49 protein-coding genes, 1 tRNA gene and 1 riboswitch are annotated in these 56571 nt (G+C 71.1%); of the genes, 26 read left to right on the top strand and 24 right to left on the bottom strand.

Annotation, left to right across the window (positions count from 1 at the left end; genetic code table 11):
• The first annotated feature begins 705 nt into the window (after nucleotides 1-705).
• Entirely contained in the window at nucleotides 706-2250 is a 1545-nt protein-coding gene (hutH, locus tag BLV72_RS13285; RefSeq protein ID WP_093462429.1) for a histidine ammonia-lyase, read from the top strand.
• A gap of 73 nt (nucleotides 2251-2323) precedes the next feature.
• Here hutH and BLV72_RS13280 read toward each other — a convergent pair whose 3' ends face one another.
• Nucleotides 2324-2620: a hypothetical protein gene (locus tag BLV72_RS13280; RefSeq protein ID WP_059145190.1), complete on the bottom strand. Its 297-nt coding sequence runs from the start codon at nucleotides 2618-2620 to the stop codon at nucleotides 2324-2326.
• Between the two features lie 99 nt (nucleotides 2621-2719).
• On the opposite strand from BLV72_RS13280, the gene BLV72_RS13275 reads away from it, so the two are divergent.
• The 3 genes from BLV72_RS13275 to BLV72_RS13265 all read left to right on the top strand — a co-directional run bounded on the left by BLV72_RS13275 (nucleotide 2720) and on the right by BLV72_RS13265 (nucleotide 5616).
• Nucleotides 2720-3049, top strand: coding sequence for a hypothetical protein (locus BLV72_RS13275; RefSeq protein ID WP_167746348.1), 330 nt, complete (start codon nucleotides 2720-2722; stop codon nucleotides 3047-3049).
• Nucleotides 3050-3342: 293 nt separating this feature from the next.
• Nucleotides 3343-4605, top strand: a complete 1263-nt coding sequence (locus tag BLV72_RS13270; protein ID WP_208905625.1) for a L,D-transpeptidase — start codon at nucleotides 3343-3345, stop codon at nucleotides 4603-4605.
• 228 nt (nucleotides 4606-4833) lie between these two features.
• Nucleotides 4834-5616 carry a VOC family protein gene (locus BLV72_RS13265; protein ID WP_093462425.1) on the top strand — a complete coding sequence of 261 codons (783 nt, stop codon included), beginning with the start codon at nucleotides 4834-4836 and terminating at the stop codon, nucleotides 5614-5616.
• A gap of 96 nt (nucleotides 5617-5712) precedes the next feature.
• Here BLV72_RS13265 and BLV72_RS13260 read toward each other — a convergent pair whose 3' ends face one another.
• Entirely contained in the window at nucleotides 5713-7176 is a 1464-nt protein-coding gene (locus BLV72_RS13260; protein ID WP_093462423.1) for a DUF2079 domain-containing protein, read from the bottom strand.
• Nucleotides 7177-7259: 83 nt separating this feature from the next.
• On the opposite strand from BLV72_RS13260, the gene BLV72_RS13255 reads away from it, so the two are divergent.
• The 4 genes from BLV72_RS13255 (at nucleotide 7260) to BLV72_RS13240 (ending at nucleotide 10280) form a co-directional block, all read left to right on the top strand.
• A complete protein-coding gene (locus BLV72_RS13255; RefSeq protein WP_167746347.1) occupies nucleotides 7260-7970 on the top strand; it encodes an HNH endonuclease family protein in 711 nt (236 codons plus the stop codon).
• Between the two features lie 136 nt (nucleotides 7971-8106).
• Nucleotides 8107-8724: a SurA N-terminal domain-containing protein gene (locus tag BLV72_RS13250; RefSeq protein ID WP_093462422.1), complete on the top strand. Its 618-nt coding sequence runs from the start codon at nucleotides 8107-8109 to the stop codon at nucleotides 8722-8724.
• Nucleotides 8685-9740, top strand: coding sequence for a nucleoside triphosphate pyrophosphohydrolase (locus BLV72_RS13245; protein ID WP_244320747.1), 1056 nt, complete (start codon nucleotides 8685-8687; stop codon nucleotides 9738-9740). Before BLV72_RS13250 ends, BLV72_RS13245 begins: the two co-directional genes overlap by 40 nt.
• 120 nt (nucleotides 9741-9860) lie before the next feature.
• Nucleotides 9861-10280 (top strand): DUF6479 family protein, encoded by a 420-nt coding sequence (locus BLV72_RS13240; protein ID WP_093462418.1) that lies wholly within the window; start codon nucleotides 9861-9863, stop codon nucleotides 10278-10280.
• Between the two features lie 188 nt (nucleotides 10281-10468).
• Here the strand turns inward: BLV72_RS13240 and BLV72_RS13235 are convergent, their stop codons facing one another.
• From BLV72_RS13235 to BLV72_RS13205, 7 genes are all read right to left on the bottom strand, one after another.
• Nucleotides 10469-11842, bottom strand: coding sequence for a tryptophanase (locus tag BLV72_RS13235; RefSeq protein WP_093462416.1), 1374 nt, complete (start codon nucleotides 11840-11842; stop codon nucleotides 10469-10471).
• A 50-nt stretch (nucleotides 11843-11892) separates the two neighbouring features.
• Nucleotides 11893-13035: a tryptophan dimethylallyltransferase family protein gene (locus BLV72_RS13230; RefSeq protein WP_093462415.1), complete on the bottom strand. Its 1143-nt coding sequence runs from the start codon at nucleotides 13033-13035 to the stop codon at nucleotides 11893-11895.
• Nucleotides 13036-13377: 342 nt separating this feature from the next.
• On the bottom strand, nucleotides 13378-14724 hold the full coding sequence (locus tag BLV72_RS13225) for a cytochrome P450 (RefSeq protein WP_093462413.1): 1347 nt from the start codon (nucleotides 14722-14724) through the stop codon (nucleotides 13378-13380).
• 9 nt (nucleotides 14725-14733) lie between these two features.
• Nucleotides 14734-15324, bottom strand: a complete 591-nt coding sequence (locus tag BLV72_RS13220; protein WP_093462412.1) for a GTP-binding protein — start codon at nucleotides 15322-15324, stop codon at nucleotides 14734-14736.
• A complete protein-coding gene (locus BLV72_RS13215; protein ID WP_093462411.1) occupies nucleotides 15299-15670 on the bottom strand; it encodes a DUF742 domain-containing protein in 372 nt (123 codons plus the stop codon). The genes BLV72_RS13220 and BLV72_RS13215 overlap by 26 nt, the downstream gene beginning before the upstream one ends.
• The gene (locus tag BLV72_RS13210) at nucleotides 15667-16068 is read right to left on the bottom strand and encodes a roadblock/LC7 domain-containing protein (protein WP_059145176.1); all 402 of its coding nucleotides are present in this window, start codon (nucleotides 16066-16068) and stop codon (nucleotides 15667-15669) included. The genes BLV72_RS13215 and BLV72_RS13210 overlap by 4 nt, the downstream gene beginning before the upstream one ends.
• Nucleotides 16065-17222, bottom strand: a complete 1158-nt coding sequence (locus BLV72_RS13205; RefSeq protein WP_093462410.1) for a sensor histidine kinase — start codon at nucleotides 17220-17222, stop codon at nucleotides 16065-16067. Before BLV72_RS13205 ends, BLV72_RS13210 begins: the two co-directional genes overlap by 4 nt.
• Before the next feature lie 651 nt (nucleotides 17223-17873).
• Here BLV72_RS13205 and BLV72_RS13200 point away from each other — a divergent pair.
• The 9 genes from BLV72_RS13200 (at nucleotide 17874) to BLV72_RS13160 (ending at nucleotide 28388) form a co-directional block, all read left to right on the top strand.
• Complete coding sequence (locus BLV72_RS13200) at nucleotides 17874-19151, top strand: cytochrome P450 family protein (RefSeq protein WP_093462409.1); 1278 nt, start codon at nucleotides 17874-17876, stop codon at nucleotides 19149-19151.
• Between the two features lie 146 nt (nucleotides 19152-19297).
• Complete coding sequence (locus BLV72_RS13195) at nucleotides 19298-20305, top strand: LysM peptidoglycan-binding domain-containing protein (RefSeq protein WP_093462407.1); 1008 nt, start codon at nucleotides 19298-19300, stop codon at nucleotides 20303-20305.
• Nucleotides 20306-20559: 254 nt separating this feature from the next.
• A riboswitch (cyclic di-AMP (ydaO/yuaA leader) is annotated at nucleotides 20560-20727 on the top strand.
• 7 nt (nucleotides 20728-20734) lie between these two features.
• Nucleotides 20735-21421 carry a transglycosylase family protein gene (locus BLV72_RS13190; protein WP_093462406.1) on the top strand — a complete coding sequence of 229 codons (687 nt, stop codon included), beginning with the start codon at nucleotides 20735-20737 and terminating at the stop codon, nucleotides 21419-21421.
• Between the two features lie 227 nt (nucleotides 21422-21648).
• Nucleotides 21649-22929 carry a phosphopyruvate hydratase gene (gene eno, locus BLV72_RS13185; protein ID WP_093462405.1) on the top strand — a complete coding sequence of 427 codons (1281 nt, stop codon included), beginning with the start codon at nucleotides 21649-21651 and terminating at the stop codon, nucleotides 22927-22929.
• 118 nt (nucleotides 22930-23047) lie between these two features.
• Entirely contained in the window at nucleotides 23048-23530 is a 483-nt protein-coding gene (locus BLV72_RS13180; RefSeq protein WP_014061265.1) for an FtsB family cell division protein, read from the top strand.
• Between the two features lie 66 nt (nucleotides 23531-23596).
• A complete protein-coding gene (locus BLV72_RS13175; RefSeq protein ID WP_093462403.1) occupies nucleotides 23597-24145 on the top strand; it encodes a DUF501 domain-containing protein in 549 nt (182 codons plus the stop codon).
• On the top strand, nucleotides 24142-25101 hold the full coding sequence (locus tag BLV72_RS13170; RefSeq protein WP_093462402.1) for a Ppx/GppA phosphatase family protein: 960 nt from the start codon (nucleotides 24142-24144) through the stop codon (nucleotides 25099-25101). Before BLV72_RS13175 ends, BLV72_RS13170 begins: the two co-directional genes overlap by 4 nt.
• 395 nt (nucleotides 25102-25496) lie before the next feature.
• The gene (locus BLV72_RS13165) at nucleotides 25497-26876 is read left to right on the top strand and encodes an NAD(P)/FAD-dependent oxidoreductase (RefSeq protein WP_093462400.1); all 1380 of its coding nucleotides are present in this window, start codon (nucleotides 25497-25499) and stop codon (nucleotides 26874-26876) included.
• 198 nt (nucleotides 26877-27074) lie between these two features.
• A complete protein-coding gene (locus BLV72_RS13160; RefSeq protein WP_093462399.1) occupies nucleotides 27075-28388 on the top strand; it encodes an SAM-dependent methyltransferase in 1314 nt (437 codons plus the stop codon).
• 76 nt (nucleotides 28389-28464) lie between these two features.
• On the opposite strand, the gene BLV72_RS13155 is transcribed toward BLV72_RS13160, so the two are convergent.
• The gene (locus BLV72_RS13155; protein ID WP_093462397.1) at nucleotides 28465-31008 is read right to left on the bottom strand and encodes an ABC transporter permease; all 2544 of its coding nucleotides are present in this window, start codon (nucleotides 31006-31008) and stop codon (nucleotides 28465-28467) included.
• Between the two features lie 75 nt (nucleotides 31009-31083).
• A complete protein-coding gene (locus tag BLV72_RS13150) occupies nucleotides 31084-31866 on the bottom strand; it encodes an ABC transporter ATP-binding protein (protein WP_093462396.1) in 783 nt (260 codons plus the stop codon).
• A 402-nt stretch (nucleotides 31867-32268) separates the two neighbouring features.
• On the opposite strand from BLV72_RS13150, the gene BLV72_RS13145 reads away from it, so the two are divergent.
• Nucleotides 32269-32351, top strand: a tRNA-Leu gene (locus tag BLV72_RS13145).
• A gap of 185 nt (nucleotides 32352-32536) precedes the next feature.
• Nucleotides 32537-33415, top strand: coding sequence for a Bax inhibitor-1/YccA family protein (locus BLV72_RS13140; protein WP_093462394.1), 879 nt, complete (start codon nucleotides 32537-32539; stop codon nucleotides 33413-33415).
• A gap of 158 nt (nucleotides 33416-33573) precedes the next feature.
• Here the strand turns inward: BLV72_RS13140 and BLV72_RS13135 are convergent, their stop codons facing one another.
• Nucleotides 33574-33804 carry a DUF4287 domain-containing protein gene (locus BLV72_RS13135; RefSeq protein ID WP_014061257.1) on the bottom strand — a complete coding sequence of 77 codons (231 nt, stop codon included), beginning with the start codon at nucleotides 33802-33804 and terminating at the stop codon, nucleotides 33574-33576.
• A 120-nt stretch (nucleotides 33805-33924) separates the two neighbouring features.
• Between BLV72_RS13135 and BLV72_RS13130 the strand changes: the two genes are divergently transcribed.
• Complete coding sequence (locus BLV72_RS13130; RefSeq protein ID WP_093462393.1) at nucleotides 33925-34266, top strand: hypothetical protein; 342 nt, start codon at nucleotides 33925-33927, stop codon at nucleotides 34264-34266.
• A 42-nt stretch (nucleotides 34267-34308) separates the two neighbouring features.
• Here BLV72_RS13130 and BLV72_RS13125 read toward each other — a convergent pair whose 3' ends face one another.
• From BLV72_RS13125 to BLV72_RS13115, 3 genes are all read right to left on the bottom strand, one after another.
• Nucleotides 34309-35229, bottom strand: a complete 921-nt coding sequence (locus BLV72_RS13125) for a hypothetical protein (protein ID WP_093462391.1) — start codon at nucleotides 35227-35229, stop codon at nucleotides 34309-34311.
• Nucleotides 35230-35509: 280 nt separating this feature from the next.
• Complete coding sequence (locus BLV72_RS13120) at nucleotides 35510-36730, bottom strand: acetyl-CoA C-acetyltransferase (protein WP_093462389.1); 1221 nt, start codon at nucleotides 36728-36730, stop codon at nucleotides 35510-35512.
• 1054 nt (nucleotides 36731-37784) lie between these two features.
• Nucleotides 37785-38816, bottom strand: a complete 1032-nt coding sequence (locus BLV72_RS13115) for an SGNH/GDSL hydrolase family protein (protein WP_208905624.1) — start codon at nucleotides 38814-38816, stop codon at nucleotides 37785-37787.
• Nucleotides 38817-39013: 197 nt separating this feature from the next.
• Between BLV72_RS13115 and BLV72_RS13110 the strand changes: the two genes are divergently transcribed.
• Nucleotides 39014-40399 (top strand): cystathionine beta-synthase, encoded by a 1386-nt coding sequence (locus BLV72_RS13110; protein ID WP_093462387.1) that lies wholly within the window; start codon nucleotides 39014-39016, stop codon nucleotides 40397-40399.
• A gap of 736 nt (nucleotides 40400-41135) precedes the next feature.
• Here BLV72_RS13110 and BLV72_RS13105 read toward each other — a convergent pair.
• On the bottom strand, nucleotides 41136-41579 hold the full coding sequence (locus BLV72_RS13105) for a hypothetical protein (RefSeq protein WP_093462385.1): 444 nt from the start codon (nucleotides 41577-41579) through the stop codon (nucleotides 41136-41138).
• 119 nt (nucleotides 41580-41698) lie between these two features.
• Here BLV72_RS13105 and BLV72_RS13100 point away from each other — a divergent pair, with 119 nt between their 5' ends.
• Nucleotides 41699-43078 carry an acyl-CoA synthetase gene (locus BLV72_RS13100; RefSeq protein WP_093462383.1) on the top strand — a complete coding sequence of 460 codons (1380 nt, stop codon included), beginning with the start codon at nucleotides 41699-41701 and terminating at the stop codon, nucleotides 43076-43078.
• A gap of 51 nt (nucleotides 43079-43129) precedes the next feature.
• On the opposite strand, the gene BLV72_RS13095 is transcribed toward BLV72_RS13100, so the two are convergent.
• Genes BLV72_RS13095 through BLV72_RS13075 form a run of 5 tightly spaced genes read right to left on the bottom strand, consistent with a single transcriptional unit; the run spans nucleotide 43130 to nucleotide 48105 of the window.
• Entirely contained in the window at nucleotides 43130-44614 is a 1485-nt protein-coding gene (locus BLV72_RS13095; protein WP_093462381.1) for a purine-cytosine permease family protein, read from the bottom strand.
• 16 nt (nucleotides 44615-44630) lie between these two features.
• Nucleotides 44631-45569, bottom strand: a complete 939-nt coding sequence (locus BLV72_RS13090; protein WP_093462379.1) for an ABC transporter substrate-binding protein — start codon at nucleotides 45567-45569, stop codon at nucleotides 44631-44633.
• Between the two features lie 37 nt (nucleotides 45570-45606).
• Nucleotides 45607-46284, bottom strand: a complete 678-nt coding sequence (locus tag BLV72_RS13085) for an ABC transporter permease (RefSeq protein WP_093462378.1) — start codon at nucleotides 46282-46284, stop codon at nucleotides 45607-45609.
• Nucleotide 46285: 1 nt separating this feature from the next.
• Complete coding sequence (locus tag BLV72_RS13080; protein WP_093462376.1) at nucleotides 46286-46927, bottom strand: ABC transporter permease; 642 nt, start codon at nucleotides 46925-46927, stop codon at nucleotides 46286-46288.
• Nucleotides 46924-48105: an ABC transporter ATP-binding protein gene (locus BLV72_RS13075; RefSeq protein WP_093462374.1), complete on the bottom strand. Its 1182-nt coding sequence runs from the start codon at nucleotides 48103-48105 to the stop codon at nucleotides 46924-46926. The genes BLV72_RS13080 and BLV72_RS13075 overlap by 4 nt, the downstream gene beginning before the upstream one ends.
• 161 nt (nucleotides 48106-48266) lie before the next feature.
• On the opposite strand from BLV72_RS13075, the gene BLV72_RS13070 reads away from it, so the two are divergent.
• The 3 genes from BLV72_RS13070 to BLV72_RS13060 all read left to right on the top strand — a co-directional run bounded on the left by BLV72_RS13070 (nucleotide 48267) and on the right by BLV72_RS13060 (nucleotide 51565).
• The gene (locus BLV72_RS13070; RefSeq protein ID WP_093462372.1) at nucleotides 48267-49793 is read left to right on the top strand and encodes an aromatic amino acid ammonia-lyase; all 1527 of its coding nucleotides are present in this window, start codon (nucleotides 48267-48269) and stop codon (nucleotides 49791-49793) included.
• A gap of 31 nt (nucleotides 49794-49824) precedes the next feature.
• Nucleotides 49825-50823 carry a MurR/RpiR family transcriptional regulator gene (locus BLV72_RS13065; RefSeq protein ID WP_208905623.1) on the top strand — a complete coding sequence of 333 codons (999 nt, stop codon included), beginning with the start codon at nucleotides 49825-49827 and terminating at the stop codon, nucleotides 50821-50823.
• A 151-nt stretch (nucleotides 50824-50974) separates the two neighbouring features.
• Complete coding sequence (locus tag BLV72_RS13060; protein WP_244320745.1) at nucleotides 50975-51565, top strand: hypothetical protein; 591 nt, start codon at nucleotides 50975-50977, stop codon at nucleotides 51563-51565.
• A 273-nt stretch (nucleotides 51566-51838) separates the two neighbouring features.
• Here the strand turns inward: BLV72_RS13060 and BLV72_RS13055 are convergent, their stop codons facing one another.
• Both BLV72_RS13055 and BLV72_RS13050 read right to left on the bottom strand, forming a co-directional pair.
• Nucleotides 51839-53206 (bottom strand): type III PLP-dependent enzyme domain-containing protein, encoded by a 1368-nt coding sequence (locus BLV72_RS13055; RefSeq protein WP_093462369.1) that lies wholly within the window; start codon nucleotides 53204-53206, stop codon nucleotides 51839-51841.
• Nucleotides 53203-54105: a helix-turn-helix transcriptional regulator gene (locus BLV72_RS13050; RefSeq protein ID WP_093462367.1), complete on the bottom strand. Its 903-nt coding sequence runs from the start codon at nucleotides 54103-54105 to the stop codon at nucleotides 53203-53205. Before BLV72_RS13050 ends, BLV72_RS13055 begins: the two co-directional genes overlap by 4 nt.
• A gap of 263 nt (nucleotides 54106-54368) precedes the next feature.
• On the opposite strand from BLV72_RS13050, the gene BLV72_RS13045 reads away from it, so the two are divergent.
• Entirely contained in the window at nucleotides 54369-55310 is a 942-nt protein-coding gene (locus BLV72_RS13045; RefSeq protein ID WP_093462365.1) for an SDR family NAD(P)-dependent oxidoreductase, read from the top strand.
• A gap of 113 nt (nucleotides 55311-55423) precedes the next feature.
• Here the strand turns inward: BLV72_RS13045 and BLV72_RS13040 are convergent, their stop codons facing one another.
• Nucleotides 55424-56440, bottom strand: a complete 1017-nt coding sequence (locus BLV72_RS13040; RefSeq protein WP_093462364.1) for an MDR family NADP-dependent oxidoreductase — start codon at nucleotides 56438-56440, stop codon at nucleotides 55424-55426.
• Nucleotides 56441-56571: the final 131 nt, after the last annotated feature.

The following is a 56571-nucleotide window of genomic DNA, read 5'->3' as shown; positions in this document are numbered from 1 at the left end:
GAGGCGCGCTCCGTTTCTCAGCCCGCCCCGGTCCCGGTGGGGCTCTGCCCCGGACCCCGGCGTACGCGCGAAGCGCGCTCCGTTCCCCACCCCGCCCCTTCCCGAACCGGGGCTCCGCCCCGGACCCCGCTCCTCAAACGCCGGAGGGGCTGGAAGATCGGCCTCCGCCCCCGGCCCCGGGCGGAGGCTGCGCCCCCGGGGCTCGACGGAGCTACGGCCCCGAGCCCTGGTCGGCCCGCCCCGAGCGCTGACGGGGGGCTGCTTCGCCGGGACCTGGTGGGCCCTGTCCCCGAGGGCGCGGGGCTGCGCTCCCGGGCGATGGTGGGCCCTGGCCCCAAGGGCGCGGGGCTGCGCTCCCGGGCGATGGTGGGCCTGCGGCCGGGTCCTGGAGAACTCCCGCTCCAGACCCTGCGGGGGCTCGCGCCCCACACCTTGCCGGGGCTCTTCCCGCACACCTTGCCGAGGCTCCTACCTCAGACCCTGGCCGGACTCCTGCCCCACACCCTGCCGGGGCTCCCTGCCCCCGCATGCCGGGGCCCTCCCACCCTGCCGGGCCCCGCCCCACACTCCCTCCCCCGGGGACCCGGGGCGGAGCCCCACCCCTCAGCCCCTCCGGCGATTGAGGAGCGGGGTCCGGGGCGGAGCCCCGGTTGGGAAGGGTCGGCGGGGTGACAGGGGGCGATTCACTCTCTAGGGTGCCTGAATATGGATATGCACTCTGTGGTCGTGGGGACGTCCGGAACGATCGCCGACGATGTCATCGCCGTGGCACGCGGCGCCGCGCGCGTCGAGGTCTCCGAGGCGGCGCTCGAGGCCGTCTCGGCCTCGCGGCAGGTGATCGACGATCTCGCCGCCAAGCCCGAGCCCGTCTACGGCGTCTCCACCGGCTTCGGCGCGCTCGCCGTACGCCATATCAGCCCCGAGCTCCGCGCCCAGCTGCAGCGCAACATCGTCCGTTCGCACGCCGCCGGCATGGGCGCGCGGGTCGAGCGCGAGGTGGTGCGGGCGCTGATGTTCCTGCGGCTGAAGACGCTCGCGTCCGGCCGTACCGGGGTCCGGCCCGTCGTGGTCGGGACGATGGCCGCGCTCCTCAACGCGGGGATCACCCCCGTGGTGCACGAATACGGCTCGCTGGGCTGCTCCGGGGACCTCGCGCCGCTGTCCCACTGCGCGCTGACCCTGATGGGCGAGGGCGAGGCCGAGGGCCCGGACGGGGTGGTGCGGCCGGCCGCCGAGCTACTGGCCGAGCACGGCATCGAGCCGGTCGAGCTCCGCGAGAAGGAGGGGCTCGCGCTGCTCAACGGCACCGACGGGATGCTCGGCATGCTGATCATGGCATGTGCCGATCTCGCCCGGCTGTTCACCGTCGCCGATGTGACCGCCGCCCTCTCGCTGGAGGCGCTGCTCGGCACCGACCGCGTCCTCGCGCCCGAGCTCCACGCCATCCGCCCCCACCCGGGGCAGGCCGCCAGCGCCGCCAACATGCTGCGGGTGCTGGAGGGTTCGGGGCTCACCGGGCACCACCAGGACGACGCGCCGCGCGTCCAGGACGCGTACTCGATCCGCTGCGCCCCGCAGGTCGCGGGCGCGGGCCGGGACACCCTCGCGCACGCCCGGCTGGTCGCCGACCGCGAGCTGGCCTCGGCCGTGGACAACCCCGTCGTCCTGCCGGACGGGCGGGTGGAGTCCAACGGCAACTTCCACGGCGCCCCCGTGGCCTACGTCCTGGACTTCCTCGCCATCGCGGCGGCCGACCTCGCCTCGATCGCCGAGCGCCGCACCGACCGGCTGCTGGACAAGAACCGCTCCCACGGTCTGCCGCCCTTCCTGGCCGGCGACCCGGGCGTGGACTCGGGGCTGATGATCGCCCAGTACACCCAGGCGGCGCTGGTCAGCGAGATGAAGCGGCTGGCGGTGCCCGCCTCGGTCGACTCCATCCCGTCCTCCGCGATGCAGGAGGACCATGTCTCGATGGGCTGGTCGGCGGCGCGCAAGCTGCGTACGGCGGTGGACAATCTGGCCCGCGTCCTGGCCGTCGAGCTGGTCGCCGCCACCCGTGGCGTCGAGCTGCGCGAGGGACTGGAGCCCGCGCCCGCGAGCCGGGCGGTGCTGGCGGCGGTGCGCCGGGCGGGCGTCGAGGGGCCGGGCGGGGACCGCTATCTGGCGCCCGACTTGGCGGCGGCGGACGCGTTCGTACGATCCGGAGAGCTGATCGAGGCCGTGGAGTCGGTGACGGGCCGCCTGGACTGAGCAGTTCGCATCGAGCGAACGGGCCCAGTGCGCCGCAGGGTCCGCCCGGACCGAACGCGCCGCGCCGGCGGTGTCAGTACGCCTCCGGGCGGGTCCGCCGCACGGAGGCCGTCACCATCGCGACGCCCAGGCCCAGAAAGGCCGTGCCGCCGAAGAGATACGGGGTGACGTCCACGCTGCCGGTGTCGGCCAGATCCCCGTCGGGCACGGCCTCGGTCCTGGGCCCGGATCCGGGCTGGGTCTGCGAGGGCGCCGATGACGACCCCGGGTCCTCCACCGTCGCGTTGGCGGACGGAACGAACCACAGGGCGCACAGCAGCGAACCGGCAGCGGCGGCCGTCAGCAGCGGTCGGCGTGCGGACAACGGCATCCTCCTTGAGGCTGCGGCAAATTGACCCCGTGCGCCGATCGTAGTGACAACTGCGGGTCGTGCGGAAGCGAGACGGGTAGGACCCCTAACCTCCCTCGCATGACGAGTACCGAGACATCCCGGTTTGTCCGGCTTCGCGTGGAGCTCGTGGTGGAGATCACCGATCCGGACGAGCTGCGGCGCGCGACGTACGAGCGGATCGACGGCGATGAGTCCCTGGCCGCGGAGGAACGGGGACACGCGCGCCGCATGGTGGAGTCGGACGAGGCCGAGGCGCTGGCGTATCTGGTCGATCCGTTCGAGATGGTGGAGGAGGTGCCGGGGGTCGAACTGGCCCAGGCGTCCTGGAGCAGCGAGCACATCGACTACGATCCTCGCGCCGCCGAGTGGTCCGGGGCCTTCGCCGACCTGGACGAGGACGATGACTGAGGACGGCTGAGGAGCCGGGCGGCGGCGCGCCCACGGGCGGCCCCCGGGCGGCGCACGCGGCGGCTCAGAGCGGCACCGAGGGGGCTCAGGGCGGCGAAGGCGGGGCGAAGACGGCTGAGCCGTACGGGTCCGGGTGCCGACGGGTCTTAGGCTTGTCCGGTGTCTTTGCTAAGTGGCCTTGCGCACAGTTTTACTGTGCGTGGAACCGGCCAAAAGGTACCGGCGTTCTTTTCAGGCAGGTCCGGGGTTTCTGGGGTCCAGATCAAGATCCAGGTCAAATGGAGAAGCGTGTGATGACGGACGGCAAGCGCCGTAAGGGGCTGGTGGCCGCGGCCGCCGTACTCGGCGGCGTACTCACTCTCGCCGCATGCGGCGGGGATGGCGGCGGCGACGACGCCAAGAACGACGGGAACAAGTCGCAGTCGCAGGTCGACGAGGCAGCGGCCAAGGACGCGTCGGACGCCCACATCAAGATCACGCCGAAGGCCGGTGCGACGAACGCGGGCATCAACAGTGACACCAAGGTCACGGTCAGTGGCGGCAAGCTCAACTCCGTCACGATGACGTCCGCGGCGACCGGCAACACCGTGGCCGGGACCATATCGCCCGACAAGACGTCCTGGAAGCCCAGCGGGCAGCTGGAGCGGGCCACCCAGTACAAGATCTCCGCGTCCGCCGAGGACTCCAAGGGCCGTAAGGCGACCGAGAACTCGTCCTTCACCACCGTCTCGCCCGCCAACAGCTTCATCGGCAACTTCACGCCCGAGGACGGCTCCACCGTCGGCGTCGGCATGCCGGTGTCGATCCGGTTCGACAAGGCGGTGACCAACAAGAAGGACGTCGAGTCGCACATCAAGGTCACCGCCAGCAGCGGCCAGCAGGTGGTCGGCCACTGGTTCGACGGGAACCGGCTGGACCTGCGCCCGAAGGACTACTGGAAGGCGGGCTCGACCGTCTCCCTGAAGCTCGACCTGGACGGCGTCGAGGCGGCGCCCGGTGTCAAGGGCGTCCAGGAGAAGACCGTCAACTTCAAGATCGGCCACTCGCAGGTCTCGACGGTCGACGCCGAGTCCAAGGAGATGAAGGTCGTCCGCGACGGCAAGCTGCTGAAGACCATCAAGATCTCGGCCGGCAGCCCCGACAACACGACCTACAACGGTCAGATGGTGATCTCCGAGAAGTTCAAGGAGACCCGGATGAACGGTGCGACGGTCGGCTTCACGGACGACGACGGCAAGGGCGAGTACGACATCAAGGACGTCCCCCACGCCATGCGGCTGTCCACCTCGGGCACCTTCATCCACGGCAACTACTGGGGCGCCAAGTCCATCTTCGGCAACGTCAACACCAGCCATGGCTGTGTCGGCCTGTCGGACACCAAGGGAGCGGGCGACGCCAACACGGACGGCGCCTGGTTCTACAACAACTCCCAGGTCGGCGACGTCGTCGTGGTGAAGAACTCCAACGACAAGACCATCCAGCCGGACAACGGCCTCAACGGATGGAACATGGACTGGAGCCAGTGGGTGTCCGGAAGCGCCGTCGGCGGCGCCTGACACACCGTCTCCTCACCACCGCCGGGCGGCGGTCGGCCTTCGGGCCGGCCGCCGCCCGGCGGTTTCGCGGCAAGACCCCCGAACGAGTACACGACCGGTTCACGGACCGGTGCGCGCCGTGGCGATCCCCGTCGAGTGGCGTGCCGCCCCGGCCGGAGGAGAATGGGCCGCAGGGGGCCATCCCATCCGGCCGCGCCCGGCCGGAGGTGGCGATACGGAGGCGGCCCCATGCCCGAAGTCACGTCCTATCAGCCCGGAACGCCCTGCTGGATCGATCTGATGGTCCCCGACCAACGGGCCGCCCTGGACTTCTACTCCGGGCTGTTCGGCTGGGAGGCGGAGGTCGGCCCTCCGGAGTCCGGGGGCTATGCGATGTGCACCCTGAAGGGCAAGCCCGTCGCGGGGGCCATGTCGGCGCAGTCGATGTCCGGTGAGGGCCCGCCGCCGACCGTGTGGACCACGTACTTCTGCTCCGCCGACGCCCAGGCCACCTCGGAGGCCATCAGCCGGGCCGGTGGCACCGTGCTGCTGCCGGTCATGGACGTGATGGACCTGGGGAGGATGCTGGTGGCGGCCGACCCGCTGGGGGCCGTCTTCGGCGTCTGGCAGCCGCTCGGCTTCTCCGGCACCGGTCTCGTCAACGAGCCGGGCACGCTGATCTGGAACGAGCTCAACACCACCGACCGGGAGGCGGCTTCGGCGTTCTACGCGGAGGCGCTGGGCCTGGAGTCGACGCCGATGGAGGGCGCCGAGGGCTATTTCGCGCTCTCCGTCGACGGCCGTACGGTCGGCGGGCTCCAGCCGCTGCGGGAGGGGATGCCGCCGGAGGTGCCCCCGCACTGGCTGGTCTACTTCGCCGTCGAGGACGCCGACCGCGCCGCGGCCAAGCTGTCCGCGGAGGGCGGCACGGTCCTCCGTCCGCCGTACGACATGATCGCGGGCCGGATGTCCCTGGTGAAGGACCCGCAGGGGGCGCCGTTCGCCCTCATCGCCCCGAAGCCCATGAGCTGAGCGGCGGGTCGAACCGGCGCGGACCCCGGCCCGGTCCTGCTTGAGGCCCTCGGTCCCGCCCAGCCCCGCTTCAGGGCCTCAGCCCCGCTTGAGACCTCAGCCCCGCTTGAGGACGAAGTAGCCCGAGGTGGAGCCGACGGGCGTGTACCGCGTGTCCGGGTGGAGCTGCCCCGCGTAGTCGACCACCTGCCGCTCGGTGCGCTCCGGCGGCTCCTGCAGCGCTATGTAGTCCGGCTGTATGTCCTCGGTGGCGCCGACCCACAGCACCCGGCAGCGGCTGGTCAGACGGCTTATGGGGCCGACGTTGGCCTCCACCGTCGCCCCGTCCGGGATCCGGTCCAGCAGCCGCTCCACCGCGCCGGCCTGCGGCGGCTTGTCGTAGGTGGCGCCCTGGGTGAGGCTGTACAGCGGCATGGAGGAGGACAGCGCCAGGGCCGCGCCGCAGACCGCGGCGGGCAGCTGGCGGGCGGACGAGGCTAGCCAGGGCCGCCGGGTGGCGCGGGTGCGGTCCAGGGCGTCCACCAGGGCCAGCAGGACGACCGGCATCAGCACCGCGTTGTAGTGCCAGTCGGTGCCCCAGTAGTGGTCGTCGTGGGAGAGGAAGCGCCAGCCGAGGGTGGGCACGGCGGCCAGCAGCAGCGGGGAGCGCAGCGCCAGCAGACCGGTGGTCGGCAGCAGGATCCACAGCAGGGTGCGCAGCGCGGTGCCGAAGGGGATCGTGCCGGTCTGCTCACCGCCGCTGCCGACCTTGTCCCAGTAGTCGTACGAACCCCCGCCGTTGAAGCCGGGGATGACGACGCCGAGCGCGAGCGCCGAGACGATGACGCCGAAGCCCATCAGCACGACGGCGAGCGGAACGGCGCGGGGGCCGCGCTCGGGGTCCCGTCGGGCGCGGATCCACACGACGGCGCCGATCGCGGCCACGGTGGCGCCCATGTCTTCCTTGACGAAGACCAGCGGGGCGGCCCACAGCATGGCCGGGTACCAGCGCCCCCGGATCACCCCCTCCAGGGAGAAGGCGATGAGCGGAACGGCGAAACATATCTCGTGGAAGTCGAAGTCCACGGCGCGCTGGATGCCCCAGGAGACCCCGTAGGCGATGCCGATCGCGAGCCCCCGGCCGCGTCCCAGCAGCCGGGCGGCGACACGGGTGACGGGGACGGCGGAGACGGCGAACAGCGCCGCCTGCGCGACCAGCAGCGTGACGGGGCCGGGGAAGAGCCGGTAGAGGGGGCCGAGCAGCGCCGTGATGGGGCTGAAGTGGTCGCCGAGGATATTGGCGCCGGGGCCCTTGAGATCGGCTATGGGGGCCTGGAAATGCGCGTACGCCCGTATCGCCTGCTCGAAGATGCCCAGATCCCAGGACATGGTGGCCATGCGGCGGTAGCGGCTGACCGACAGCGCCGTGAAGACGGCGAAGAGGGCGAGGGCCAGCCAGTACGGATCGGCCCGCGGATGCCGCAGTAAACCCGCTCTCGCGACGAGCCGGGTACGCCCCGTGGTGACGGCGGTCGCCCTCTCGGCGCCGGTGCCGGGCGGAGCGGTTGCGGCCGTGTCCATCCAGGGTCCTTATCGTGTGGGCGGTCTGTGCGAAAAGATACGCGAAGGGGGCGGGAAGGTTGCAGGGACGGTTTCGCATACCGATGCGGAGTTCTGTGGCGGTGCTGGTCGCGCTGTTGGCGGTCGGCGGCTGCACGGCCGGTGACCAGGACGGTGACCAGGGCGGCGGCGAGAGTGGCGGCAAGGGCGGGGGAGCTTCGAGCGCGCCCGCGGCGTCCGGACCGGCCCTTACGGCTGTGTCCTCGCTCACAGTCAAGGGGCGCGCGCCGAAGACGGGTTATGAGCGCAGCGAGTTCGGCAGTTCGTGGGTGGACACCGACGACAACGGCTGCGGAACCCGCGACGACATCCTCAAGCGGGACCTGAAGGACGTGAGGTTCCGCGACGGCCACTGCCTGGTCGCCTCGGGCACGCTCACCGACGATCCGTACACCGGCCGCGATGTGCGGTTCGTCCGTGGCCACAGCAAGGTCGACATCGACCATGTGGTCGCGCTGTCGGACGCCTGGCAGAAGGGCGCCCAGAAGTGGGACCGGGACAAACGCCTGGCGTTCGCCAACGATCCGCTCAATCTGATCGCCGTGGACGCGTCCGCCAACCGCCGTAAGGGAGATGGCGACGCGGCGACCTGGCTGCCGCCCAACAAGACCTACCGCTGTGACTATGTGGCGCATCAGGTGGCCGTGAAGAAGGCGTACGGGCTGTGGGTGACCGAGGCCGAGAAGGGTGCGATGAAGCGGGTGTTGGGCGGCTGCCCGACGGCGAAGCTGCCCGCGCGCTCCGGCGGCCGCTAGCGGCCGAGGGCGGCCGGAGGCTGACCAAGAGCGTGGTGAATCGTTGTTCAAGCAGTGGCCTAGGCCGCGCCGACTCCATACCATCGATCAACGCCAGATCGTTTGTCGCGCCGCACGATCTCTGCCGGGAGGCTCAATGATCCGCCGCCATACTGTGCTCTCCGTCTCCGCCGCGTCCGCGCTCCTCCTCTCCGCCCCGCTGCTCACCGCGTGCGGCGAGGCCCCGCGGCCCGGCGCCGCGGCGGTCATGGACGGCGGCCGGATCACCGTGTCCGAGCTCCAGGGGCAGGTCAAGGCCGTTCGGGAGGCGCAGCGCAATGACCCGAGGGCGGCTCAAATGGTCGCGGGCAGCGGTCGGCTGAGCCAGGACACGCTGATCCGGATGATCCAGTTCCGGGTGATCGAGCGGGCCGGTAAGGACAACGGGATCAGCCTCACCCGTCGCGAGATTCAGCGCGCCCGCTCCGCCGCCGAGACGCAGAGCGGCGGGGCCACCGCCCTGCGCGCCCTGTATCTGCAGCAGGGCATCGCGCCCGCCGGGATCGACGAGGCCGTCCGGATGGACCTCACGCGCAACGCCCTGCTGCGCAAGCTGGGCACCTCCAAGGTCAACGAGGTGTTCGCCCGGACCTCCGAGGCGCTCGACATCAAGGTGAACCCCCGCTACGGAAAGTGGGACAACAAACAGGGCACCGCCGTCCTCGCCAGGGAGGCATGGCTGCGCACCTCCGGCGGCACCCCGGAGCAGGCGTAAGTTACGTTGCAAGGGTGACCGCAGCTGACTCGCCCGTCCCCGCCGATGCCGCCCCCACCGGCCGCATCGTCCTCCTCACCACCACCCACCGGGTGGCGCCGGGGCTGCTGTCCTGGCCCGCCTGGCAGGCGCTGCACGGTGCGGACCGGGTGCTCTCCGGCGATCCGGACCATCCGCAACTGCCGTATCTGCGGGAGGCGGGCGTCGCGGTGGAGCCGGGCTCACCGGCCGCGCGGGAGCTGGTCGACTACTGCGTGGCGGAGGGTGGTCGCACGGCCGTCGTGCTCACCTCGGCCGAGGGCGAGTCCGAGCTGACCGACGGGCTGGCGCGGCTGGCCGGATCCGGCCGTGAGGCGATGCCGGACCTGGAGTTGCTGCCCGGTTCCTACGACCTGCCGGGCGCGCGGCTGCTCGATCTGGTGCAGGTCATGGACCGGATCCGGGCCGAGTGCCCGTGGAGCGGCACCCGGACCAACGAGGAGCTGGTGAAGTACGGCATCGAGGAGGCGTACGAACTCGTCGAGGCCATCGAGGAGGGCGACCGCGAGGCGCTGCTGGAGGAGCTCGGCGATGTGCTGCTGCAGGTCGTCTTCCACGCCCGGATCGCCCAGGACGATCCCGAGGACCCGTTCTCGATCGACGATGTGGCGGGCGGCATCGTGGACAAGCTGATCCACCGCCATCCGCATGTCTTCGGCGACGAGGCCGCCGAGACCCCCGAGGACGTCCGGAGGCACTGGCTGCGGACCAAGGCGGCCGAGAAACAACGCGATTCGGTCACCGAAGGGGTGCCGCTCGGTCAGCCCGCGCTCGCGCTGACCGCCAAGCTGGCCTCTCGCGCCCGTACGGCCGCCCTCGACGTGGCCCTGCCGGACGGGGCGGGCGTCGGCTATGAGCTGCTGGCGCTCGCGGTGCGCGCCGAGGCGGACGGTGTGGACCCGGAGGCGGCGCTGCGCGCGGCGGCCCGCGCCTACCGCGACGCGATACGGGCGGCGGAGGGCTCCGCAGGGCGGTGACGCGGCGCGGCGCCGTGACGGGGTGCTGCGGCGCGCTGACCCGGGGCGGTGAGCGCGGGCGGGGTGTGACGCCCGTGGGGGCCGGAGTGATATCCGGGCGGGTCCGGGTACCCGGCCGTCATGGATACGTACACCGAGGATCTCGCCGTGACCCGGGACCTGTTGGTCGGGACCGGGCCGTTCATCGTCGGTCTGGTGGTCGTCATCCTGTGCTTCGGGGCCGTGTGGTGGGGGATACGGCTACGGGCCCGTGAACCGGCCCCGCCCCAGCATCCGCAGCCCCGTGCCGACGCCTGGCAGAAGGCCCAGGAGGCCGACCACGAGGCGCGGGAGGCGGGCCATGGCCCGGGGCATCAGGACGACGACGCCGGTGTCGGCTATGTCACCCAGCACCGCGAGCCCGATGAGCTGGACCGGGACCGCGGCCGCCGGTTCCCGTCCGAGCTGGGCGGCTCGGGGACGCGGGACTCCGGCAAGGGCGGCGCCGAGGGCCGGCCGACGTGGACCGAGGGCAGCAGCGGCTCGTTCGGCAACGGCTGAGGAGCGGACCCGGCCACGCGGCGCCGGCACGGGGCGCCGGGGTACGGGCTGCCCACTGCGGCGCGGGCGCGGGCGCGCGACATGGGCGTACGACACCGGCGTAGCGTACGACGCGGGCGTACGACGCGGGCCCGGCACCGGTGGTGTCCGGTGCCGGGCCCGCGTCCGTGCCCCTTGTGGTGCGGCGGTCAGCCCGTGATGGGCACCGGCACCAGCGTGGCGCGGAAGTGGCGCAGGATCGGCGACTGGTCGGTGATCCGGAAGCCGTACACCTGGTCCGCGTTCTTGGCGATCTTGGCGAGCGTCTCGCCCACGTGGTCGTAGTGGCTGCGGGTGTAGACCCGGCGCGGCAGGGCGAGCCTGACCAGCTCGTACGGCGCGCTCTTGATCGGGTTCCCGTGCTCGTCCTCCTCACCGAGGTAGAGCGAGCCCAGCTCGGCCGAGCGGATCCCGCCCTCCAGGTAGAGCTGGACGGCCAGGGCGTGGCCGGGGTAGCGGTGCGGCGGGATGTGCGGCAGCAACCGCCCGGCGTTGAGGTAGAGCGCGTGCATGCCCGGCGGCTCGACGATGTCCACGCCCGCGGCGCGGACCCGGTGGGCGAGGTGGGAGGCGATCGCGGCACGCTCGGCGAGATAGCTCGGCTCGGTGACCTCGGTCAGCCCCTGCGCCATCATGTCGAGGTCGCGTCCGGCCAGACCGCCGTAGGTCGCGAACCCCTCGGTGGCGATGAGGAGCAGCTCGCACTTCTGGGCGAGCTCCGGGTCGTTGGTGCCGATGAAGCCGCCGATGTGGACGATGCCGTCCTTCTTGGCGCTCATCATGCAGCCGTCCGCCAGCCGGAACGCCTCCTCCGCGACCTGCCGGGGGGTGCGGTCGCGGTAGCCCTCCTCATGGCGGGTGACCAGCCAGGCGTTCTCGGCGAAGCGGGCGGCGTCCAGGAAGAGCGGGACGCCGTGCTGACGGCACAGGGCCGCCGTCCGCTTGAGGTTGTCCATGGAGACGGGCTGGCCGCCGCCGCCGTTGTTGGTGATGGTCATGACCACCACGGCGACCCGGGAGCCGTCGGGCCCGGACAGCGTCCGGGCGAGCGCGTCCAGGTCGATGTTGCCCTTGAACGGCTCGGTGCTGTCGAGGTTCTTGGCCTCGGGACACGGCAGATCGCGCGCCTCGGCCTGGTTCAGCTCGACATTGGCCCGGGTGGTGTCGAAGTGGGTGTTCGACAGCACGAGGTCGCCGCGCTCCAGCAGGGTGGTGAACAGCACCCGCTCGGCGGCGCGCCCCTGGTGGGCGGGGAGGATATGCGCGTAACCGGTGAGCTCGGTGACCGTCTCGTGGAAGCGGTAGAACGAGCGGGAGCCCGAGTAGGACTCGTCGCCGGCCATCCCCGCGGCGAGCTGGGCGGCGGAGAGCGCTCCGGTGCCCGAGTCGGTGAGCAGATCGATGGTCACCTCTTCGGCGCGCAGATCGAAGAGGTTGTAGTTCACCCGCCGCAGCGCCTCTTCGCGCTGCTGCCGGGTGGTGAAGGGTATCGGCTCGACGACCTTGATCCTGTACGGCTCCACGTTGACCGCTGCTCCTGTCTTCTTTTCGTTGTTCGGTGTCTCGGCGGATGTCACAGCCGTGCCCGCACCCGGTCGCGGGTGGGGACCGTCTCGCGGGGCGGCCGTGTCCGGTACGCCTCGGAGGAGACGTAGACGGTCACCCGCTGCGGCCGGCCGCGCTCGTGGACCAGCGCCAGGTAGGCGATCAGACCCACCCCGTCGCCGAGGGGGCGCGGGCTCACGGCGGCCAGCGCCCGGTCGAGCGCTGCACTGTCCATGTCATGGCTGCGCAGCACGGCCACCGCCCGTTCCCGGGCCTCGCCGTCATGCCGGACGTAGTCGCGGACGGGCACGTGGAGGGTGTATCCGCTGGGCAGTCCGGTCGCCGTCTCCGTGAAGGAGTGGCAGGTGAGGGCGGGGCGTCCGGTGAGCCGGTCGTCCTCATCGGCGGTGAGGTCGTCGGCGGCGGGGAGGTCCCCCGCAGTGCGGAAGAACTCCTCCAGCCGTTCCCGGCCCGGTGCGGGCGACATCCGGGGGAGGGAGCCCGCCTCGGTGGGGGACAGGCCGGGGTGCTTGAGGTAGACCTTCACCCGCGGGGCGTCCCAGTCGCCGAGGTCCAGGGCGAAGAACGGGAAGCCGTCCGCCCGGGGCAGCGAGTCGAACGCCTGCCGATGGCCGAGCCTGGCCAGCGCCTCGCGTACGGTCTCGGCGGCCCGGTCGACGCCGTTCGCCGAGGGGTTGAGATAGACCTTGACCCCGGGGACGCCGCCGGGGCGGAGCTCCAGGGCGCACCACAGGGCCAGCGGGCCCTCGGGGGAGTGGGGGAAGAACAGGTCCTCGAGCCGGTCGAGCTGGCCGGTCGAGAACCCCCAGCGGTCCGCCATGGCATGGATCGTCTGCAGACCGGCCCGGCCGTTCTCCGCGAGGTCATCGCCCCGGGAGCAGCCCGGTTCGACCAGGACCCGCAGGTCCGGAGCCCGGCCCGGCAGAAAGGCCAGGGAGAACTCCAGGGGGCTGTGGTCGTCGGACAGAAAGGTCCGTGACGGGGGCGGCAGCGCCAACGGCCGTCCGGCCGAGGCGCCCAGACTCTCGATCAGTACCCCGGTGTAGGCGGCCGTATCGGCCTCACTCAGCCCCGCCACCTGGCACAGCCGGGTCAGCTGACCCGTGGCGAGGTCGCCGAGCAGCGTCTCACCCGAACGGAAACCGTTCATCGAGCCTCCCGCTGAATCGAGAGGAACGGGTGTTTGGGTTTGTGTGGCGGGATTGTCGGGCGGTCATGCCCCACGAGAAGATACCCGCCCCGTGGGGCGGGTATCTCGGCTCCCATCGCGTGTGCTTCCGCGAAATTAGGGTAGGTGTTCGATTGGCCGCGGGGGTGGTGCGGTCGGGATATGAGTGAAACCGCGGATCGTCGACCGACAATGATGTCGTCGGCGGCGGGAGACCTCACGACAGCTCCTCTTAGGGATGGGCCAACAAAAATTGCGCGATAGTGCCTACCCGTTCAGTTGAACATTCATGCGGTATGAAATGGGTTGCGGATGTGGTGTGGATCACGCTCTCCACCACGAGAGGAACGAACTCCACAAGCCGCCCTTCTCCTGCTTATTCTGGGCGTGGCCGCGATGGTCGCCCGTCGGGATCTGTTGCTGTGCAACGGGCTGTTTGTCCGTACGTATCGGAGTGAATCGGGCAGGCAGTGCGGTCAGCCCGCGGTTGAACGGACCGGGGCGCCAAGTCAGGCTCGACTCGGGCACCGCGAGCTCAATATCGGGCAGCTGATTGAGGAGTTTTTCGATGGCCACCACACCGATGAGCTGAGCGGTGTCCTTGGCCGGGCAGGCGTGCGGACCCGCGCTCCAGGCGAGGTGTGCCCGCTTGCTGAGCTGCTGCCGGGAGGCCGACAGGGCGGGGTCGGTGTTGGCCGCCGCGATGGAGACCAGCACCAGATCGCCCGCCCGCAGCCGGGTTCCGGCGAAATCCACGTCGGAAACCGGGTAATGGGGGGCGTAGTTGGACATCGGCGGGCTGTTCCACAGCACATCGTCGAGGGCGTCCTCGACCAGCAGCCCGGCTCCCGCGTACCGCTCGTCGGAGAGCAGCAGGAGCAGCGCGTTGGCGATGAGGTTCCGCTGCGGCTCGGCGCCGGAACCCAGCAGCAGGACCAGCTGGTGGACCATTTCCTCATCGGTCAGCTGGGCATGGTGCTGCATAAGCCAGGAGGTGACATCTTCCCCGGGCTGCCTGCGCTTCAGTGCGACGAGTTCGCTGACGCTCTGGCCGAGCACCTCGTTCGCCTTCTCCGCATTGATTCCGTCGAAAATCCCGGAAATGCCGAAGATGACCCGGTCGCCGATTTCCGCCGGGCATCCGAAGAGCTCATTGAAAACAAACAGCGGCAGCAGTTTGGCATAGTCATTGAGCAGATCGGCCGAGCCGCGGGAGATGAACTGGTCCATCAGATAGTCCGCGACGCGCTCGACATGGCGGCTCAGTCGATGCGTATCCACCTTGGCCAGGCTGTCGGTCACCGCCTGGCGCAGCCGCATATGCTCGGCGCCATCGGTGAACATGCAGTTCGGCCGGTATTCCAGCAACGGGACGACCGGATTGTCCCGGGTGACCTTGCCCTCGTTGTAATCGCGCCAGCGGCGCGAGTCCTTCCGGAAGGTGTCGGGGTTCTGCAGCAGCTGAAGCGCCGCCGAGTAGTCCGTGACCAGTGTGGCCTCGACCCCCGGGGAGAGCTCGACCGGTGCGGCCGGGCCGTACGAGCGCATATACGTGTAATAGGCACCCGGATCGGCGGCGAACTCCGGCCCGTACAGCGGCACCCGCTTGCCACTGCCATGGGCGGGGCAGCCGGGTGGTGGCACCGCCGAGAAATCCGATTGCATGTTCATCAGGTGCTCCTAGCGGGTACGTTCCTGTAGGTAACGGACAAGCGCCATCAGGGCATTGGCCGATGACTTCTCGTCACGTGCGTCACAGGTGACGATGGGGGTCTCGGGCAGCAGATCGAGCGCCTCGCGCAATTCCTCGTCGGGGCGGGTCGGCGTGCCGTCGAAGTGATTGACGGAAATCGCATAGGGGAGTCCGTAGTGCTCCACCAGGTCGATCACCGGGAAGGATTCCTTGATGCGTTCGGGATCGACGAGGATCAGTGCCCCGAGAGCGCCTCGGGTCATGTCCTCCCACACCTGGACGAAGCGTTCCTGTCCGGGCGTGCCGAAGAGATACAGGACAAGTCTCTCGCTGAGCGTGAGACGGCCGAAGTCCATGGCCACGGTGGTCGTGGTCTTGCCTCGGGTGCCCATCAGGTCGTCGACGTGGGCTCCGGCCTGAGTCATCCGCTCCTCGGTGCGCAGCGGAGGAATCTCGGACATGGTGCCGATGAACGTCGTCTTTCCGACCGCGAAATGCCCCACGACCAGGATCTTGGCCGCGATCTGCACCGCTTCGTTCAGATAGACGCCGTCATCCGAAACGGGCCTGGAGCCCATCCAGCACCTCCTGAAGGAGCGAAACGTCGACAAGCTGCGCGGGAGGCGCGGGGGCGCGGGTGATGAGGTACCCGTCCGATGAGAGATCGGACAGCAGAACCTTCACGATGCCGATCGGGAGCCCCATATGCCCCGCTATCTCGGCAACCGAGAGATAACCACCCGCGCACAGCTCCAAGAGCCTGCGCTTCTCCGGATCGAGATGACTGGGAGGTCTCTGTTCGGAGGCGGTGACCAGCGTGATCAGGTTGAACTGGTCATTCTCCGGGAGCCCTCGACCGTTGGTGATGACATACGGTCGCACTAATTGAGCGGACTCGGGCTCCTGCTCGCCTGGTGCCGTCATGCCTGAATACCGCTGTTTTCGCGAGGTGGTGTGGTCAGCGCCTTGCCGAGTTGCCCGACAAGCTGCTGCATCCGGAAGGTGATGTCGGCCATGTCGACATCCGGGGCGGAGGAGACCGCCAGATACGCGCCCTCACCCGCGGAGATGAGGAAGACCCAGCCACCGTCGAACTCGACCAGGGTCTGGCGCCATGTCATATGGGTGCCACCGCAGAAGCCGGCCATGGTGCGGCTGAGCGACTGGATGCCGCTCATCGCCGCGGCAACGGTGTCGGCCTCGTCCTTTTGGACCTCTTGAGAACGGGCCATCAGCAGACCGTCGGCGGAGACCAGGATCGCATGACGAGCCCCTGGTACTTCCAGGGCGCTCTCAAGCATCCATGACAGGTCGTTGTTCACTGAGGATCATGCCCTTCCCTGTTCGGGTTTGCTGAGCGTCCGGACTGCGTGCCGCGCTGGAACGCGCCCATGATCGAAGCGGCTTCCTCGCTCGTCCGGGCCGGGGCACCGGTGGAGTCTGCTCTGGGAACGATGGAAATCGACCCCTTACGGCGACGTTTGGGCAGGCCCCCGGCAGTGGCACCACTCACGGTCGAACCGCCAGTGGTGGAACCGGTCATGGTGGAACCGCTCGCCTGCGGCTGTTCGGCCGCGGCGGGAACGTGGGTCGTCGGCTGCTCTTCCGGCTCGGGCATATTGGTCAGAAGGTCCTCGGGGAGAAGCACGACCGCGCGTACACCACCGTAGGGAGAGGCCGAATCGACGGACACCGTGAAGCCGTAGCGCGCGGCGAGCACACCGATCACCGCGAAACCGAACTGCGGCGGATTGCCGAGTCCTGTTACACCGGTGGCGTGCGTGGCCGAGAGCAGCTTGTCCGCCCGGTTCTTCTCCTCCTCGTTCATACCGACACCGGCGTCGTCGATGATGACGCAGACGCCCTTGGGGACGGTGCGGATGGTGATGTCGATCGGCGAGTCGGGCGCGGAGTAACTGGTCGCGTTGTCCAAAAGCTCGGCCAGCGCCAGCGCGACCGGTTCCACGGCCCGGCTGACCAGAGCGAAGTTGCTCTGTGAGCGGATCTCCACCCGGGTGTAGTGACGGATGCGGCCCTTGGCGCTGCGGACCACGTCGTACACCGACGCCACCGCGCGCTGCCGGCCCAGCCAGCCGTCACACAGCACCGCGATGGACTGTGCGCGCCGCCCGAACTGCGAGTTCATGTGGTCAATCTCCAGGAGGTCCTGGAGAAGCTGGTGCTCGCCGTATTTGTCCTGTGTCTTGGAGATGGCCAGCTGCTGCTCGTTGGCGAGGCCCTGAAGCGTACGCATAGCGGACTTCAGCGCGCTCTTGGTGGCCTCCTCGGCGCGATTGTGAGCCTCCTGCACCGCGTCGGCGTAATTGTTCTCGAGGTCGGCCGCGCGTTTCTCTAGCTCCGCCTTCTCCTGGCGCAGATTCGCCCGCGCCTTTCGCCCGCGAATAATGGCGGTTGCGGCGAGAGGCGTGCCAGCGATCAGGGCCCAGAGCGCTGGATCCTGTAGATATTGCGTCATTAAGACTCTCTTTAAACGACTAGACCGCCAGGGACTTTAGGGAGGTGTGGTGCGTTATGCGTCTGGAATGTGCCTGAGCAGCGGTAAGTCAGCGCCCGTACGGCGCCCGCGGGTTCCGGGGACATCGCACTCGTCTTGCCGGCGGCAGCGCGCAGGCGTCGGTGCGCCGGAACGGCTCCATATGCCCAACTGGCGGCATAATGCTCCTCAGAGTGGGGATCCTCTCGGCTGATGTGCCGGATCGCCGTGTGTCTTACGCGCCCTTGGCTCGCCTGGCAAGCGCGGTGATCGTATCACCGGTATCACTGGGCCCCGTGCATGTGCCCCAGTCCCATTCGTTCACCTGACGTCGTTTCAGCCACACCGCCAGTTCACCGCTTTGACCGACGTCAGGGCAGCTCCCGGGGGTTCGTATCGGGGCGGCGCGGGCAACCGCCGAACGGCGGTCGCAGCCATCAGATATCCGGGCATTCGACCCGCGCTGTGCGTGGGTGGTGAAGGGTGTGTGGAGATGAATGGGGAATTCCGCCAGACATTCATCCCGGTCATTACTCTCTTATTCTTTTTGTTCTGCTTATTCGCTTATTTCTCGTGTTGCCCGTTACTTCCGACAGGCCGGAGGGGGCGACGGGTCGCGGGTATCGTCGGGGCGTGTCGGAACAGCCCCGTGACAGCTCCGCTCCCACCCTCTTCACCTGGGAGTTCGCCACCGATCCCTACCCGGCGTACGCCTGGCTACGCGAGCACGCCCCGGTGCACCGGACCACGCTGCCCAGTGGTGTCGACGCCTGGCTGGTGACCCGTTACGCCGATGCCCGGAAGGCACTGGCCGATCCCCGGCTCTCCAAGAACCCCCAGCGGCACAGCGCGGCGGCCCACGCAAAGGGCAAGGTGGGCATTCCCGGCGAACAACGTGCCGACCTGATGACACATCTGCTCAATATCGACCCTCCCGACCACACCCGGCTGCGGCGCCTGGTCTCCAAGGCGTTCACCCCGCGCCGGGTGGCCGCGTTCACCCCTCGCGTGCAGACCCTCACCGATCAGCTCATCGACGCCTTCGAGGAAAGGGGAGAGGCGGACCTCATCCATGAGTTCGCCTTCCCTCTCCCTATCTATGCGATCTGCGATCTGCTCGGGGTGCCGCGCGAGGACCAGGACGACTTCCGGGACTGGGCCGGCGCGATGATCCGGCACGGCGGAGGCCCGCGCGGCGGAGTGGCCCGCGCCGTGAAGAGGATCCGCGCGTATCTCGGCGGGCTGATCCACCGCAAGCGCCTGGAGCTCGTGGAGCGGAGGGAGGAAGAGGACGGGGAGGATCTGATCTCGGGGCTGATCCGGGCCAGCGACCACGGGGAGCACCTCACCGAGAACGAGGCCGCGGCCATGGCCTTCATCCTCTTGTTCGCCGGCTTCGAGACCACCGTCAACCTCATCGGCAACGGCGTCTACGCACTCCTGCGCCATCCGGAGCAGCGAGCCGTCATGCAGCGGGCCCTGGAAGAAGGGGACGAGCGGCTGCTGGCCGCCGGGGTCGAGGAGCTGCTGCGCTACGACGGGCCCGTGGAGATCGCCACCTGGCGGTTCGCCACCGAGCCGCTCACCCTCGCGGGCCAGCGCATCGCCGAAGGGGAGCCGGTGCTGGTGGTGCTCGCCGCCGCCGACCGGGACCCCGAGCGGTTCGCGGAGCCCGATCTCCTCGACCTCACCCGCCGCGACAACCAGCACCTCGGCTACGGCCACGGCATCCACTACTGCCTCGGCGCCCCGCTCGCCCGGCTGGAGGCGCAGACCGCGATCGCCACCCTGCTGCGGCGCCTGCCCGGACTGCGGCTCGCGGCGGATCCGGAGGATCTGCGGTGGCGCGGCGGGCTCATCATGCGCGGGCTGCGCACGCTCCCGGTGACCTGGAATTCCGCGGACCGCTGAGGCGTCCAAGGCCCGTGCGTACGGACATTGGTGACGAATGATCAGCTGTGTGACCTCGGCGTGACCTGGGATACATCGGCTTGTGATGATCGAGTGCCCTCGCTATGTTCACCGGCAACCGAGTTCGCCATAGAGAGGGCAATCGCATGCGTTCCGGTAATGGTCGACACCGTCGCCCCCGTCAGGCTCCGGCCATCATCGTCGCGGCGGGGGTCACGGGAGCGAGCATCGCCCTGCCCCTCTTCGGGGCGTCGGGCGCCCAGGCCGCCGACACCGCCACCTGGGATCAGGTCGCCGAGTGCGAGAGCGGCGGCATGTGGAGCGCCAACGAGGGCAACGGCTTCTACGGCGGATTGCAGCTGACCCTCGACATGTGGAAGGACTACGGCGGCACGGAGTACGCCCCGCGTCCCGACCTGGCCAGCCGCTCCCAGCAGATATCCGTCGCCCAGTCGATCCTCGGCGACCGCGGCCCCGACGCCTGGCCGAGCTGTGCGCTGGGCGCCGGGCTCACCGACGGCGGCGGCGCCCCCGATGTGAACCCCGGTGGCACGGCCACCCCGGATGCGGGGACCGGCCGGGGCGAGGCGGGGGACCGGGGGCGGGACGGCTCCTCCTCGCCGGAGTCGGACCGTTCGGGGACGTCCGACAGCGCCGGTAAGCCGGATTCGTCCGGATCGACCGAGGAGCCGGAGGCCCCCCACACCTCCAAGTCCCCCGATGGGCTGGACGGCTCGGCATCGGACACCCCGACGCCGGACGGCTCGGCCTCGGATGACCCGGCATCGGGCGACTCGGACGACTCGGCGTCGGACGGCTCGAAGGGGTCCTCGGCGGATCCCTCCGCCGACCCCTCGCCCTCCGGCCGTCACCGCGGCTCCCCGGACGCCGGGGAGCGGGCCGAGGGCGGCGATGCGGTGGGCGGGCAGCCCTCCGGGCGCCACGCTTCGCGCGACGCCGCGGACCGCGACCAGGGCCCCACGGGCGACGATTACACTGTTCGCCCCGGTGACAATCTGTCAGGGATCGCCGAGGACCGAAATGTGTCCCGAGGTTGGGAAGGGCTCTACGAGAGCAACGAGGAGCTCATCGGAATCGACCCCGACCTGATCATCCCTGGTCAGCGACTTGACCTCTCCATCAGGGAGCAGTGATTCGGGGGGAATTGCCCGATCTGGTTCCGGTGAGACATACATCTCGTCACAATTTCCGGGCCGCACCTCCTGTCCGATCTCTCCTCACCCGGCCCTACCTGCGCCGATGTGGGCCGGGTGAGATCAATTACAGCCCCATTCGCTGCCATTGGGGTGTTTGAACGTTCTCGGGAGGTGTGTTTAACGTCTTTCCGCTCGCCACCGCGAGCACCGTCGATCGTCACGCCGAATCCTGCCGGCGGTCGGGGGAATCCGACGCGTCAGCGCCGAAGGCAGGAGCGGGGGACCCAAGGTAGGTGCCGAGTGGCCTGTGGACACGGGCTCGTCGGCTAGGGGTGAAGCCGGGAGCGATCATCGCGACCGGCCGGGCAACTCACGTCCGAACCCGACAGCTCACCTCGTAGGCGTCGGTGAGGAAACGAACCAACGATGCTGAAGTCCAACGGGAAGCACCGCCGTCCCTCCAAGGCCACCCGTATCGCCGCGCTCACCGGTCTCGCCGGTGCCGCCGTGGCGGCGCCCCTCATCGGGGCGACCTCCGCCTCCGCGGCCACCAGCTCCCAGTGGGACCAGGTCGCGCAGTGCGAGGCCGGTGGCAACTGGTCGATCAACACCGGCAACGGCTACTACGGCGGCCTGCAGTTCTCGAGCTCCACCTGGGCCGCGTACGGCGGCACCGCCTACGCGCCCACCGCGGACAAGGCCAGCAAGAGCCAGCAGATCCAGATAGCCGAGAAGGTCCTCGGCAGCCAGGGCAAGGGCGCCTGGCCGGTCTGCGGCAAGGGTCTGACCTCCGGCGGCAGCCCGTCCGCGCCCTCCGCGCCCTCCGGTTCGCAGGACCAGCCGTCGGCCTCCACCAAGTCGGCCCCGGCCGCCCAGCCTGCCCAGCCGAAGGCGCAGCCGCACTCCGAGCCCGAGCGCGCCACGCGTGAGCAGCCCCGTGGCCCGATCAAGAAGGGTGACGGCGAGTACAAGGTCAAGGCCGGCGACACCCTCGGCACGATCGCCAAGGAGCACCACGTCAAGGGCGGCTGGAAGAAGCTCTTCAAGCTGAACGACGACATCGTGGAGAAGGCCGACCTGATCTACCCCGGCCAGAAGCTCCACCTCGGCTGAGCCGCGGTGAGCACCTGAGAGTCGAGCCCCGGTCGGGCGTGCCGCCCCCATGGCGCGCCCCACCGGGGCTCCCCCATTTCCCGATTCACCAGAAGTCTGGATATGTGATTCGGAATCTGGCTTTTTGTGTCACGCCCCCGTCTCGTGGGGCGGGCGAACGCGGGGTGCAGCCCTCCCGGCCCGTTAGGCTCGTGCTGCTACCGCAGACCCATACGAAGGAGAACCTCGTGCCGTCCATCGACGTCGTCGTAGCTCGCGAGATCCTCGACTCGCGAGGCAACCCCACGGTCGAGGTCGAGGTTGGCCTCGACGACGGCAGCACCGGCCGTGCCGCCGTTCCGTCCGGCGCCTCCACCGGCGCCTTCGAGGCCCTCGAGCTCCGTGACGGCGACAAGAACCGCTACAACGGCAAGGGCGTGGAGAAGGCCGTCCTCGCCGTCATCGAGCAGATCGGCCCCGAGCTGGTCGGCTACGACGCCACCGAGCAGCGCCTGATCGACCAGGCGATGTTCGACCTGGACGCCACCCCGGACAAGTCCTCGCTCGGTGCCAACGCCATCCTCGGCGTCTCCCTCGCGGTCGCGCACGCCGCCTCCGAGGCGTCCGACCTCCCGCTCTTCCGTTACCTCGGCGGGCCGAACGCCCATCTGCTGCCGGTGCCGATGATGAACATCCTCAACGGCGGATCGCACGCCGACTCCAATGTGGACATCCAGGAGTTCATGATCGCGCCGATCGGCGCGGAGTCCTTCTCCGAGGCCGTGCGCTGGGGCGCCGAGGTCTATCACACCCTGAAGTCCGTGCTGAAGGAGCGCGGCCTGTCCACCGGCCTCGGCGACGAGGGCGGCTTCGCGCCGAACCTCGGCTCCAACCGTGAGGCCCTCGACCTGATCCTCGAGGCGATCAAGAAGGCCGGCTACCAGCCGGGCCAGGACATCGCGCTCGCGCTGGACGTCGCCGCCTCCGAGTTCTACAAGGACGGGTCGTACGAGTTCGAGGGCAAGTCCCGCACCGCCGCCGAGATGACCTCGTACTACGCCGAGCTGGTCGCCGCGTACCCGCTGGTCTCCATCGAGGACCCGCTGAACGAGGAGGACTGGGACGGCTGGAAGACCATCACCGAGCAGCTCGGCGACAAGGTCCAGCTGGTCGGCGACGACCTCTTCGTCACCAACCCCGAGCGGCTCTCCCGCGGTATCGACAGCGACACCGCGAACGCCCTGCTGGTCAAGGTCAACCAGATCGGCTCGCTGACCGAGACCCTGGACGCCGTCGAGCTGGCCCAGCGCAGCGGCTACAAGTGCATGATGTCGCACCGCTCCGGTGAGACCGAGGACGTCACCATCGCCGACCTGGCCGTCGCCACCAACTGCGGCCAGATCAAGACCGGCGCCCCGGCCCGCTCCGAGCGGGTGGCCAAGTACAACCAGCTGCTGCGCATCGAGGAGATCCTCGACGACGCCGCGGTGTACGCGGGTCGCTCGGCCTTCCCGCGCTTCAAGGGCTGACCTGCGTACGTCCTCACGTAGCAGACACGTCTGACACCCGTCCCCGGCCGCGGTCCCGTACCGTGACCGGGGACGGCGTTACGCGTCACTCAAGCGAACTCATCTCCGGGGAGGCGACGTGCCGGCGGATCGCGAGCGGTTCTCCACCGCGACCAGGCTCAAGGCGCTCGGCGAGCATGCCGCCGCCCGGGTCTACCGGGTGCGGACCAAGCGCCGCCGGGGCCGGCTGACCGGCCGCGCGGCCCTGCTCGCGCTGGTCGTCTGCTCGCTCGTGGTGGCGCTCGCCTACCCGATGCGGCAGTACATCTCCCAGCGCTCCGACATCGCCGAGCAGCGGAGCGAGGCCCAGCGGGCCCGCGAGGACGTGAAGAAGCTGCGGGAGCGGAAGGCCCGGCTGCGCGACCCCGCCTACACCGAGCAGCAGGCCCGGGAGCGGTTGCACTTCCTGATGCCGGGGGAGACCGGCTACAGCGTGGTGGACGGCAGCGGCTCCACCGAGCGCTCCACCGACCAGGGCGCGGCCGGCCGCCCCTGGTACTCCAACCTCTGGGACGCCGTGGACACGGCGGACGCGGCGGGGGCGGGCAGCGCGCGCCGCTGAGGCGCCGCGCTGTGGCCGCCGGTCGCACCCGGTGACGAATCGAAACGAAGAAGAACTTTCCCACTCATGGATACGCCCCCGCCCCAGACGGAGCCCACCGCGCCCACCGACGCGGACATTCACGCCGTACGAGAGCAGCTCAGCCGGGTGCCCCGGGGCCTGCGTGCGATCGCGCACCGCTGCCCCTGCGGCAATCCGGACGTCGTGGAGACCGCGCCGCGGCTCGAGGACGGTTCGCCCTTTCCCACCCTCTATTACCTGACCTGTCCGCGTGCCGCGTCCGCGATCGGCACGCTGGAGGCCGAGGGCGTGATGAAGGAGATGACGGCCCGGCTGGCCACCGACTCCGAGCTCGCCGCCGCCTACCGCGCCGCGCACGAGGACTACATCGCGCGCCGCGACGCCATCGAGGTGCTCCAGGGCTTCCCCAGCGCGGGCGGGATGCCGGACCGGGTGAAGTGCCTGCACGTGCTGGTCGCCCATGCCCTCGCGGCCGGTCCCGGGGTCAATCCGCTCGGGGACGAGGCGCTCGCGATGCTGCCGGAGTGGTGGCGCAAGGGCCCGTGCGTGAGCCCCTGCGGGGCCGAGGGCACGGGCCGGGAGGAGAGCGCATGACCCGCGTCGCCGCCGTGGACTGCGGCACCAATTCGATCCGGCTGCTGGTGGCGGACGCCGATCCGGCCACCGGGGAGCTGAGCGAGCTCGACCGCCGTATGAAGATCGTCCGGCTGGGCCAGGGCGTGGATCGTACGGGACGGCTCGCCCCCGAGGCACTGGAGCGCACCTTCGCCGCCTGCCGCGAGTATGCGGAGGTCATCCGGGAGCTGGGCGCCGAGCGCATCCGCTTCGTGGCCACCTCCGCCTCCCGGGACGCCGAGAACCGCGAGGAGTTCGTGCGCGGGGTCGTGGAGACCCTGGGCGTGGAACCCGAGGTGATCACCGGGGACCAGGAGGCGGAGTTCTCCTTCACCGGGGCCACCAAGGAGCTCATGGGTCATGATCATGTGGCCGGGCCGTATCTGGTGGTCGACATCGGCGGCGGTTCGACGGAGTTCGTCGAGGGCGGCGAGGGGGTGCGGGCGGCCCGCAGTGTGGACATCGGCTGCGTCCGGCTGACCGAGCGCCATCTGGTGGTCGACGGCCAGATCACCGACCCCCCGACGGAGGATCAGCTCGCCGCCATAAAGGGCGATGTGGACGCGGCCCTGGACCTCGCCGAGCGGACCGTGCCGCTCACCCGTGCCTGCCGTCCCGCGGACGGCCACGCGCTGGTCGGGCTGGCCGGTTCGGTCACCACCGTGGCCGGGATCGCGCTGGGTCTGCAGGAGTACGACTCCTCCGCGATCCACCACTCGCGGATCACCGTCGACCAGGTCCGCGAGATCACCGCGAAGCTGCTCGGCTCCACCCACGCCGAGCGGGCGGAGATTCCGGTGATGCATCCGGGGCGGGTCGATGTGATCGGCGCGGGGGCGGTCATCCTGCTTTCGATCATGGAGAGGACCGGCGCCCAGGAGGTCGTGGTGAGCGAACATGACATCCTCGACGGCATCGCCTGGAGCATCGCCTGAGCGGGCGGAATAACGTATGAGCGGCCACGGAACGCCCTTCGGGGGCCTTCCGTGAACCGCCTCCGAGAAAGTTCGTGAAACTCTTCACATGAAAAAGGCGCCTGGTGGCCGACCGATGCGGCCCTCCGGGGCGGTTTCGGTGGCCGGGCCCCGTCACTGACCGGATCGTGAGGTGTCAGGGGGGTGTCGCAGGCCCCGGTGCGGACCGTCTGGTCTACTCCCGAGTTCAACCACAAGCCCTGCTCAGAGGGGTCGGGAACGTGCCGATCCGCCTCATGGTTCCCCCCTGCGGATATGGCATCCGTCACGGGAGCGGCGGAGTGTAGCAGATACCGTCACCATGCTTGTGAAGGGGCTCACGAGGTCCCCCTCGGGAGGTGCTGGATACTCGAAACATGAGCACCACGGAGCGTCCCAGGATCCTCGTTGTAGGCGGTGGGTACGTAGGCCTGTACGCGGCACGCCGCATCCTCAAGAAGATGCGGTACGGCGAGGCGACCGTCACGGTCGTCGACCCCCGCTCGTACATGACGTACCAGCCCTTCCTCCCCGAAGCTGCGGCCGGCAGCATCTCCCCGCGCCACGTCGTGGTTCCGCTGCGGCGCGTGCTCCCCAAGGCGGAGGTCCTCACCGGCCGAGTGTCGACCATCGACCAGGACCGTAAGGTCGCCGTCATCCAGCCGCTCGTCGGCGAGACGTACGAGCTGCCCTTCGACTACCTGGTCGTCGCCCTCGGCGCGGTCTCCCGCACCTTCCCGATCCCCGGTCTCGCGGAGAACGGCATCGGTATGAAGGGCATAGAGGAGGCCATCGGCCTGCGCAACCACGTCCTCGAGCAGCTCGACAAGGCCGACTCCACCACGGACGAGGAGATCCGCCGCAAGGCGCTCACCTTCGTCTTCGTCGGCGGTGGCTTCGCCGGCGCGGAGACCATCGGCGAGATCGAGGACATGGCCCGTGACGCGGCCAAGTACTACCCGAACGTGAAGCGTGAGGACATGCGCTTCGTCCTCGTCGACGCCGCCGACAAGATCCTCCCCGAGGTCGGCCCGAAGCTGGGCCAGTGGGGTCTGGAGCACCTGCAGAAGCGCGGTGTCGAGGTCTACCTCAAGACCTCGATGGACTCCTGCATCGACGGCCATGTCGTCCTCAAGAACGGCCTCGAGGTCGACTCCAACACCATCGTGTGGACCGCCGGCGTCAAGCCCAACCCGGCGCTGGCCCGCTTCGGCCTGCCGCTCGGCCCGCGCGGCCATGTGGACACCGCCCCGACCCTCCAGGTCCAGGGCACCGACTACATCTGGGCCGCCGGCGACAACGCCCAGGTCCCGGACCTCGCCGTCGGCGAGGGCGCCTGGTGCCCGCCGAACGCCCAGCACGCGCTGCGCCAGGCCAAGGTCCTGGGTGACAACGTGATCTCCGGTATGCGGGGCTTCCCGCAGCAGGACTACAAGCACGCCAACAAGGGCGCCGTCGCGGGCCTGGGCCTCCACAAGGGCGTCGCGATGATCGTCTTCGGCAAGATGAAGATCAAGCTGAAGGGCCGTCTCGCCTGGTACATGCACCGTGGCTACCACGGCATGGCCATGCCGACCTTCAACCGCAAGATCCGGGTGATCGCCGACTGGACGCTGGGGATGTTCCTCAAGCGCGAGGTCGTCTCACTCGGCGCCATCGAGAACCCCCGCGAGGAGTTCTACGAGGCCGCCTCCCCGGTCAGCGCCGCCGCCGCGGCCAAGCCGTCGGCACCGGCCGAGAAGGCCAAGGCGTCCTGACCTCCGGGCCGGACCCGCACATCTGACGCCGAGGGCGTCCGCCATCCGTGGGGCGGACGCCCTTTCGTCTGCCCGCCGATGGCCCGCCTTTTGAAGCTGTTTTGCCAATTCCAGACGTGTCGGCGGGACTGAACGGCGGGTTCCATGGTGTTTACGTGGTGAGTGAATCTTCTTGACTCGCCATCACGGAGGTGTGACATGTCCGACGCCGCTGGGCGGATCGCCACCCTGGCCACGGAGGTGCTGGGAGACCCCCTCCCGATCCGCATCCGCGCCTGGGACCACAGCGAGGCCGGCCCGCCCGGCGCCCCCACCCTGGTCATCCGGCGCCGCCGCGCGCTGCGCCGGCTGCTGTGGCGGCCGGGCGAGCTGGGCCTGGCCCGCGCCTGGGTCGCCGGAGACCTGGATGTCGAGGGCGATCTGTACGACGCCCTGGAGCGCCTGGCCGGGCTGCTGTGGGAGCGCGGCCCCGCCACCGCGCCGCGATCCCGGCTCAGCACCGGCATCCAGGCGCTGCGCGACCCGGCGCTGCGCACCGCCGCCCGGAAGCTGATCGCGCTCGCCGGGCCCGGGCTGCCGCCGTCCCCGCCCCGCGAGGAGGCGCGGACCAGCTTCGGCCCGCTGCACTCCCTGCGCCGCGACAAGAAGGCCATCAGCCACCACTACGACGTCGGCAACGACTTCTACGAGCTGGTGCTCGGCCCCTCGATGGTCTACTCCTGCGCCTACTGGGACAGCCCGGATGCGGCGCTCGAGGACGCCCAGCGCGCCAAGCTGGACCTCGTCTGCCGCAAGCTGGCCCTGCAGCCGGGCCAGCGGCTGCTGGACGTGGGGTGCGGCTGGGGCTCGATGGTGCTGCACGCGGCCCGCGAGTACGGGGTGCGCGCCGTCGGCGTCACGCTCTCCGAGGAGCAGGCGGCGTACGCCCGTAAGCGCATCGCGGACGCCGGGCTCACCGACCAGGTGGAGATCCGGGTCCAGGACTACCGCGAGGTTCCGGACGGGCCCTACGACGCCATCTCCTCCATCGGCATGGCCGAGCATGTGGGCTCCGTGCGCTACGCCGAGTACACCGCCATCCTGCACCGGCTGCTGCGGCCCGGCGGGCGGGTGCTGAACCACCAGATCGCCCGGCGCCCCCAGCCGGACGAAGAGGCGTACCACGTGGACGAGTTCATCGACCGCTACGTCTTCCCCGACGGTGAGCTCGCCCCGGTCGGCCGGACCGTCACCCAGCTTGAGGAGGCGGGCTTCGAGGTACGCGATGTGGAGGCCATCCGTGAGCATTACGCGCTCACGCTGCGCAGCTGGGTCGCCAACCTGGAGCGGTCCTGGACCCAGGCCATGCGGCTGACCTCCCCGGGCCGGGCCCGGGTCTGGCGGCTCTACATGGCGGCCTCCGCCCTCTCCTTCGAACGCAACAAGATCGGGGTCAACCAGATCCTCGCCGTCCGCACCCCCGAGAACGGGACCTCGGGGCTGCCGCTGCGCGCCCGCGACTGGCGCGGCTGAAACGCGGACGTCCCCGCCCGCCCCGGTCAGGGGGCGGGCGGGGACGTCCGGTAGCGGTTGGCCGATCGGCTCGCCGCTATTCGGCCTTGATGGCCATCAGCATGTTGAGCTTGGAGGCCCGCCGGGCCGGCCACAGCGCGGCGATCACGCCGACCAGCGCGGCCATCAGCAGGAACAGGCTCATCCGGGCCCACGGCAGCACCAGCTCGTAGGTCGGCAGCTCGGAGGCGATCAGCTCACCGGCCGCCCAGCCGAAGAAGACGCCGAGGCCGATGCCGAGCACCCCGCCGAAGAGCGAGATGACCAGGGACTCCAGCCGCACCATCCGCTTGATACCGGGCCGGTCCAGGCCGATCGCCCGCAGCATGCCGATCTCCTTGGACCGCTCGAAGACCGACATCGCCAGGGTGTTGATGACCCCGAGCACCGCGACGATCACGGCCATGCCGAGCAGCCCGTAGAGCATGTTCAGCATCAGGGTGAAGGCCTTGGCGATCTCGTCCGAGAGGTCCTGCTTGTTCTGGATCTTGATCGCGGGGTTGTCGCCGAGCGTCTTCTTCAGCAGGTCCTGGGTGTCCTGCGTGGCGCCGCCCTTGGTCTTCAGCATCACCTGGAAGTCGGCGACGGTCGTCATATGCGGGGTGACCGTGGCGCTGTCGAGCATGACGCCGTTGACCATCTGGTTGCCCTCGTACACACCGCCCACGGTCAGCCGGCCCTTGCTGCCGTCCTCGTAGGTCACGGGGAAGGCGGAGCCGACCTTCCAGTGGTTCGCGTCGGCGATCTTGTCGTCGACGAGGACCTTGGTGCCTCCGAGCGCGCCGAAGGAGCCCTCGGTGAAGTCGACGTTCACCAGTTCCTTGATGGCCTTGGGGTCGACGCCCATCAGGGTCTCGGTGTCACCGGCGACCCGGGCCGGGGAGGAGCGCAGCGGGCTGATCGCGGTGACCTCGTCCACCTTGGCCAGGCTCTTGGACACCTCCGGCGACAGCGGCCGTACGCCGTCCCCGCCCATGCTCACCACGTAGTCGGACTTCAGCCCGTCCGCGGCCATGTTGTTGATGCCCTTCTGCATGCTCCCCGCGATCACCGTCATACCGGTGATCAGGGTGAGGCCGACCATCAGGGCGGAGGCGGTGGCGGCGGTACGCCGCGGGTTGCGCACCGCGTTCTGCCGGGCCAGCTTGCCGGGCATCCCGAAGATCCGCAGGATCGGGGAGGCGGCCGCGATCATCGGCCGGGACAGCAGCGGGGTGAGGATGAAGACGCCGATCACCAGGACGGCCGCGCCGAACGCCATCGGGCCCTGGCCGTCGCTGCCGCCCATGCCCGCACCGGACACCACCAGGGCGACACCGGCCGCGGCGAAGAGCGAGCCGATGGTGTTGCGGACCACCAGACCACGGGTGGTCGGCGCGGCGTGCACGCTGTTCATCGCGGCGACCGGCGGGATCTTGGCGGCGCGGCGGCCGGGCAGCCAGGCGGAGAGCACGGTCACCACGACGCCCACGAGCACCGAGACCAGCACGGTGGTCGGCGCGACGATCAGCGGACCGTCCGGGACGCTGGCCCCGGTGGAGTTGAGGACCGAGCGCAGCAGGGCGCCGATGCCGACACCGGCCGCGAGGCCCACCACGGCGGCGACGGCGCCCACGAAGGTGGCCTCCATCAGCACCGACCGGGTCACCTGACGGCGGGTCGCACCCACCGCGCGCATCAGGGCGAGCTCCCTGGTGCGCTGGGCGACCAGCATGGAGAAGGTGTTGACGATGATGAAGATGCCGACGAAGAGCGCGATCCCGGCGAACACCAGCATCGCGGTCTGCATGCTGCTCATGCCGTCTTCGATCGCCTTGGCCTGGTCCTTGGCGAGCTTCTTGCCGGTGGTGGCCTTGGCCTGCTCGGGCAGGACCTTGTCGAGCGCGGACTTCAGCGTCGCCTGCGAGGTGCCCGCGGCGGCCTTCACGTCGATCTCGTCGAACTGCCCGGGCTTGGCGAACAGCTTCTGGGCGGTGACCGTGTCGTAGAGCGCGAGGGTGCCGCCGGCCGCGACATTGCCGTCGTCGGTGGTGAAGACGCCGACGACCTTCTCGGTGCGCACCGGGCCGTCGACGGAGACCCGGATGGAGTCCCCGGCCTTGTACTTGCCGCGCTCGGCGGTCTTGGAGTCGAGCGCGATCTCACCCGCGGCCTTGGGGGCGCGGCCCTCGGTCATCGTGTACCGGGGGTCCTTGCCGTCGGCTCCCGGGTAGTAGTTGCCGCCGCGGTTGGAGAAGCCGCCGCCGAGCAGGTCGCCCTTCTTGTCGGCGAGGGCGGAGTAACCGTTCACGACGCCGTAGGCGGAGGCGGCTCCGGGCACCTTGGCCGCCTTGTCGAGCACCTGCTGGCTCAGCCGGGGGGCCTCACCGGGGATGGCGGAGTCGTCGTCCTTCTTGTCCGGGCTGATGGCGACGTCGACGCCCTGGAAGCCCTTCTGGGAGCTCTTCTGGTAGGCGTCGGAGATGGTGTTGGTGAAGACCAGGGTGCCGGCGACGAAGGCCACGCCGAGCATCACGGCGAGCACGGTCATCAGCAACCGGGCCTTGTGCGCAAGCACATTGCGCAGGGCTGTACGGAGCATGAGTGTCAGTCCTGAGGGGTGGGGAGGGGAGTGCGAGGCGGCGAACCGAAAAGGCGGATGTGGGTGCGCCTCGCGTCAGCTCGTACGGCCCTTGGCGTCGAACCGCTTCATACGGTCCAGGACCGAGTCGGCGGTGGGGTTGCGCAGGTCGTCCACGATCCGGCCGTCGGCGAGGAAGACGACGCGGTCGGCGTAGGACGCGGCGACCGGGTCGTGGGTCACCATCACGATCGTCTGGCCCATCTCCCGCACCGAGTTGCGGAGGAAGCCCAGGACCTCGGCGCCGGAGCGGGAGTCCAGGTTTCCGGTCGGCTCGTCGGCGAAGATGATCTCCGGCTGGCCGGCCAGGGCGCGGGCCACCGCCACGCGCTGCTGCTGACCGCCCGACAGCTGGTTGGGCCGGTGCTTGAGCCGCCCGGCCAGGCCGACCGTGGCCACGACCCGGTCCAGCCACGCGGAGTCGGCCTTGCGACCGGCGATGTCCATCGGGAGGGTGATGTTCTCCAGCGCGTTCAGCGTGGGCAGCAGGTTGAACGCCTGGAAGATGAAGCCGATCTTGTCGCGGCGCAGCTGGGTGAGCTTCTTGTCCTTGAGCGTGGTCAGTTCGACGTCGCCGATCCGGGCCGAGCCGCTGGAGATCGTGTCGAGACCCGCCATGCAGTGCATCAGCGTCGACTTGCCGGAGCCCGAGGGGCCCATGATCGCGGTGAACTCCGCCTGGCGGAACTCGACCGAGACCGAGTCCAGGGCGATGACCTGAGTCTCGCCCTCGCCGTAGACCTTGGAGAGATCGGTGGCCCGGGCGGCCGCCGCTGAGGTGCGGTGGGCGGTTTCGACGCCGAAGGGGGTGGTGGTCACGGTGGATGACTCCTGTCGTGCTCTGCGGGAGTGGGCGGGACGTCACTCCATGGTTCCGGTTGTGAAGGGGGACGGGATCAGCCCGTGCTCCGGTTCTGCGGGGGTCTCGCGATGTAGGTGGTGGTGGCGGAGTCCTCCTTGAGGAGGAGAAGACACCCCGGGCGGGGCGTCGAGATTGCGTCAATCCGCAGTTAATGGGGGTTCAGGGCATATCGGCAGGTCCAATGGCCGTCGGCATCTTCGGGTACCCCGCCCCGCTGCTGATGCACCCTCAGTTGCCAATAAAATAAGACAACCTCGGTCCGAGGATTCACTGTGCGGGGGCATGTCCCCGGATAGGCTCGTGCTGCTCTCTTCCAGGGGAGGGCCGTATGCGCTCCGTACGGCCCAGGGGGAACCGCCGCCCGGATGGTGGAATGCAGACACGGCGAGCTTAAACCTCGCTGCCCCTCGCGGGCGTACCGGTTCAAGTCCGGTTCCGGGCACCTTCAGATCCGGTGGGCGCACTCAGCGTGTGTGGATGGTCGCCCAATGTGCGTGCGCGGGGCCCGCAGGGGCCTCGCGCGGTCTCTCCCTGCGTGAAAAGATCCTCCTTGGGCACTAGGGTGCTTTCTTTGCTTACCTATTACTCTTGAGTCAAGGTCGCGCCCGGCGGCCATGGAGGAGTGAGATGAGGAGCAGCAACCCGGTCTTCTCGCGACGGGGGTTCAGCCGCAGCGGCGGCTACGCCGGTTTCGGCGCGGCGCCGCAGGCCGGGAGCCCCGTCGCCGGTCAGGGCAATCCGTACGCGCAGACACAGGCGCCCACGAACCCCTATGCGGCGGGCGACCAGCAGAATCTGACCCCCGAGCAGCTGCAGCAGATGTACGGCGCGCCGCCGGCGGGCCCGCTGCAGACCGGCCGGATGACGATGGACGACGTCGTCATGCGCACCGGTATGACGCTCGGCACCGTCATCGTCGCCGCCGCGGCCGCGTGGATCGCGCAGCTTCCGGTGGGCGTGGGCATCGGCGCCGCGCTCGTGGCGATGGTGCTCGGCCTCGTCCAGTCGTTCAAGCGCACGGCCTCGCCTGCGCTGATCATGGGTTACGCCCTCTTCGAGGGCCTCTTTCTCGGCGTCATCAGCCAGGTGTACAACGAGCGCTGGTCCGGCATCCCGATGCAGGCCGTGCTCGGCACGATGGCCGTGTTCGTCGGTGTGCTCGTCGCGTACAAGACCCGTCTCATCCGGGTGAACGCGCGATTCCAGCGCTTTGTGCTCGCCGCCGCCATCGGCTTCGTGTTGCTGATGGCGGTCAACCTGCTGTTCGCCGCCTTCGGCGGTGGGGACGGCCTCGGCTTCCGCAGCGGTGGCCTCGGCATCGTCTTCGGCCTCGTCGGTGTCGTGCTCGGCGCGGCGTTCCTGGCGATGGACTTCAAGCAGATCGAGGACGGCGTCCGGTACGGCGCTCCGCGCGAGGAGTCCTGGCTGGCGGCCTTCGGGCTGACGCTCTCGCTGGTGTGGATCTACCTGGAGCTGCTCCGGCTGATCTCGATCTTCAGGGACTAGCGCCCGGTGGTGCGGGCCTTGTCCGCACCACCCGCTCGAACCCGCACCACCTGAAAGGGCCCGCGGAGGCGATGACCTCCGCGGGCCCTTCTTCCTGTGCGGCTTAAGCCGCCCGGTTCGGTGGGTCTGTCATACACGCTTCTGCCTCCGGGCAGCGGCTACAGCAGCTTGCGCGCCGCACGCCTCAAGTCGTGTTCATGGATGATGGCCTTCGCGTGGCCGTAAGCGAGCTGGTGCTCGCCGCGCAACCAGCTGACCTTCTCCTCGAAGCGGAAGAAAGCGGGGCCATCGTCGACCGTGCGCAGCCAGTCGGCAACTTCACGGCCCGTGCACTGGGGGATGCGGGAGAGTAGGTTCCGGTGAGTCTCGTCGGAGAAGATTTGGGACATCGGCGCCTCCGGACGCTTCCATGCCGGCCCCCGGGTCCATGGCCCGGGTTTCCTTCAGCTCACCGTGCCTGAGTGTTCGCCCGTTGGCAACAGTCCCTCAGTGGCGCATACGCTCGGAGCGTGGATGATACGACCCCCCTCCTGACCGCTGTCGACCGGCTCGCCGACCGGCTGCGGGCCCTTCCGCAGTCCCGGCTGCGCGCGGGCGCGGCGGCCGAAGGGCTGGCGCTGGCCAGGGAATTGTCGGTGCGCGCACAGCGTCTGGAGGAGCCGGGAACCCCGCCGCGGATCATGCCGGACGCGGGGCTGTTCGTGGTCGCCGACCAGGTCGCGGTGGCCGGACATGACTTGGTGCATGCGCTGGAGCGTGCGCCGGGCGGCTCCGGGGGCGGCCTGGTGGCGCAGGGGGTCACCGAGGCGGTGGCACTCGTGGTGGAGACGGCCGGGCGCTGCGGGGTCTGAGGGCGCCGGGCGCCGAGGCTTACCGCGGGTTCGTATCGGGGCTCACAGCGAGGCGATGACGCGGTCGGCCAGGACGTACACATTGTCCTCGCCGCAGCCGAATGTGAGCGCATACGCACCGGAGACGCCCGAGCCGCCGAGCAGCACCGGGGTGGTGCCCTCGCGCAGCGCGTCCGCCAGCCGCTCGGCCGTCTCCCGGTGGCCCGGGGTCATGCAGATCGTGGTGCCGTCGGCGAAGACATAGACATCGAGGGTGCCCAGCGGCCCGGGGCGCACATCGGACAGCGGGGTGCGGGCATCGGCCAGCTCGGTGATCCGGGTCACCGTACGGTCGTGGTCGGCCACGGGAGACGACGGGGAGAAGTCGGGGTGGGAGGGATGGCGCCGGCGGGCCGCCGCGAGCTCGGCCGACTCCCGGGGCTCGGCCGCCGGCTCCGGCTCGACGCCCAGTTCCAGCTCCACCTCGGCCTCGACCTCGGGCTCCTGGTCCCCGGCGGAGTCCAGCGCCTCGGGACCCAGCGCGTCCAGGCCGAGCAGCGGTTCGAGCCCGGCCAGATCGGCCTGGCGGGGCACGAAGAGCTGCGCGTCCTGGACGGAGTCCTCGCCGTACCCGCCCGGCCCGCCCAGCAGCGAGTGGGCGTCGGCCGTTCCGGCGGAGTCCCTGGCCTCCTGGGCGGCCCAGAAGGCCCGCGCCTCGGCCAGCTCCCGCTCCCGCTCCTCGGCGAGCGCCTCGGCCACGGCCGCGCGTATCTCGGCGGCCGGGGTGGCGCGGGGTGCGGGCACCGTCACGCCGTTCTCCTCGCCGCCGCTGGCCGCCTGGGCGCCGGCGGCGACGGTGGCCGCGAGCTCGGCGCGCAGCTCACAGATCTGCCGGCGCATACCGCGCGCGGTGTGCAGGGCGGCCGCCCCTACGGCCGTGGCGGTCACCGCGGCCAGGAGGAGGGCAAGAGTCGTGGGGCTCACTGACGTACTCCCGGTTGGCTGTTGATCCCCCGAATTCCTACCTCAGCTTGAGGCTTATCGCCTCTCGACGTCAGTGCATACCATCACCAAATGGACAGAATTCGGTACCGGAAGGGCCTTTGGTCACCGGTGCTGAGCTGGGCAGACGGCTCTCCCCCAGGACCTTTGTCACATCCTGGGGGAGATTCGGTCACGGCTCGATCGAAACCAGTGTCTCAGACGCGGGACGGCTCGGCCCCTCGGTCCGGCCCGGATCGGTCCAGCGGCTCGGCCGGCCGGCTCAGCTCAGGCGCTCGATGACCATCGCCATGCCCTGGCCGCCGCCGACGCACATGGTCTCCAGGCCGAACTGCTTGTCGTGGAACTGCAGCGAATTGATCAGCGTGCCGGTGATCCGGGCGCCGGTCATGCCGAAGGGGTGGCCCACGGCGATCGCGCCGCCGTTGACGTTGAGCCGGTCCAAATCGATGCCCAGGTCGCGGTAGGACGGGATGACCTGCGCGGCGAACGCCTCGTTGATCTCCACCAGGTCGATGTCGCCGATCGACATCCCGGCGCGGGCCAGCGCCTGCTTGGACGCCTCGACCGGTCCGTACCCCATGATCTCGGGGGAGAGGCCGGAGACGCCGGTCGACACGATCCGGGCCAGCGGGGTCACGCCCAGCTCCCGCGCCTTGGTGTCGGACATGATCACCAGCGCCGCGGCGCCGTCGTTGAGCGGGCAGCAGTTGCCCGCGGTGATCCGGCCGTCGGGGCGGAAGACCGGCTTCAGGCCCTGCACCGCCTCCAGGGTGGTGCCCGCGCGGGGGCCGTCGTCCTGGCTGACGACCGTGCCGTCCGGGGTGGTCACCGGGGTGATCTCCCGCTCCCAGAAGCCCTTCTTGATGGCTTCCTCGGCGAGGTTCTGGGACCGGACGCCGAACTCGTCCATGTCCTCGCGGGTGACGCCCTTGAGCCGGGCCAGGTTCTCGGCGGTCTGGCCCATGGCGATGTACACATCGGGGAGCAGACCGTCCTCGCGCGGGTCGTGCCAGCCCTCGCCGCCCTGCTCGGCGCGCGTGGCCGTACGGGCCTCGGCGTCCGCGAACAGCGGGTTGTGGGTGTCCGGCAGGCCGTCCGAGGTGCCCTTCTTGGCCCGCGAGACCATCTCGACGCCCGCCGAGATGAAGACGTCACCCTCGCCCGCCTTGATGGCGTGCATCGCCATCCGCGAGGTCTGGAGGGAGGAGGAGCAGTAGCGGGTGATCGTGCAGCCGGGGAGGTGGTCCATCCCCATCTGCACGGCCACGACCCGCCCCAGGTTGTGCCCCTGCTCGCCGCCGGGCGCCCCGCAGCCGAGCATCAGGTCGTCGATGTCGCGCGGATCGAGCTCGGGGACCTTGGCGAGCGCGGCCTGGATGATCTCGGCGGTGAGGTCGTCCGGGCGCAGATCTTTGAGCGATCCCTTGAAGGCGCGGCCGATGGGAGAACGGGCTGCAGAGACGATCACTGCTTCGGGCATCACGGCTCCATGGGGGCGGGGGTGCGGGTTGGGACTCTGAGGGAAGTTACCTGCACGTATCGGCAGGGTCACGGGGTGCGGGCTGTGACGCGGAACTCTTTTTTCCAAGCGTACGCTCAGTGCCCCCGGGTTCGCCCCGCTTGCGGCGCCCTTCCCTCGCGCCCTACGGGCCGCCGATACGTGGCCGGGCGCCGCCGCTGGCCCAGCGGCCCCCGCGGTCCCGAACGCGGGTCGGGCGCCCGCCGCCGACCAGTACTTGATCTGATGCAACTAATCCATCAAGCAATTTCCAGAGGGGCACCCCAACCCCCGGGCCACAGAAGCCGCCACCACCCCGGCGGCAGGCCTGGCCGGCCACGGCCTGCTGTCCGGCGTCGGCCTCGGCCCCGGCGGCGGGAGCCGCCACCGGCCTTCGCCCCCTGCGACCCGGGGCCGGCGGCGAGGGCTCGGCTGGGCACCTCCGCCGACCCCGGGTCACGGAAGCCGCCACCGCCCCGGCGGCAGGCTTGGCCGGCCACGGCCTGCTGTCCGGCGTCGGCCTCGGCCCCGGCGGCGGGAGCCGCCACCGGCCTTCGCCCCTTCCGGCCCGGTGGTCGGCGGAGAGGGCCCGGCTGGGCACCTCCGTCGCCGCTGCTCAATTGCGCCGGAGGCGCGAGACGAGACCCGCGCCCGGCCGGGCAGATCCAGCCAGTCCTGGAGGGGCATGGTGGCCCGGGGCGGGACCACCGCCGTGGCGGAGTGGCAGCCGAAGTCCGGCGACTGCGTAGCGGCCCGGCCCCCGGGCCCCCGGGCCCCCGGGTCTCCGGGCCTCCGGGCCTCCCGGCCTCCCGGCCTCCCGGCCTCCCGGCCTCCGGGCCTCCGGGCCTCCGGGTCCGGGCCTCCGGGCCTCCGGGTCCGGGCCTCCGGGCCTCCGGGTCCGGGCCTCGGGGCCTCCGGGCCCCGGCCCCCGGCCTCCGGCCCTCGGCCCGGCCCCGCAGGTCCCGGTGGGCTGGGCGCGTAGGCCCGGGTTGGCCTGGGGGCCGCGGCCCCAGTCGGGGCCCGGTCCCGGCCGGGGTCAGCAGCTCGATGGGGGCGGGGAGCTCGGGGACGAGGCGTCCGTGGAGCCGGACACGGCCGCCGGCTCCTTCGTCGCGGGCCGATGACGCCGCAGCAACCGAGCCCACGGGCCCCGGGCCGCCGTGACCTCGGTGCCGCCCTCCGCGGCCGCCTCGGCCGCCGCCGTGGCGACCGGCAGGATGCCCTCGTCGAGCGTCTCCGGCGCCTCCTCGGGCCACAGGCCCAGCGAGTCGCACAGAGTCGGCAGAACGGCCATCGAGGCCGTCGCGTACCCCTCCGCCGAGGGGTGGAAGTTGTCCGGGCCGAACAGCTCGCGCGGATTGGCCGCGAACTCGGGGCCCAGCAGATCGCCCAGCGAGACCGTACGCCCGCCCTGCTCCACCACCCCGATCGTCTGCGCGGCGGCCAGCTGTCGGCTCAGCCGCCGCGCGACCCAGCGCAGCGGCTGATAGACGGGCTCGATCGTGCCGAGGTCGGGACAGGTGCCCACCACCACCTCGCAGCCGCTCTCGCGCAGCCTGCGCACCGCGTCCGACAGCAGCCGCACCGACTTGGCGGGCGGCATCCGGCGGGTCACGTCATTGGCGCCGATCATGATCACGCACACATCGGGGAGCAGCTCCGCGTCCTCCAGCACCAGCGTGACCTGGCGCTCCAGATCGCTGGACTGCGCCCCCGGCAGTGCCACGTTCCGCAGGTCCACCGGGCGCTCGGCGACCGCCGCGAGCCCCGAGGCGAGCAGCGCGCCCGGCGTCTGACTAGGGCGGTGGACGCCCTGTCCGGCGGCCGTGGAGTCGCCGAGAAAGGCCAGCCGCAGTGGGGGCTGGCCAGTTCTGCGGGCGAAGGCGAAGCCATATCGACCGTCGGCGCGCGGCGGGGGATCGTCCGATCCGCCCACGACCCGCTTCGCATGGGACACCTCAGTGAGCAACAACACGGCGGTCACCCCGCCCAGCAGCCCGATCCCGCCGCCCCCGTACGCCGCCGCGGCCGCGATCCGCCGCGCCACCCTCGCCCTCGACATCGACATGGGTCCAGCCCACCTCCGTCCGCACGCGCACGCGCTTCTTTCTCCTTTGTACGCCTCGCTAACAACTTGTTGCCCCGCACAGCCTTCCTCCCAACGCACGGGTCGCGGGGCGGTGGCGCGCAATAAGCTGGCAGCACGGCGCCGCGTAAGCGGCCGCCCCGACGCGGAGATCCCGCGGAACCGGACCAGGAGCAGGTGTGCAGTACTACGAATCGATGATTGAGCTGGTCGGCAACACCCCGCTGGTGAAGCTCAACACCGTGACCGAGGGCATCCGGGCAACCGTCCTGGCCAAGGTCGAATACTTCAATCCCGGCGGCTCGGTGAAGGACCGGATCGCGGTCCGGATGATCGAGGCAGCCGAGCGCTCCGGTGAGCTCGAGCCGGGCGGCACCATCGTCGAGCCGACGTCCGGCAACACGGGCGTGGGCCTGGCGATGGTCGCCCAGCGCAAGGGCTACAAGTGCATCTTCGTCTGCCCGGACAAGGTGTCCACGGACAAGATCAACGTGCTGCGGGCCTACGGCGCCGAGGTGGTGGTCTGCCCCACCGCCGTGGACCCCGATCACCCCGACTCGTACTACAACGTCTCCGACCGGCTGGTTCGCGAGACGCCGGGTGCCTGGAAGCCCGACCAGTACAGCAACCCGAACAACCCGCTCTCCCACTACGAGTCCACCGGCCCCGAGCTGTGGGAGCAGACGGAGGGGAAGATCACCCACTTCGTCGCGGGTGTCGGCACCGGCGGCACGATCTCCGGCACCGGCCGCTATCTGAAGGAGGCCAGCGAGGGCCGGGTCCAGGTGATCGGCGCCGACCCCGAGGGCTCGGTCTACTCCGGCGGCTCCGGCCGCCCGTATCTGATCGAGGGCGTCGGTGAGGACTTCTGGCCGACCGCCTACGACCAGACCGTCGCGGACGAGATCGTCGCGGTCTCCGACAAGGACGCCTTCCAGATGACGCGGCGGCTGGCCAAGGAGGAGGGGCTGCTGGTCGGCGGCTCCTGCGGAATGGCGGTCGTGGGCGCGCTGAAGGTCGCCGAGCGGCTCGGCCCGGACGATGTGGTGGTCGTGCTGCTGCCCGACAGCGGCCGCGGCTATCTGTCCAAGATCTTCAACGATGAGTGGATGGCCGACTACGGCTTCCTGGAGGAGGACGGCCCCTCGGTGCGCGTCGGCGACGTCCTCCAGGGCAAGCAGGGCGGACTGCCCTCGCTGGTCCATATGCACCCGGACGAGACGGTGGGCGAGGCCATCGACGTGCTGCGGGAGTACGGCGTCTCGCAGATGCCGATCGTGAAGCCGGGCGCCGGGCACCCGGATGTGATGGCCGCCGAGGTCATCGGTTCGGTGGTGGAGCGCGAACTGCTGGACGCCCTGTTCGCCCGCCGCGCGGAGCTGACCGATCCGCTGGAGAAGCACATGAGCCCGCCGCTGCCGCATGTCGGCTCCGGCGAGCCGGTCGAGGACCTGATGGCGGTGCTGGGCACGGCGGACGCGGCGATCGTGCTGGTGGAGGGGAAGCCGAAGGGCGTGGTGAGCCGGCAGGACCTGCTGGCGTACCTGGCCAGCGGCGTCAAGTAGGGGCTCGTCAGCGGGCCCATCAGGGGGCCCATCAGCGGGCCCATCAGCGGGCTCAAGCGGGGGTCGAACGGGGCCCAACTGCCCTTCGGGGGAGCCCGCCAGGGCTTCGGGGAAGTGGTACGCACGTGTCACGCGCCCGCAGCACAGGGTTAACACAGCTCCGGCAGATTAGTCGGTGTCGGAAGGACGACACCGACACCCAGGATGAGGCGACAGGACCTCCGGAGCGGCTCCCGGACCTCCATGGTCGCCTGGACGCGGAAGTCCGGCCCTGACCCGGCCCGCGTCCCCCGCGGGGACCGCCGTCGTCCCGCCCTCGGTGCCCAGCACCGGGGTGCGGCGGTCCCCGCGCAGTCTTTTTGGGGCTGGGTGCGCGAAAATTCCGGGATATCGATGCGGTGGCTGCGCCACATGTACGACGAGGCACGGCTCATCGCTGAGGAGCGCGGCTTCAACCCACCCGATTTCGACGGCTTCTGGAAGGGGGAAACCTACGGGTCCCGGTGCGGGAGGCCGAGCCGGCGCTGTTCGCGGACTTCCGTGCCGACCCGGACGCCGCCCCGCTCAACACGCCGTCCGGCCGTATCGAGCTGTTCAGCGAGACGATCCGGTCCTTCGGCTACGACGACTGCCCTCCGCACCCCTCCTGGATCGAGCCGGCCGAGTGGCTCGGCGGAGCACTCGCCGAGGGCCACGGCCGCGCGTCCGGCGGCGTGGATGCGGCGGCCCCGGCCGGCTACTCGCCATCACGGTCGGCGGACGGCCCACGGCCCTGCCGCAGCCAGGAGAAGCCCCCCGCCGCGTGGACCGCGTTGACCCCGAAGATCCCGGCCCAGGTGATCAGCAGGCCGGGCAGGCCCTCGTTCACCACGCCGATCGCCGACAGCGGGATCGCCAGCACCAGGGAGATCCCGACGAAGGCGAAGCGCTCGCCGACGCCCATTCCATGGGCCTGGTCCGGATGCGTGCCGGTGGCGTACGGGCGGGTGCCGCGGGCCGCGGCCATCTGCTGTTCGGCGAGCTGGCGGCGGACATGCCGGTCCGCCGTATCGTTGAAGCGCTGCTCGACTTTGTCCATGAAGGAGTCGACCAGTTCCGACTCGTACTCCGCACCCAGCTCCTTACGGGTCTGCAGGGCCGCGTCGAGTTCTTTTCTCAGATCCGGGTCACGGGCGTCCATGCTTAATGACGGTACGGTCGCGGGGACGCTTTGTCGGTAGGGCTAGCCCCCGAAAGACGCGCGGGCGCGAAGAGGTACCCCCCTGGTACCCCCGGCCCGCTGTGGAAGGAGTCAGTTCCGTGACCGCACCTCTCCTCACGTCCCTCGCCGCGCCCGGCGGCGACCGCCCCGACGCGCTGAGCGTCGGCGGCCGCTCCCTCTCGCGCGAGGAACTGCTCGGTGCCGCGGGCGCGGTGGCGGCCCGTATCGCCGGTGCGCCGGTCGTCGCGGTCCGGGCGACCGCGACTCCGGAGACGGTGGTCGCGGTGGTCGGCGCGCTGCTGGCCGGGGTGCCGGTGGTGCCCGTACCGCCGGACTCCGGCCCGGCCGAACGCGACCACATACTCCGGGACTCCGGCGCCACCCTGCTGCTCACCGGGGAGGCCGTAGAGGCCCCGATCGAGACCGTCCCGGTGGACCCGGCCGAGCGGGCCGCGTGGACGAAGCCGGAGCCGGACGCGGAGTCCACGGCGTTCATCCTCTACACCTCGGGGACCACGGGGGCGCCCAAGGGCGCGCTGATCTCCCGGCGTGCGGTGGCCGCCGACCTGGACGGGCTCGCCGCGGCCTGGGCCTGGACCGCGGAGGACACCCTGGTCCACGGGCTGCCGCTGTTCCATGTGCACGGCCTGGTGCTGGGCGTCCTGGGCGCGCTCCGCACGGGCAGCCGCCTCGTCCACACCGGCAAGCCGACCCCGGCGGCGTACGCGGCCGCGGGCGGCAGCCTCTACTTCGGGGTGCCCACGGTCTGGAACCGGATCGTCCAGGACCCGGACTCCGCCCGCGCCCTGGCCTCCGCCCGACTGCTGGTCTCCGGCAGCGCCCCGCTGCCCGCCCCGGTCTTCCGCGACCTCGAGCGGCTCACCGGCCAGCGCCCCATCGAGCGCTACGGCATGACCGAGAGCCTCATCACGATCAGTACCCGGGCCGACGGCGAGCGCCGCCCCGGCTATGTCGGCACCCCGCTGGCGGGCATCCGCACCCGGATCGCCGCCGAGGAGGGCGCCGAGATCGGCGAACTCCAGCTCACCGGCCCCACCCTCTTCGACGGCTATCTGAACCGCCCCGAGGCCACGGCCGGTTCGTACACCGAGGACGGCTGGTTCCGCACGGGCGACATCGCCGCCGTCGACCCGGACGGCTTCCACCGCATCGTGGGCCGCGCCTCCACCGACATGATCAAGTCCGGCGGCTACCGCATCGGCGCGGGCGAGGTCGAGAACGCCCTCCTCGACCACCCCGCCGTCCGCGAGGCCGCCGTCGTCGGCGCCCCGCACGAGGACCTGGGCCAGGAGATCGTCGCCTACGTCGTCGCCGACGGCATCGGCGAACGGGAGCTGATCGACTTCGTCGCCACCCAGCTCTCCGTCCACAAGCGCCCCCGCAAGGTCCGCTTCCTGGAGGCCCTGCCCCGCAACGCCATGGGCAAGCCCCAGAAGAAACTCCTGCCCCCGGCCTGATCCCGAGCCCCGGCTCCCGGGGGCCTTGCCGTCACCCGGGTGGCCTTCCCGTCACCCGGGCTCGGTGGCGTACGGGCGGTCGGGGGACGGTTCCGGGGCGAGGATCATGTGGTCGGGGACGTGGGCGGTGTCGCGGTGGGCCAGGAGCCAGTAGAGGGCGGCGGGGATGGCGAGGCCGACGAGCCAGGAGATGTCCGCGCCGCCCAGCGGGGCGACGAGGGGGCCGGTGTAGAAGTGCGTCGACAGGAAGGGGAGTTGGGCCAGGACGCCCACGGCGTAGGTGGACAGGGCCTTCCAGCGCCAGGCGCCGTAGCGGCCGCCCGGGTCGCTGAGGGCGGGGATGTCGTAGCGCTCCTTGGCGATGGCGTAGTAGTCGACGAGGTTGATCGCGCTCCACGGGGTGAAGAAGGTCAGCAGGAACAGCAGGAAGTCCTTGAAGGACGACAGGAAGCTGTCCTTGCCGAGCAGCGCGACCGCCGTGCCCGCGACCATGATTCCGGCGATGTAGGCGGCCCGGCCGCGCGGGGAGAGGGTGGCGTTGCCGCGGAAGCCGCTGATGCTGGTCACCATCGACATGAAGCCGCCGTAGGTGTTCAGGACGTTGATCGTCAGCTTGCCGAGGGCGATGACGAAGTAGAGCAGTGAGGTGATCACGGCCGCGCCGCCGCCGAGACCGACGATGTAGGAGACCTCGTTGCCGACGAAGGCGTGGCCGGCCGCGGCGGCCGCGAGGGCGCCGAAGGTCATGGACCACTGCGAGCCGAGGACGGTGCCGGCCAGGGTCCAGGAGAAGGTGGCCTTGGGGGAGGTGGTGCGCGGCAGGTAGCGGGAGTAGTCGGCGACGTACGGGCCGAAGGCGAGCTGCCAGGAGGCGGACAGCGACACCGCGAGGAGGAAGAGCGGGAAGTCGAAGGTCCGGTCGTGGAGCAGGGTGGCCAGGTCGGTGCGGTCCAGCAGCCGGATGCCCAGGTAGACGAAGGCCAGGGCGCAGACCACGCCCGCGATCCGGCCCAGGGTGTGGATCAGGCGGTAGCCCACGGCGGCCGCCACGCCGGTGATGAGGGCGAAGAGGATGATCCCGGTGGTGTCGCCGAGATGGGTGAGTTCGCCGACCGCCTGGCCCGCCAGCACGCTGCCGCTGGCGAAGAAGCCCACGTACATGACGATGACCAGCAGCAGCGGGACGATCGCGCCCCGGACCCCGAACTGGGCCCGGGAGGAGATCATCTGAGGGAGGCCGAGCCGGGGGCCCTGGGCCGAGTGGAGCGCCATGACGGCTCCACCGAGCAGGTTGCCGAGCAGCAGGGCGATGATCGACCAGAAGGCGCCCGCGCCGAAGACGACGGCCAGCGCGCCGGTGACGACGGCGGTGATCTGGAGGTTCGCGCCGAGCCACAGGGTGAACTGGCTGAAGGCGGTGCCATGGCGCTCCGCGTCCGGGACGACGTCGATCGAGCGCTTCTCGACGAGCGAGTCGAGGGCGTCGCGGGAGTCGTGGGATGCGCGGGAGGCGGGGGCGTCGAGAGAGTCGGGCATAAGGGTGCTCCTGCCGCTATTTCTTGGTGAGGCCGTTCTTGGCGGCCCAGTCGGCGGCGACCCGGTCCGGGTCCTTCTTGTCGTTGCTCACCAGCTTGTTGAGCCGGGCCAGTTCCTGAGTGGTGAGGGCGCCGCCCAGGCGGGCCAGGGCCTTGCGGACCTTGGTGTCGGCCTTGGCGGAGCGCACGACGGGCACGATGTGCTGGGCGGGGATGAGGGCCTTGGGGTCGGCGAGGATCACCCAGTCGTTGGCCTCGATGTCGGGGTCGGTGGAGAAGAGGTTGGCGACGTCGACATCGCCCTTCTTCAACGCGCCCTTGACCAGGGGTCCGGAGGCGTCGAGGGCCTTGAACTCCTTGAAGGTCACGCCGTAGCGGTCCTTGAGGCCCACCAGGCCGACCACGCGCTTCTTGTCCTCGGCCGGGCCGCCGAAGACCAGCTTGCCGTTCTGCTTGGCGAGGTCGGCGAAGCTGCGCAGACCGTGCTTCTGCGCGGCCTCATGGGTGACGCAGAAGACGTCCTTGTCCTCGGCGGCCGCGTACGACAGGGCCTCCAGACCGCTGGGGAGGGCGACGGTGAGGGCGTTCTGGAGGTCGCCGGCCTCGGTCTGGGGGGCCTTGTCGTCGAAGTGGAGCAGCAGATTGCCCTGGTACTCGGGGAGCAGATCGATATCGCCCTGCTGGAGGGCGGGGATGACGATCTCGCGGGAGCCGAGGTTGGGCCGCACGCTCGTCTTGATGCCCGCGCCCTTCAGCGCCTCGGCGTAGAGATAGCCCAGTAGCTGATTCTCGGTGAAGTTGGCGGTGCCGATGACCAGGCCGCCCAGGCTGCTGCCGCCGCCCGAGCCACCGCTGCCGCCGTCGCCCTTGAGCGAGGTGACGCCGCCGCTACAGGCGGCCAGCGCGGGTACGGAGGCGCCGGCGAGCAGGCCGCCGAGCAGTTTCCTGCGGTTCATGGGGTGCTCTCCTCGGATCCGGAGTGAGTCGGTGACGTCAGTGCGCGTGGGCGCGCGGGGGGCGGTTGCGGAACAGCAGGCGTTGCACTCCGGCCAGCGCCAGGTCCAGGGCGATGGCCAGCACGGCGACCAGCACCGCCCCGCCCAGCACCTGCACCAGATCGCGCTGGGCGAGCCCGTCGAAGACGTAGCGGCCGAGCCCGCCGAAGCTGACGTACGCGGCGATGGTGGCGGTGGCGACGACCTGGACGCAGGCCAGCCGCAGCCCGGTCATGATCAGCGGGAGCGCGAGGGGCAGTTCGACCTGGAACAGCACCTGGTACCAGCGCATCCCCTGGCCCCGCGCCGCGTCCCCGACCTCCGGGTCGACAGCGGCCATGCCCGCGTACGTATTGGTGACGATCACCGGGACCGCGAGGGCGACCAGCGAGATGTACACCGGCCACATGCTCAGCCCGCTGGCCAGGAAGACCAGGGTGACCAGGCCGACGGTGGGCAGCGCCCGCCCGAAGCCGGAGAGGTTGATGGCGAGGAACGCGCCGCGTCCGGTGTGCCCGATGAGCAGCCCGACCGGAAGGGCGATGGCGGCGGCGACCAGGGTGGCCAGCAGGGAGTACTGGAGGTGTTCCAGGAGGCGGGTCGCGATGCCGTCGGTCCCGGACCACTGGGAGCCGCTGGTCAGCCAGCGGAGGAGGTCCTTGAGCAGTTCGATCATGTCAGGCACGCCTCCTCAGCCACGGGGTGCACAGCCACTGGATGGTGACCAGCACGGCGTCCGCGACCAGCGCGAGCAGCAGGGACAGGAGGACCCCGGCCACGACGGGGGTGGGGTAGTTGCGCTGGAAACCGTCGGTGAACAGCTGGCCGAGACCGCCGTACCCGATGTAGCTGGCCACGCTGACCAGGGATATCGCCATCACCGTGGCGACCCGTACGCCCGCCATGATCACCGGGAAGGCGAGCGGCAGCTCGACGGTGAGCAGGGTGCGCAGCGGACGGGCGCCCATCGCGGTGGACGCCTCGCGGACCTTGGTGGGGACGCTGTCGAGCCCCTCGACGGTGTTCCGGAGCAGCACGACCAGCGTGTAGATGGTCAGGCCGGTGATGGCGGTGGTGCGGGTGAGGCCGGTGACCGGCAGCAGCAGGACGAAGATTGCGATGGACGGGATCGTGAACAGGATGTTCGAGAGCCCGAGGAGGAGTCCGCGCAGGGCCCGCACCCGGTGGGCGATCACGGCCAGCGGCAGCGCGATCAGCAGACCGAAGAGGACGGCGGGGACGGCGGTGGAGAGGTGGTCGAGGGTGAGCGTGACCAGGTCGCTTTGGTGATCGGGGAACCAGCCCCAGTCGACGGTCATGCGGTCACGCTCGGGTCGGAGGCCGGGGTGTCGTCGGAGCCCGCCTCGCCACGGCTCTCGGCGGCTTCGGGGGCTCCGGCGGTCTCGAAGGCCCCGGCGGCTTCCGTGGCGTCCTTGAGGGCGGCCGCGCGGCCCGCCTCCGCGTGGCGGCGCCCCGCGAACTCATGTATCCGCTCGCGCCCGGTGACCCCGGTCAGGACGCCGTCGGCGTCCACGCGGGCCACCAGACCGGCGGGGGACGCCAGCGACTCGTCCAGGGCGGTGAGCAGCGAATCGCCGTCCCGCAGTGCCCGCACCGGCAGCAGCGGCGCCCGGTCGCCCTCCGGCCCCTCGGTGTCGCGCCAGCCCAGCGGCTCACCGCGCTCGGAGGTGACCAGCCGCCAGCGGTCCCCATCGGCGGGGACGGGCTCCTGCGGCAGGTCCCCGAGGGTGGACAGGGAGAGCAGTTTCAGCCCGCGCTCGGCGCCCAGGAAGCCCGCCACGAAGTCGTCGGCGGGGCTCGCCAGCAGCTCGGCGGGGGGTGCGCACTGGACGAGATGGCCGCCGGTGCGGAAGATCGCGATGCGGTCGCCGAGCCGTACCGCCTCGTCGATGTCGTGGGTGACGAAGACGACCGTCTTGCGCAGCTCGCTCTGCAGCCGCAGCAGCTCGTTCTGGAGCTGGGTCCGTACGACCGGGTCGACCGCGCCGAACGGCTCGTCCATCAGCAGCACCGGCGGATCGGCGGCCAGTGCGCGGGCGACGCCGACGCGCTGCTGCTGACCGCCCGAGAGCTGGTGCGGATAGCGCTTGCCGGAGTCGCCCGGCAGCCCGACCAGCTCCAGCAGCTCGGCCGCGCGGGCCCGCGCCTTGCGGCGGCCCCAGCCCAGCAGCAGCGGGACGGTGGCGATGTTGTCGAGGATCGTACGGTGCGGGAAGAGCCCGGCCTGCTGGATCACATAGCCGATTCCGCGCCGCAACTCGGCAGCGTCCGCCGCCAGGACATCACGCCCGGCCACGCTCACCGTGCCGCTGCTCGGTTCGACCATGCGGTTGACCATGCGGAGGGTGGTGGTCTTGCCGCAGCCCGAGGAGCCGACAAGAACCGTGATGCCCCCTTCCGGGAGTTCGAGGCTGAGCCGGTCCACGGCTGTGGTGCCGTTCGGGTAGTGCTTACTGACGTCCTTGAAGCTGATCATCCGCTTCCCCTTGCCCTGTCTGCATATAGTCATGCACAGTCATAGTCGAGTGAATAGAAGTCAAGAGGTCTGCGTTAATCACCGGTTACTTCTGCTCGCGATGTGGACGAAGTGCCTGGCGGCTGGCCCGGAAATGGGCGTTATGAGAGGGGTTGCCCTGGATGTTGTCTCACATGCTGGATGCTGATGCCGCGGCGGCCGAGGGCACAGGCGGCACAGCTCAGCGGATCACACTGGACGGCCGGAGCCTACGCGTCGTCGATATCGCCCGCCTGGCCGACCGCATCAGCCGGCCCGCGGCCCCCGACCCGACCGCGCTCGCCCTGGCCGAGCGCGCCTGGGAGACCGCGGACCGGCTGGCCGCCACCGGCCGCGTCTACGGCCGGAGCACCGGCGTGGGCGCCAACCGTACCGAGGACGTCGGCCCGGCCGACTCCGACCACGGGCTGCGGCTGCTGCGCAGCCACGCGGGCGCGATCGGCGCACCGCTGCCCGCGCGCGAGGTGCGCGCCATGATGACCGTCCGCGCCAATCAGCTACTGGCGGGCGGCGCCGGGCTGCGCCCCGCCGTCGTCACCGCACTCGTCGAGGGGCTCGACAGCGGCGCCCACCCGGTGATCAACGAATACGGCGCGGTCGGCACCGGGGACCTCGCCGCGCTCGCCCAGACCGGTCTCGCCCTCGTCGGCGAGCACCCCTGGGACCTCACCGAGGCCGCCCCGGGCCGTCGCGCCCCCGACCCCATCGTGCTCGACAGCAACGACGCCCTCGCGCTCATCAGCAGCAACGCCCTCACCCTCGGCCAGTCCGCGCTCGCCCTCGCCGAGCTGCAGCGGCTGCTGTCCGCCTCGCTCTCGGTGGCCGCGCTCTCGCTGATCGCGGTCGGCGGATCGTACGAGGCATACGCCGAACCCGTGCACGCCGCCCGGCCGCACCCCGGCTCCGTCGAGGCCGCCGCCCGGATGCGCGCCCTGCTCGGCGCCCCGGCTCGGCCCACCCCACCGCTGGGGCGCATACAGGACCCGTACGGCTTCCGCTGTCTGCCGCAGATCCACGGACCGGCGCTGGACGCGGCGGAGGCGCTGGAGCGGGTGCTGACCGTCGACTTCAACGCGGCCACCGAGAACCCGCTGATCAGCTCCGCCGATGAGGCCGCCTACCACCACGGCAACTTCTACGCCGCGCACGCCGCCCTCGCCCTGGACGCCTTCCGGCTCGCCGCGCTGCAGACCGCCCGGCTCTCCACGGCCCGGCTCGCCGCGCTCAGCGAACCCGACTTCACCCGGCTGCGCCCCTTCCTCGGCGACGCCGCGCCCGCCAGCTCGGGCGTGATGATCCTCGAATACGCGGCGGGGGCGGCCCTCGGTGAGATGCGCGCGGTCTCCCACCCCGCCTCGCTGGGGCATGCCGTGCTCTCCCGCGGTGTCGAGGAACAGGCCAGCTTCGCCTCGCTCGGCGCCCGCCAGACGCTCCGCGTCGCCGACCACTACCGGCTGGTGCTGGGCTGCGAACTGGTCGCGGCCGTAAGGGCGTTGCGCCAGCGCGGTCTGGAACCGGACCCGGAGCTCCCGGCCGGTGTCGCCTTCGCCATGGCGTCGGAAGTGCTCGATCCCCGCATGGAGGACCGCCCGTTGACGGAGGATGTGGCGGTGGCCGCGCGCCTGCTCGACCGGCTGGCGGGGGTATGAGGGACGAGGGTACGAGGGTCAGGAGGACGCGATGAGTACGGACAATGGGGTGAGCGACGGGGTGAGCGGTGCTCGGACGGCGCCGGCGGGCGAGGATGTCGCGGTGGCGCCGCCGGGGGTGTCGGTGGGCGCGGGCGGCTCGGCCGGTGCGGGCGGCTCGTTCGCTACCACGGGTTCGGTCGCCTCGGCCGCCTCCGGTGCCTCGACCGCCGCTCGGCTGCAGGCGCTCTTCGAGGGCCACCGGCTGACCCCGACCCAGCGGCGGATCGCCCACAGCATGGTGCGGCGGGCCGCGGACGCGCCGTTCCTCTCCAGCGTCGAGCTGGCCGAACTCGCGGGCGTCAGCCAGCCGTCCGTGACCCGCTTCGCGGTCGCCCTCGGCTTCGACGGCTATCCGGCGCTGCGCAAGCATCTGCGCGATGTCGCCCCCGCCGAGCCGGAGGCGGACGAGGGGTCGTACAACGAGTACCAGCAGGCCGTGCACTCCGAGATCGACAATCTGCGCCATCTCGCCGCGCTGCTGGCCGACCCCGCCCCCGTCGTCCGCGCCGGCCGGCTGCTCGCCGACTCCCGCCCGCTGCTGGTCCTGGGCCTGCGCGCCGCCTCCGCGCAGGCGCGCGGCTTCACCTACTTCGCGCGCAAGGTCCATCCGGACGTGCGGCTGCTCGACGAGGGCGGCACGATGCTCGCCGACCGCGTCGACGCGGCGAAGCGCGCGGGCGCGACGGCGCTGCTGTGCTTCGCGCTGCCGCGGCATCCGCGGGAGGTCGTGGAGGGTCTGGAGTACGCGCAGGAGGCGGGCCTGACCGTGGTCGCCGTCGCCGACAGCGCCTTCGCCCCGATCGCCCGCCACAGCGATCTGCTGCTGCCCGCGGCGGTCGGTACGGGCCTGGCCTTCGACACCGCGTGTGCGCCGATGCTGCTGGGGCGGGTGCTGCTGGAGGCGATGTGCGACGCGCTGCCGGAGGCTCAGGCGCGGCTGGAGGAGTTCGACGCGAAGGCGGCCGAGCGGGGACTGTTCGTGGAGTGAGCCGCGGCTCAAGGCCCTCGGGGCGCTCAGGATTTCCGGGCCGCTCTGTGTTCCGACCCCGTCCCTCTCACCCAATTCTCAGGCATCCTGGCTAGATTCCTCGATTCGACAGGGATGTCATCAGGGATTCGTCAGGATGAGGAGGTCGGTCGTGGGGCGCGGGGCGTATGCGCTGGCACGGGTGGCGGTGGTCGTGAGGGCCCCCGCGGGGTGGCTGTGGTGGCCCGGTGTGCTGGCCGCGGGGATCGGAGCGCTGGTGCCGGGGCTGACCGGGCGCCGGATCGGAGTGCTCGCCGGGGCGGCGCTCTTCCTGATCGCGGCGGTCGTGGTGTTCACGGTGCGCAGGAAGCGGTATCTGGAGTTGGCGCGCGGTGCCTCGCGCGCGAGCAAGTCGGTCTTCCTCCAGGACCGCGCGGTGACCGTAAGGACGCGCCGACGCGCCCTGCGGTGGTGGCTGCTGCTGGCCTTCCTCGCCGCGATGGGCTCGTCCTTCGCCGTTCCGGCGGCGGGCGGGATGCTGATGACGGGGCTCGGCGCCGGGCTGTGGGCCAAGGCGCTGTGGCTGGGCCGCTGGGAGCGCGCGAACGAGGTGCTGCTGTGGGTCCGCACCGAGCGGGTCTCCGGCGGGCGCCCCGCGGGCAAGGCGGTGGACGCCTACCAGACGACGGGCATCGTGGCCGGGGACGCGGGGCCGGGCGGCGCCCGGCGCTCCTCGCGGACCGTGGCGGCGGCCACGCGCTGAGGGGCCCCGCGGGGCTTTCGAGGGGCGCGCCCGCCCTGGCCGGCACGGGGGAAAGCCCCGCCCATGGCTGAGGGGCCAGCGCTTGGGCGGGGCCGGCTCAGGGGGCCGGCTGCTCTGTTGGGCACGGCGCCGCGCTCGTTGCCGCCGGGCCGCGCGGGCCGGCAGCGGCCTCGGCTCCGGAGCACGGGTGCTGCCACCGGGCTTCGCTCCCACCGGCCCTCTCGATGTGCAGCGCGCATCGCAGCGCATCGCGGCGCGCCTGGGCGCGGGGCGCTACCGCAGGCGGCTGAGCCCCAGCGCATGCGCCGCACCGCTCTCGGCCACGATCTCGTCCACCGTCTGCGGCTCCCGCACCGTCGCGAAGCGCACCTCGTCGCCGGTGTCGCCGGTGGCGTCGAAGCCGTAGATCCCGGGGCGGGGCAGGCTGTTGTACGCGAAGTGGTTGGAGAAGTAGTACGCGCCCGTGTCCAGCAGGCCGACCAAGTCGCCCGCCACCAGCTCCGGCAGGGGGCGGTCGCGGGCGACCAGGTCGCCCGCGAAACAGCAGGGACCGGCGATGTCCTGGGGCACCTGGCCGTCGGAGGAGCCCCCGGTCTTGGGGCGGCCCTCCGCGTCGTAGGCCGTGACGCGCAGGGGCCAGGCCTCGGGGGCGAAGACCGTACGGGTGGCGAGCTGGGCGCCCGCGTGGGTGACCGCGATCGGGCGGCCGCCCGCGGACTTGGCGTACTCGACCCGCGCCAGCACCAGGCCGGACTTGGCCAGGAGGGACCGTCCGAACTCGGTGACCAGCTTGTACCGCCCGTCGAAGAGCCCCGGCACGGTGGCCCGCAGGAGCTGTGCGTACTCCCGGTAGCTGGGGGTGATCTCGTCGGAGGCGAAGTTCACCGGGAGGCCGCCGCCGATGTCGAGGGCGTCGATCTGCTGGCGGCCGACCGCCCCGTTGATCTCTTCGGCCAGTTCGTAGGCCACCCGTATGCCCGCCGCCATCAGCTCCAGGGGACAGCCCTGGGAACCGACGTGGGCGTGCAGCCGGGTCAGCCAGGGGCGCTCGGCGAAGGCGCGGACGACCCACTCGCGCGCCCCCGGGTCCTGGAGGGCGACGCCGAACTTGGAGGTCGCGGTGGCCGTGCTCATCGCGTCGATGCTGCCGCCGCCCACCTGCGGGTTGATCCGCAGGCCCAGGGGCGCGGGCGGGGCCGCGCTGTCCCCCACCAGCGCGCCGAGCCGGTCCAGCTCCTGTGGGTTGTCGGCGTTGACGGCGATGCCCAGGTCGAGGGCCTCGCTCAGCTCCGCGGGGGTCTTGGCGGGGGAGTCCAGGACGATCCGGTCGGGCGTCACCCCCGCCGCGCGGGCCAGCGCCAGCTCGCCGGGGCTGGCCACCTCGCAGCCCAGGCCCTCGTCGGCCAGCAGCCGCAGGACCGGGACGAGCGCGGCGGCCTTGACCGCGAAGGCGTGCAGGACGGGGGTGCCGGGCGTGACGACGTCCTCGAAGGCCGCGCGCAGTTCGGCGGCGGCGGCGCGGATCCCGGCCACGTCCAGCAACCCGACGACGGGCCGATCCGGGCCCAGCAGCCCCTGCTCCACGGCGGCCCGAACGGCCCGTTCGCGCCGGGCGGCCATCGCCACCGGTTTCGAAGTCATGACCTCAGCCAACCATCCGGGGACGGCTGCGGACCAACTGCCCCGGGGCCGCTCCCTGGGCTGCTCCGGGGGTCGTGCCCGGCGTCGGCCGCGAGCCCCGACAGCAGCGGAAGGGCCTGTTCGGCGGGGCTGCCCGGGGCGGCGTGGTAGACCACCAGGAGCTGGCCCTCGGTGCCGGTGACGGCCAGCTTCTCGTAGCTCAGCTCGATCGGGCCGATCTGCGGGTGCCGGAAGGTGGACGTGCCGGCGCCGGCCTTGGGCCTCACGTCATGGCGGGCCCACAGCCGCCGGAACCGCTCGCTCCTGACCGACAGCTCACCCACCAGCTCGGCGAGGGGCGGATCGTCGACATCGGGGCCGACGAGCGCGCGCAGACCGGCCACGACACCGGCGGTGGTGGCGTCGCTGCCGTGTGCCTCGCGGATCTCCGGGTCGAGGAAGAGGGCGCGGACGACGTTCACCCCGGGCCTGCAGAGCGGGGAGAGCGCGATGGCCAGCGGATTGGCGAAGAGGATGTCCATATAGCGGCCCTGGACGAAGGCGGGGTTCCGCGTCCAGGACAGCACGAGCTGCTGGATCCCGGCGGGCACCCGCTCCGGCCGCCGCGGACGGCGGCGGGGCGCGGGGCGGGCCAGCCGGTGCAGATGGGCGGTGGCGTCGTCGTCGAGCCGCAGCACGCGGGCCAGGGCGTCGAGCACCTGCTCGGAGGGGTGGCGGTCGCGGCCCTGCTCCAGCCTCAGGTAGTAGTCGCTGCTGATGCCCGCGAGGAGCGCGAGCTCCTCGCGGCGCAGCCCGGGCACCCGGCGCCGGCCCACGGCGGGCAGCCCGACGTCCTCGGGCCGCACCAGCTCCCGGCGCGCCCGCAGATACTCGCCCAGCCGATTCGCGCTCTCCGCCATACCTCCACGCTAGGCGCCCGGCGTGATCTGAGCCTGTCCCTGTGACTCCCAGGATGCGGCCGCGGAACGGGGTGGTCGGGTGGCGGGCGACGGAGGGGGGGCGGGCTTGCCCCGTCCGCGGGGGCGTCCCGCCCGTCTGTCGGCCGGGGCGCGGGAGCGGCCTGGGTGATCGTGGGGGCGCTGGCGCGGTCCGAGCCTGTCCCTGTGACTCCCAGGATGCGTGGGGTCTGGCTGGGGGCGGTGGGCGGAGCGACGCTGGGGGTATGGACCAGAACGAAACACGCGTCACGACACCTTTTGGCGCCCGTTCCACCGCCGCCGAGGTGATCGACGGCGTCGACCTCTCGGGCCGGCGCGCGGTGGTCACCGGGGCCGCCTCCGGCATCGGCATCGAGACCGCGCGGGCGCTGGCCGGGGCGGGGGCCGAGGTGACCCTCGCGGTGCGGAACATCGAGGCCGGGGCCCGGGTCGCCGAGGACATCACCGCCACCACCGGCAACAAGCGGCTGCATGTGGCACCGCTGGACCTGGTCGACCGGGTCTCGGTCGCCGCGTTCGCGGACGTCTGGGACGGGCCGCTGGACATCCTGGTGAACAACGCGGGCGTCATGGCCCTGCCCGAGGGACGTACGCCCGAGGGCTGGGACCGGCAGTTCACCGTCAACCACCTCGGCCACTTCGCGCTGGCGCGCGGCCTGCACGGCGCCCTCGCGGCCGCCGGGGGCGCGCGGATCGTCTCGGTCAGCTCCGCCGCGCATCTGCGCTCACCGGTCGTCTTCGACGACCTCCACTTCGACTACCGGCCGTACGAACCGATGCAGGCGTACGGGCAGTCCAAGACCGCGAACGTGCTCTTCGCGGTCGGCGCCCACGCGCGCTGGGCGGGCGACGGCATCACGGCCAACGCCCTCAGCCCCGGGGGCATCCGGACCAATCTGCAGCGCCACGTCGGCACCCTCACGGCCCCGGCGATGGCGTGGAAGACCCCGGAGCAGGGGGCGGCCACGTCGGTGCTGCTGGCCGCCTCGCCGCTGCTGGAGGGCGTCGGCGGGCGTTACTTCGCGGACTGCGCCGAGGCCGTGCCGGTGAGCCGCCGCCCCGATGACGTCATCGCCATGATGGCGGGGGTCGCCCCGTACGCCCTCGACCCGGAGGGCGCCGACCGCCTCTGGGCGACGTCGGAGCGGCTGCTGGCCTCGGACTGACCGCGCTCGGCCACTCGCACCAGCCCCGCCCCGAGGGCTCCGCCCCCAGCCCCGCTCCGAGGGCTCCCCCCCGCCCCGCTCCGAGGGCTCCACCCCCAGCACCCCGTCCAGGTCTACAGCTCCACCAGCACCGCCCCGAGGTGACGGCCCGCCACCAACTCGCACAGCGCGCGCGGCGCTTGGCCGATCCCCGTCAGCCGGGTGTACGGATACGTGAGGGCGCCCTCCCGCAGCGCCCGGCCGAACTCGCGCAGGTACGCGGGCATGGCGTCCTGGTGGTCCATCGCGCTGATGCCGCGCAGCGTGACGCCCCGGGCGATGAGGGCCAGGGTGCTGATCCCGGTCGGGGCCGACGCGTCGTCGGAGAGCTGCGCGGACAGCGCGCCGACCAGGGCGAAACGGGCGTTGCGGCGGGCCAGGGCCAGGGCGGCCCGGAGCTGTTCGCCGCCGACGGTGTCGAGGAGGACGTCGATGCCGTCGGGGGCGGCCGCGCGGAGCTGCTCCTCGATCGGGCCCGCGCCCCGGAGGACGACCGCGTCGTAGCCCAGCTCCCCCGTCAGCCGGTCGGCCTTGTGGCGGGAGCCGGTGGAGCCGATGACCCGTTCGGCGCCGTGCAGCCGGGCGAACTGCCCGGCCAGGGAGCCCACGCCGCCCGCCGCGCCGGTGACGAACACCGTGTCGCCGCGCCGCACCCCGGCCCCGCGCACCACCCCCAGCCAGGCGGCGAACCCCTGCGACAGATGGGCGGCGGGATCCGGCAGTGCCTCGGGGTCGATGGGCGACGCCCGCGCGGCGTCGAGCACCGCGTATTCGCGCCAGCCCGCACGGTGGTGGACAAGGGTCCCGGGGGCGAGTTCCGTACCCGGCGCGCGGAGAACCTCGCCGAGGGCCGGGCCCCGCATCACCTCGCCGGTCTTGTGCAGTAGCTGGGGAAGGCCGAAGGTGTCGGGGTCGGCGAGGGCGAGCGGGCGCATCACGGCGGCGACACTCATCAGCCGGTTGCGCACCAGCACCTGTCCGGGGCCGGGGACGGGGACGGGAGCGGTGACGACCTCGAAGTGACCGGGGGTGAGCGCCCCTTCGGGCAGGGCCGCCAGACGGACCTCGCGGTGGGTGGCGGGAAGGGACACGCGGGGCTCCTCGGCGGGCGGAGCGGACACCTCCCGGTGACGCTACCCCGGGGGGCCGGACCGTGCCGTTCGCGTGCCCCGCGAGCCCGCGCCGCTGAACCACCCGGGTGTATGCGCAGCTCCGCGGTATT

Source organism: Streptomyces melanosporofaciens (assembly GCF_900105695.1).
Classification (GTDB): Bacteria; Actinomycetota; Actinomycetes; order Streptomycetales; family Streptomycetaceae; genus Streptomyces; species Streptomyces antimycoticus.
The sequence above is the reverse complement of the archived record's forward strand: the minus strand, read 5'-3'. Positions and strand labels throughout refer to the sequence as shown.

Coding starts and splice junctions, on each gene's coding strand:
- BLV72_RS13220 (WP_093462412.1), bottom strand. CDS start 15,324: ATGGGCTCCAGGCCCGTTTCGGATGACGGCGTCTATCTGAACGAAGCG.
- BLV72_RS13255 (WP_167746347.1), top strand. CDS start 7,260: ATGCGGAGTTCTGTGGCGGTGCTGGTCGCGCTGTTGGCGGTCGGCGGC.
- hutH (WP_093462429.1), top strand. CDS start 706: ATGGATATGCACTCTGTGGTCGTGGGGACGTCCGGAACGATCGCCGAC.
- BLV72_RS13170 (WP_093462402.1), top strand. CDS start 24,142: ATGACCCGCGTCGCCGCCGTGGACTGCGGCACCAATTCGATCCGGCTG.
- BLV72_RS13250 (WP_093462422.1), top strand. CDS start 8,107: ATGATCCGCCGCCATACTGTGCTCTCCGTCTCCGCCGCGTCCGCGCTC.
- BLV72_RS13050 (WP_093462367.1), bottom strand. CDS start 54,105: ATGGCGGAGAGCGCGAATCGGCTGGGCGAGTATCTGCGGGCGCGCCGG.
- BLV72_RS13245 (WP_244320747.1), top strand. CDS start 8,685: ATGGCTGCGCACCTCCGGCGGCACCCCGGAGCAGGCGTAAGTTACGTT.
- BLV72_RS13070 (WP_093462372.1), top strand. CDS start 48,267: ATGTTGTCTCACATGCTGGATGCTGATGCCGCGGCGGCCGAGGGCACA.
- BLV72_RS13195 (WP_093462407.1), top strand. CDS start 19,298: ATGCGTTCCGGTAATGGTCGACACCGTCGCCCCCGTCAGGCTCCGGCC.
- BLV72_RS13120 (WP_093462389.1), bottom strand. CDS start 36,730: ATGCCCGAAGCAGTGATCGTCTCTGCAGCCCGTTCTCCCATCGGCCGC.
- BLV72_RS13115 (WP_208905624.1), bottom strand. CDS start 38,816: ATGTCGATGTCGAGGGCGAGGGTGGCGCGGCGGATCGCGGCCGCGGCG.
- BLV72_RS13205 (WP_093462410.1), bottom strand. CDS start 17,222: ATGACGCAATATCTACAGGATCCAGCGCTCTGGGCCCTGATCGCTGGC.
- BLV72_RS13090 (WP_093462379.1), bottom strand. CDS start 45,569: ATGAACCGCAGGAAACTGCTCGGCGGCCTGCTCGCCGGCGCCTCCGTA.
- BLV72_RS13140 (WP_093462394.1), top strand. CDS start 32,537: ATGAGGAGCAGCAACCCGGTCTTCTCGCGACGGGGGTTCAGCCGCAGC.
- BLV72_RS13105 (WP_093462385.1), bottom strand. CDS start 41,579: ATGGACGCCCGTGACCCGGATCTGAGAAAAGAACTCGACGCGGCCCTG.
- BLV72_RS13190 (WP_093462406.1), top strand. CDS start 20,735: ATGCTGAAGTCCAACGGGAAGCACCGCCGTCCCTCCAAGGCCACCCGT.
- BLV72_RS13280 (WP_059145190.1), bottom strand. CDS start 2,620: ATGCCGTTGTCCGCACGCCGACCGCTGCTGACGGCCGCCGCTGCCGGT.
- BLV72_RS13095 (WP_093462381.1), bottom strand. CDS start 44,614: ATGCCCGACTCTCTCGACGCCCCCGCCTCCCGCGCATCCCACGACTCC.
- BLV72_RS13080 (WP_093462376.1), bottom strand. CDS start 46,927: ATGACCGTCGACTGGGGCTGGTTCCCCGATCACCAAAGCGACCTGGTC.
- BLV72_RS13230 (WP_093462415.1), bottom strand. CDS start 13,035: ATGAACGGTTTCCGTTCGGGTGAGACGCTGCTCGGCGACCTCGCCACG.
- BLV72_RS13260 (WP_093462423.1), bottom strand. CDS start 7,176: ATGGACACGGCCGCAACCGCTCCGCCCGGCACCGGCGCCGAGAGGGCG.
- BLV72_RS13045 (WP_093462365.1), top strand. CDS start 54,369: ATGGACCAGAACGAAACACGCGTCACGACACCTTTTGGCGCCCGTTCC.
- BLV72_RS13270 (WP_208905625.1), top strand. CDS start 3,343: ATGACGGACGGCAAGCGCCGTAAGGGGCTGGTGGCCGCGGCCGCCGTA.
- BLV72_RS13175 (WP_093462403.1), top strand. CDS start 23,597: ATGGATACGCCCCCGCCCCAGACGGAGCCCACCGCGCCCACCGACGCG.
- BLV72_RS13275 (WP_167746348.1), top strand. CDS start 2,720: ATGACGAGTACCGAGACATCCCGGTTTGTCCGGCTTCGCGTGGAGCTC.
- BLV72_RS13055 (WP_093462369.1), bottom strand. CDS start 53,206: ATGACTTCGAAACCGGTGGCGATGGCCGCCCGGCGCGAACGGGCCGTT.
- BLV72_RS13215 (WP_093462411.1), bottom strand. CDS start 15,670: ATGACGGCACCAGGCGAGCAGGAGCCCGAGTCCGCTCAATTAGTGCGA.
- BLV72_RS13225 (WP_093462413.1), bottom strand. CDS start 14,724: ATGAACATGCAATCGGATTTCTCGGCGGTGCCACCACCCGGCTGCCCC.
- BLV72_RS13085 (WP_093462378.1), bottom strand. CDS start 46,284: ATGATCGAACTGCTCAAGGACCTCCTCCGCTGGCTGACCAGCGGCTCC.
- BLV72_RS13165 (WP_093462400.1), top strand. CDS start 25,497: ATGAGCACCACGGAGCGTCCCAGGATCCTCGTTGTAGGCGGTGGGTAC.
- BLV72_RS13265 (WP_093462425.1), top strand. CDS start 4,834: ATGCCCGAAGTCACGTCCTATCAGCCCGGAACGCCCTGCTGGATCGAT.
- BLV72_RS13240 (WP_093462418.1), top strand. CDS start 9,861: ATGGATACGTACACCGAGGATCTCGCCGTGACCCGGGACCTGTTGGTC.
- BLV72_RS13155 (WP_093462397.1), bottom strand. CDS start 31,008: ATGCTCCGTACAGCCCTGCGCAATGTGCTTGCGCACAAGGCCCGGTTG.
- BLV72_RS13160 (WP_093462399.1), top strand. CDS start 27,075: ATGTCCGACGCCGCTGGGCGGATCGCCACCCTGGCCACGGAGGTGCTG.
- BLV72_RS13065 (WP_208905623.1), top strand. CDS start 49,825: ATGAGTACGGACAATGGGGTGAGCGACGGGGTGAGCGGTGCTCGGACG.
- BLV72_RS13135 (WP_014061257.1), bottom strand. CDS start 33,804: ATGTCCCAAATCTTCTCCGACGAGACTCACCGGAACCTACTCTCCCGC.
- BLV72_RS13075 (WP_093462374.1), bottom strand. CDS start 48,105: ATGATCAGCTTCAAGGACGTCAGTAAGCACTACCCGAACGGCACCACA.